This window comes from Caecibacteroides pullorum, from assembly GCF_019239235.1.
Classification (GTDB): Bacteria; Bacteroidota; Bacteroidia; order Bacteroidales; family Bacteroidaceae; genus Bacteroides; species Bacteroides pullorum.
On the sequence record NZ_JAAZTS010000021.1, the window covers coordinates 1 to 56949 of the forward strand.

Annotated in this window: 45 protein-coding genes and 2 pseudogenes; 37 read left to right on the top strand and 10 right to left on the bottom strand. The window is 49.5% G+C overall.

The annotated features are described in order from the left end of the window. The 16 genes and pseudogenes from HF894_RS11920 to HF894_RS11995 form a co-directional block, all read left to right on the top strand. A pseudogene (locus tag HF894_RS11920) lies at window positions 1–545 on the top strand (phage integrase SAM-like domain-containing protein); the annotation flags it as partial. Window positions 546–625: 80 nt separating this feature from the next. Next, the gene (locus tag HF894_RS11925) at window positions 626–1525 is read left to right on the top strand and encodes a hypothetical protein (protein ID WP_204972581.1); all 900 of its coding nucleotides are present in this window, start codon (window positions 626–628) and stop codon (window positions 1523–1525) included. A gap of 255 nt (window positions 1526–1780) precedes the next feature. Beyond that, entirely contained in the window at window positions 1781–2626 is an 846-nt protein-coding gene (locus HF894_RS11930) for a hypothetical protein (RefSeq protein WP_204972583.1), read from the top strand. A gap of 164 nt (window positions 2627–2790) precedes the next feature. Then, entirely contained in the window at window positions 2791–4401 is a 1611-nt protein-coding gene (locus HF894_RS11935; protein ID WP_204972586.1) for a DEAD/DEAH box helicase family protein, read from the top strand. A gap of 312 nt (window positions 4402–4713) precedes the next feature. Continuing rightward, on the top strand, window positions 4714–5733 hold the full coding sequence (locus tag HF894_RS11940) for a DUF3871 family protein (RefSeq protein ID WP_204972588.1): 1020 nt from the start codon (window positions 4714–4716) through the stop codon (window positions 5731–5733). 134 nt (window positions 5734–5867) lie between these two features. Next, a complete protein-coding gene (locus HF894_RS11945; RefSeq protein ID WP_204969347.1) occupies window positions 5868–6158 on the top strand; it encodes a type II toxin-antitoxin system Phd/YefM family antitoxin in 291 nt (96 codons plus the stop codon). Continuing rightward, window positions 6146–6421: a Txe/YoeB family addiction module toxin gene (locus HF894_RS11950; protein WP_204969348.1), complete on the top strand. Its 276-nt coding sequence runs from the start codon at window positions 6146–6148 to the stop codon at window positions 6419–6421. The genes HF894_RS11945 and HF894_RS11950 overlap by 13 nt, the downstream gene beginning before the upstream one ends. A gap of 700 nt (window positions 6422–7121) precedes the next feature. Beyond that, window positions 7122–7682, top strand: coding sequence for a hypothetical protein (locus HF894_RS11955; protein WP_246593234.1), 561 nt, complete (start codon window positions 7122–7124; stop codon window positions 7680–7682). A gap of 107 nt (window positions 7683–7789) precedes the next feature. Continuing rightward, window positions 7790–8041: a hypothetical protein gene (locus HF894_RS11960; RefSeq protein ID WP_246593235.1), complete on the top strand. Its 252-nt coding sequence runs from the start codon at window positions 7790–7792 to the stop codon at window positions 8039–8041. An 11-nt stretch (window positions 8042–8052) separates the two neighbouring features. After that, complete coding sequence (locus tag HF894_RS11965; protein WP_204972594.1) at window positions 8053–8781, top strand: hypothetical protein; 729 nt, start codon at window positions 8053–8055, stop codon at window positions 8779–8781. After that, the gene (locus HF894_RS11970) at window positions 8781–9662 is read left to right on the top strand and encodes a penicillin-binding transpeptidase domain-containing protein (RefSeq protein WP_394369850.1); all 882 of its coding nucleotides are present in this window, start codon (window positions 8781–8783) and stop codon (window positions 9660–9662) included. The genes HF894_RS11965 and HF894_RS11970 overlap by 1 nt, the downstream gene beginning before the upstream one ends. 103 nt (window positions 9663–9765) lie before the next feature. Then, the gene (locus HF894_RS11975; protein WP_204972597.1) at window positions 9766–10575 is read left to right on the top strand and encodes a hypothetical protein; all 810 of its coding nucleotides are present in this window, start codon (window positions 9766–9768) and stop codon (window positions 10573–10575) included. Window positions 10576–11060: 485 nt separating this feature from the next. After that, window positions 11061–11504 (top strand): hypothetical protein, encoded by a 444-nt coding sequence (locus tag HF894_RS11980; protein ID WP_204972599.1) that lies wholly within the window; start codon window positions 11061–11063, stop codon window positions 11502–11504. A gap of 1039 nt (window positions 11505–12543) precedes the next feature. Continuing rightward, window positions 12544–13743, top strand: a complete 1200-nt coding sequence (locus HF894_RS11985; protein WP_204972601.1) for a THUMP-like domain-containing protein — start codon at window positions 12544–12546, stop codon at window positions 13741–13743. 126 nt (window positions 13744–13869) lie between these two features. After that, entirely contained in the window at window positions 13870–16668 is a 2799-nt protein-coding gene (locus tag HF894_RS11990) for a TonB-dependent receptor (RefSeq protein WP_204972603.1), read from the top strand. A 42-nt stretch (window positions 16669–16710) separates the two neighbouring features. Continuing rightward, window positions 16711–17643: a metallophosphoesterase gene (locus tag HF894_RS11995; protein ID WP_204969363.1), complete on the top strand. Its 933-nt coding sequence runs from the start codon at window positions 16711–16713 to the stop codon at window positions 17641–17643. Between the two features lie 274 nt (window positions 17644–17917). On the opposite strand, the pseudogene HF894_RS12000 reads toward HF894_RS11995, so the two are convergent. Then, window positions 17918–19729 (bottom strand): annotated as a pseudogene (locus HF894_RS12000) (mechanosensitive ion channel family protein). Between the two features lie 160 nt (window positions 19730–19889). On the opposite strand from HF894_RS12000, the gene HF894_RS12005 reads away from it, so the two are divergent. The 5 genes from HF894_RS12005 to HF894_RS12025 all read left to right on the top strand — a co-directional run bounded on the left by HF894_RS12005 (window position 19890) and on the right by HF894_RS12025 (window position 26217). Continuing rightward, complete coding sequence (locus HF894_RS12005) at window positions 19890–20900, top strand: calcium/sodium antiporter (protein ID WP_204972605.1); 1011 nt, start codon at window positions 19890–19892, stop codon at window positions 20898–20900. 92 nt (window positions 20901–20992) lie between these two features. Next, window positions 20993–22129, top strand: a complete 1137-nt coding sequence (locus HF894_RS12010) for a hypothetical protein (RefSeq protein ID WP_021846979.1) — start codon at window positions 20993–20995, stop codon at window positions 22127–22129. A 94-nt stretch (window positions 22130–22223) separates the two neighbouring features. Beyond that, on the top strand, window positions 22224–24131 hold the full coding sequence (locus HF894_RS12015) for a DNA topoisomerase IV subunit B (protein ID WP_204972607.1): 1908 nt from the start codon (window positions 22224–22226) through the stop codon (window positions 24129–24131). A 22-nt stretch (window positions 24132–24153) separates the two neighbouring features. Continuing rightward, window positions 24154–24615, top strand: a complete 462-nt coding sequence (gene coaD, locus HF894_RS12020; RefSeq protein ID WP_204972609.1) for a pantetheine-phosphate adenylyltransferase — start codon at window positions 24154–24156, stop codon at window positions 24613–24615. 15 nt (window positions 24616–24630) lie between these two features. Next, window positions 24631–26217, top strand: a complete 1587-nt coding sequence (locus HF894_RS12025; RefSeq protein WP_204972611.1) for a S41 family peptidase — start codon at window positions 24631–24633, stop codon at window positions 26215–26217. Between the two features lie 14 nt (window positions 26218–26231). Here HF894_RS12025 and HF894_RS12030 read toward each other — a convergent pair whose 3' ends face one another. Further along, entirely contained in the window at window positions 26232–26834 is a 603-nt protein-coding gene (locus tag HF894_RS12030; protein WP_021846983.1) for a phosphatase PAP2 family protein, read from the bottom strand. A gap of 379 nt (window positions 26835–27213) precedes the next feature. On the opposite strand from HF894_RS12030, the gene HF894_RS12035 reads away from it, so the two are divergent. The 4 genes from HF894_RS12035 (at window position 27214) to HF894_RS12050 (ending at window position 32583) form a co-directional block, all read left to right on the top strand. Further along, window positions 27214–27903: a b558 family succinate dehydrogenase (Or fumarate reductase) cytochrome B subunit gene (locus HF894_RS12035; protein WP_021846984.1), complete on the top strand. Its 690-nt coding sequence runs from the start codon at window positions 27214–27216 to the stop codon at window positions 27901–27903. Window positions 27904–27957: 54 nt separating this feature from the next. Then, on the top strand, window positions 27958–29904 hold the full coding sequence (locus HF894_RS12040) for a fumarate reductase/succinate dehydrogenase flavoprotein subunit (protein WP_021846985.1): 1947 nt from the start codon (window positions 27958–27960) through the stop codon (window positions 29902–29904). Between the two features lie 34 nt (window positions 29905–29938). Then, complete coding sequence (locus HF894_RS12045; RefSeq protein ID WP_021846986.1) at window positions 29939–30694, top strand: succinate dehydrogenase/fumarate reductase iron-sulfur subunit; 756 nt, start codon at window positions 29939–29941, stop codon at window positions 30692–30694. 572 nt (window positions 30695–31266) lie between these two features. Further along, a complete protein-coding gene (locus HF894_RS12050; protein WP_204972620.1) occupies window positions 31267–32583 on the top strand; it encodes a PepSY-like domain-containing protein in 1317 nt (438 codons plus the stop codon). Window positions 32584–32755: 172 nt separating this feature from the next. Here HF894_RS12050 and dprA read toward each other — a convergent pair whose 3' ends face one another. Genes dprA through HF894_RS12065 form a run of 3 tightly spaced genes read right to left on the bottom strand, consistent with a single transcriptional unit; the run spans window position 32756 to window position 35620 of the window. Then, window positions 32756–33874, bottom strand: coding sequence for a DNA-processing protein DprA (gene dprA / locus HF894_RS12055; protein ID WP_204972628.1), 1119 nt, complete (start codon window positions 33872–33874; stop codon window positions 32756–32758). A 29-nt stretch (window positions 33875–33903) separates the two neighbouring features. Further along, entirely contained in the window at window positions 33904–34323 is a 420-nt protein-coding gene (locus HF894_RS12060; RefSeq protein ID WP_021846989.1) for an acyl-CoA thioesterase, read from the bottom strand. Window positions 34324–34336: 13 nt separating this feature from the next. Next, window positions 34337–35620, bottom strand: coding sequence for a peptidase U32 family protein (locus tag HF894_RS12065; protein ID WP_204972630.1), 1284 nt, complete (start codon window positions 35618–35620; stop codon window positions 34337–34339). Window positions 35621–35689: 69 nt separating this feature from the next. Between HF894_RS12065 and dusB the strand changes: the two genes are divergently transcribed. After that, on the top strand, window positions 35690–36676 hold the full coding sequence (dusB, locus tag HF894_RS12070; RefSeq protein WP_204972632.1) for a tRNA dihydrouridine synthase DusB: 987 nt from the start codon (window positions 35690–35692) through the stop codon (window positions 36674–36676). A 142-nt stretch (window positions 36677–36818) separates the two neighbouring features. Here dusB and HF894_RS12075 read toward each other — a convergent pair whose 3' ends face one another. The 3 genes from HF894_RS12075 to HF894_RS12085 are packed head-to-tail and all read right to left on the bottom strand — an operon-like array spanning window position 36819 to window position 39706. Next, window positions 36819–37784, bottom strand: a complete 966-nt coding sequence (locus HF894_RS12075; RefSeq protein ID WP_204972634.1) for a phosphatase PAP2 family protein — start codon at window positions 37782–37784, stop codon at window positions 36819–36821. Beyond that, window positions 37775–38785, bottom strand: a complete 1011-nt coding sequence (locus HF894_RS12080) for an NAD-dependent epimerase/dehydratase family protein (RefSeq protein ID WP_204972636.1) — start codon at window positions 38783–38785, stop codon at window positions 37775–37777. Before HF894_RS12080 ends, HF894_RS12075 begins: the two co-directional genes overlap by 10 nt. Window positions 38786–38791: 6 nt before the next feature. Continuing rightward, on the bottom strand, window positions 38792–39706 hold the full coding sequence (locus HF894_RS12085; RefSeq protein ID WP_204972638.1) for a cation diffusion facilitator family transporter: 915 nt from the start codon (window positions 39704–39706) through the stop codon (window positions 38792–38794). 180 nt (window positions 39707–39886) lie between these two features. On the opposite strand from HF894_RS12085, the gene rnr reads away from it, so the two are divergent. Continuing rightward, window positions 39887–42043, top strand: a complete 2157-nt coding sequence (gene rnr / locus HF894_RS12090) for a ribonuclease R (RefSeq protein WP_204972640.1) — start codon at window positions 39887–39889, stop codon at window positions 42041–42043. A gap of 221 nt (window positions 42044–42264) precedes the next feature. Here the strand turns inward: rnr and HF894_RS12095 are convergent, their stop codons facing one another. Continuing rightward, the gene (locus HF894_RS12095) at window positions 42265–43620 is read right to left on the bottom strand and encodes a zinc-dependent metalloproteinase lipoprotein (RefSeq protein ID WP_204972642.1); all 1356 of its coding nucleotides are present in this window, start codon (window positions 43618–43620) and stop codon (window positions 42265–42267) included. 28 nt (window positions 43621–43648) lie between these two features. After that, on the bottom strand, window positions 43649–45853 hold the full coding sequence (locus tag HF894_RS12100; RefSeq protein WP_204972644.1) for a hypothetical protein: 2205 nt from the start codon (window positions 45851–45853) through the stop codon (window positions 43649–43651). Between the two features lie 357 nt (window positions 45854–46210). Here HF894_RS12100 and HF894_RS12105 point away from each other — a divergent pair, with 357 nt between their 5' ends. The 10 genes from HF894_RS12105 (at window position 46211) to HF894_RS12150 (ending at window position 56819) form a co-directional block, all read left to right on the top strand. Beyond that, window positions 46211–46687, top strand: coding sequence for a pyridoxamine 5'-phosphate oxidase family protein (locus HF894_RS12105; RefSeq protein ID WP_204972646.1), 477 nt, complete (start codon window positions 46211–46213; stop codon window positions 46685–46687). A gap of 76 nt (window positions 46688–46763) precedes the next feature. Next, window positions 46764–47666, top strand: coding sequence for a serine O-acetyltransferase (locus HF894_RS12110; RefSeq protein ID WP_075318162.1), 903 nt, complete (start codon window positions 46764–46766; stop codon window positions 47664–47666). 58 nt (window positions 47667–47724) lie between these two features. Further along, window positions 47725–49164, top strand: a complete 1440-nt coding sequence (locus HF894_RS12115) for a THUMP domain-containing class I SAM-dependent RNA methyltransferase (protein WP_204972648.1) — start codon at window positions 47725–47727, stop codon at window positions 49162–49164. Next, the gene (locus HF894_RS12120; RefSeq protein WP_204972649.1) at window positions 49148–51421 is read left to right on the top strand and encodes a S9 family peptidase; all 2274 of its coding nucleotides are present in this window, start codon (window positions 49148–49150) and stop codon (window positions 51419–51421) included. Before HF894_RS12115 ends, HF894_RS12120 begins: the two co-directional genes overlap by 17 nt. 143 nt (window positions 51422–51564) lie before the next feature. Beyond that, window positions 51565–52839, top strand: a complete 1275-nt coding sequence (gene purD, locus HF894_RS12125) for a phosphoribosylamine--glycine ligase (RefSeq protein ID WP_204972651.1) — start codon at window positions 51565–51567, stop codon at window positions 52837–52839. A 14-nt stretch (window positions 52840–52853) separates the two neighbouring features. Continuing rightward, window positions 52854–53855, top strand: a complete 1002-nt coding sequence (locus HF894_RS12130; protein WP_204972653.1) for a hypothetical protein — start codon at window positions 52854–52856, stop codon at window positions 53853–53855. Continuing rightward, window positions 53840–54319 carry a YqaA family protein gene (locus tag HF894_RS12135; RefSeq protein WP_021847004.1) on the top strand — a complete coding sequence of 160 codons (480 nt, stop codon included), beginning with the start codon at window positions 53840–53842 and terminating at the stop codon, window positions 54317–54319. Before HF894_RS12130 ends, HF894_RS12135 begins: the two co-directional genes overlap by 16 nt. A gap of 24 nt (window positions 54320–54343) precedes the next feature. After that, complete coding sequence (mnmD, locus tag HF894_RS12140) at window positions 54344–55039, top strand: tRNA (5-methylaminomethyl-2-thiouridine)(34)-methyltransferase MnmD (protein WP_204972655.1); 696 nt, start codon at window positions 54344–54346, stop codon at window positions 55037–55039. A gap of 52 nt (window positions 55040–55091) precedes the next feature. Continuing rightward, a complete protein-coding gene (locus tag HF894_RS12145) occupies window positions 55092–55994 on the top strand; it encodes a metal ABC transporter solute-binding protein, Zn/Mn family (RefSeq protein WP_204972663.1) in 903 nt (300 codons plus the stop codon). Between the two features lie 57 nt (window positions 55995–56051). Beyond that, window positions 56052–56819, top strand: coding sequence for a metal ABC transporter ATP-binding protein (locus HF894_RS12150; protein WP_204972666.1), 768 nt, complete (start codon window positions 56052–56054; stop codon window positions 56817–56819). Window positions 56820–56949 lie beyond the last annotated feature (130 nt).

A 56949-nucleotide genomic window follows, 5' to 3' on the forward strand; every position in this document is an offset into this window, starting at 1 on the left:
AGGATATGAAAAAAGGCTATAAAGCCACTTGTCGCTACAATTTGGCGAAAGATTGCTTTATTCTCTCATTTTGTTTGATGGGCATCAATTCAGCAGACCTTTATAATGCAACAGAAATGAAAGGAAATACCATCATTTATTGCAGGACTAAGACAAAAGCCCGCAGACTTGATAAAGCAAAGATGATGGTGGATATTCCTAAAATAATTCAACCTATCATTGATAAGTACAGAGATAAAACAGGTAGGCGATTATTCAATTTCTATCAATATTACTGTGACGAAAAAGGTTTCAATAAGGCTATTAATTATGGATTGAAAGAGATTGGCTCTATTTTAGGAGTTGATGATTTAGAATATTATGCAGCTCGCCATAGTTGGGCTACCATTGCATTAAATAAGGTTGGCATAGACAAATATATAGTCCATGCGGCTTTGAACCATATAGACGATTCCATGAAAGTAACTGATATTTATATTGAACGTGATTTTGTGAACGAGAATAAAGCTAATGCCAAAGTAGTGAAATACGTGTTTAGTAAGTAGATTTACAATTATCCCACTTGCAATTATTGTGAGTGGGATTTTCTTTTTTACTTTTGCATATAAACCATTACACCAAGAATATGCAACCCTTAGATAAGTTTACCAATATAGATGCAGTTTATCCCACTTTAGAAGCAAAAGAGGAAGATTCTATTTTGGATTATGTTTGGCAGCTTGCCATGATAGTACACCCTGCAATGCCTAAAAAAGTACAGGGAGGGACATTGGAGGGAAGCGAAGCTATGCCCACTTTTAAAGAACGGTATAACAACAGGCTTATTGAAATGCCACTAACTTATGAAGAATATAAAAAGGACAAAGAAATTCAAACTGCCTTATCAGCTTTGCAATTAGATAAGGATAAGTTTTGGTTTGCTATTCTGTTTATAAAGGATTACGTAGACGGTCAATGCTGGCAAGCGCTTGAATATGGGGAAACACCTGCAAGCGAGATAAAGGAACTGTTCCAAGCTATATCCCAATATGAAGAACACCCCAATGCCAACCCTCTTACAGACCATATAACATTTAAGAAAGAATTGACATTATCCTTACAGGTGAACGGGAAAACCATACATACCATAGAAACAGCCAATGCAATCAAGTTCATTCTTTCATGCTGCCAAGAACATTGGGATGATTTGAATCCCAAAGACGAATTTGACACAGAGTACCTATATGACAATATAGAAATGGTAAGCACTTACCCCAAACAGCAGCAGGTCACGGCAAGCAACACCAAAAGAATCTGCTTGTTTGCCCAGACATTCAAAATGTTCTTCAATATCCTATCACCTTTTGACACAAATTATAGAAAAGGCGCAAAGAACGCATACGATATCACATTTCTAATATCACAACTTATCTGTCTTACAGGAATTTCAGATAATGAGAATTTCCTCACGGACAAGACCACTCTAAAAGGATATTTAAGCAAGAACAAGAAATTTGCTTGGAATGTACAAAACAAGAATTATTGAAAAACAAATATTTGTCTAAGGGAGAGTAACATCTCCCTTATTTTTTACCTCTCATATCCAAATGGCATCTCTCTATCTTTGTAGCGTCAAAGGAACAGGACTTGCAAGGTAAGCAAGTTAAGAGAGAACCAAAATCCTCAAAATTTTACTCTCCCTTAATCTTCTCAAAAGTTCTCACCTTTGCAGAGTAATCAGAAAGCCAAGTGCGCATAGGCTTGAAGGTTGCAACTCATTAACAATTAATAATATATGAATATGGAACAGAATGTAAACTTCAAGACTGTAAAGGCCAATATCAATGGCGGAGTAGAAAACATCATTTTGGGATATTCCATCTATAACATGGAACGACCCAAGGACAAGCTAGGTCTGATTTCCCTGCTTGACAAGGAGAAGGTGTTGGACGTAATCTTTCACTTAGCAAATGCTGACATCTTCTGGAAGGAAGGCATAGAGTTGAAGGATGCCAACGGGAACATGATTCCTGAAGGAACTCCCAATGTCTATGTCCCTTGTGACACTGCGGATACCTATTGGAGGTTTGAAGTGGACGAAATACTGGAACATGTGGAAGTCCACAAGTTTGTGTCCCTACAGGAGTACGGACAGGCTATAGGAAACACAACCCTTTATAGTCGTAAACCAAACAATGTGGAATCATTAGGTTTTGCAGCCATTGCATCCAAGAATCAAACCTACAACTCTATCTACAACTTTGCCAAGAGGCACGGTATCCCCATGAATACTGCCATGTCGTTCTTTGATATTAAGCTGAAACAGACACAAACAATGCAATTGGTTATGGGGTTGAATGTTAAGGATATTCCAGAACTGAAAAGGACGGAAGAAGAAGCGGAAGTACTGATTGAAGCCGTTGAACAGGTCTTTGGCAAGCAGGAAAAGGGTAAGAGGTATGCCGTCAACTCCATTAATACGGTCATACGCAAGTTTGATTTACAAACCGTACTGTGTGCATTGAGCAAGATTCCAGCGGCACTGGTTACAGCTTACAAAATAAGCGAATGCCATGAAAAGGAAAGCTGTCTGGTTGCAGAACTGGTTCTGTTCATAAGTGAGATGCAGGACAAGAAGGCTGCCTGACAAAATGAAGCCCATGTGACAGGTGGGCTTCTCTACTCTCGTTTTTCAGGTTGGCATTTCAGCCCTATAGAACTGCCTCAATTTATCCCTTTTATGGACTTTAGGCATATTTGAAGTTCCAAAATTGGGTTTACAGCTAACAGATTTTTTTAATCCAACAATATATGATAACCAAACTAGATATTCAAGAGAAAGATGGATTCCTTATCATGGAGGACTTTCCTGCAAACTGCATCTTTAATAAGGTCAAGACAGGTTGCGGTGCTACTACCATAGCACTTACTAATTGCGAGAATTATATTATCGCAGTTCCAACCACTGAACTTATTGAGAACAAATGCTATCCAACTAAAGATGTAGATGGTAATGTGAAGTTCTGGAAGAAACATGAACGTAAAGCAGGATTAAGCCCTGTTGTAACCAACCTATTTGGCTTATATGGAAATTTCACCTTAGAACTAAAGAAGAAACTAAAGGACTATTTGTCTTCTGCTGGAATAAAGAAGATTATCTGTACCTACGACAAGATAGACAAGCTGATGGAATTTATCAATCCTGTAGATTTCAAACTAATGGTTGACGAGTACCATAACTTTCTAAAGCAATATTCATTCAGAGATAAAGCCATCAACGGTGTGCTGGCTCATTTCAAAGAGTTTAAATCTTACTGTTTTCTATCTGCCACCCCTATTCCAAAGGATTTGAAGCCCTCCATTTTCAACGGTATTCCAGAATACATTGCCAATTGGAGTGAATCGGATGAAATTACCGTTTATCCTTACCATACGGACAAGCCTTATATGGTAGCAGCCAAGTTTATCAAAACCTATCAGACCAAAGGTTGTTTGAATGTGAATGGCATTGAGAGTAAGGAAGCATACTTCTTTATCAACAGCGTTACTGAAATCAAAGCCATATTAAAACAAACACAGCTAACAGAAGATGATTATAGAATTATCTGTGCCGACAATCTTAAAAACAGGAGCACTTTAGGGGGTTATACTATATCAGGCTCTACCGATGCTCCCAAAAGATTCAATTTCATTACTTCAAAATCATTTGAGGGAGTGGACTTCCATTCTGAAACAGGATTGTGTTTTGTTGTAAGCAATGTACAAAATAGACATACATTGGTAAGCATTGATATGGATATACCTCAAATCGTAGGGAGAATCAGAACCAAGTCCAATCCATTTAGAAATAAGGTTGTCCATATCTTTAATACTAAAGCTACTGACCATTACACGACATTTGAAGAAATGGAGCAGATAGTGGACGAGGAAGTTAAAGCAGCACAGGAAAGGGCTGATATGTTTAATAATGCCAAGCTATCAGAACCTGCAATCAAGCAACAGGTTAATGAGATTAAGAAAGTTGGGGTTGAATCTTACCTATCTTATCAAGAGAATAAATTTATCGTTAATGATATGGTGGCCAAGTTGCAGCTTTACAGTTATTATATTGCTACTGTGGTTTATCAATCCGACCAGTCATTAAGAAATACCTACATACAATCAGGAATGACCGTCACCAGAGGTAAATGGTACGTTGCACCAGAAAAGTTTGTCAAGGATTTAATTTCAGAACCTACATTCAGAGAGTTGCATAAACGGTATTGTGAAATCAAAGAAAAACCAATGACATTCAATCTTGGGATAATTGAAATAGAACACAGATACCCTATTTTAGGAAGAGCTTACCGTCAACTGGGAATAAAAGAGCTGAAACGTCTACGAACTATCAAAGCTATCAAAAATGCTTTAGGTGAAAACTAATACTTGACAAGAGGGGGCATACCCCAATTTTATACCCCCTCTCACCAAGCAAAAGAAAAATGAAAATAGGCAGACACTGCCCACCCTCAGATTCATTATAAATTTTACTATTCACCTCACATCATTGATTGACTGTCTAAGGGTGGACACAATTTAGACATAACCGTAATATAGTCTAATTGTAATAACACTCAAATGTAACTTAGTGAATTGTAGTAAAGCAGAAATCGTAATGAAGCAATACAAAACGACAAAAGCTTTCCCAATTCCAAAGTTAAAACCAATCAATAATCATTTAAACAATTAATCATTATGAAAAATTTAGTTATTATGCCAGCTATGGCACAGAATCGTGAGAGAATGAATTTGGGTGAATATGCCGAAGAAGCCACCATTATCATGGATGATCCAGTAAAGCCAGCCAATCATTTTATCGAAGCCAACACACAAGAAGTAACATTGAATCATTTGAAGAATGATTGCATCACTCCAGTGTTTTCCAAGGACAATGAGTTAACAATCAATCATGCGCAGTTTGTGGAAACCATACAGGATGCAGCACAATCTTTCTTTAGTGGTGAAAAGGTGGAACAAGCCACTATCAGAACAAGTCACATTATTAAGGGAAGAATCCCAGAAGCTATCCACAAACCTGCTAACCAACTTTTGGAGTCTGACAAGACTATCTATTATGAAAGGGCTGCTTTCAGCATTGATATTCCTACTATTTATGAAACAGTAGGTGGAAATAAGTTGAATCTTTCCATCGTAGGTGTGAGAGCTTACAACCAGATGAATCTATATTCAAAGAAAGTTCCAGAACTTTTCCGTTTGGCTATAGGTTTCAAGAATCAAGTCTGCTGTAACATGTGCATCTTTACAGATGGTTATAAGGATGATTTGAGGGTAAGCAATACTACAGAATTATATCGTGCAGCACTGGAACTTTTCAGTAACTACAATCCAGCCAAGCATCTTTATCTGATGCAACAGTTAGGTAACACTTCAATGAGTGAACACCAGTTTTGCCAGATAATAGGCAGGATGCGACTTTATCAATGCTTACCAACAGGCTACCAGAAAGCACTACCCAGAATGTTGCTTACTGATACCCAGATAAACAGTGTAGCTAAAGCATACATCAATGATGAAAATTTTGGCAGCTTTGGAAATGAGCTTAATATGTGGAAGTTCTACAACCTGTTGACTGGAGCTAATAAGTCAAGCTATATTGATTCATTCTTAGACCGTTCTCTTAATGCAACGGAAATGGCTTTGGGAATCAATTCAGCTTTACATGGTGATGAGAAATATAAATGGTTCATTGATTAAATGAGCTTTATTGATTGAGAGAGAAAAGGGCATTCTTCACGGGTGTCCTTTTCTTAAATATCCAATAATTAACCGTTTAAATTTGCAAGTACGTAAATAAGTACATATCTTTGCAATATAATAAAGGAGGATTTATGAAAACAGCCAATTACACAGATTTAAGAGCCAACTTGAAAAGCTACATTGATGCGGTCATTGACGATTATGATACTGTAGTTGTCAATCGTGGGAATGGCAAAGGAGTAGTAATGATTTCTTTGGATGAATACAACTCTCTAAAGGAAACGGAATACATCATGTCGTCACCCGATACAATGGAAGCCATACATAAAGGTGAAGAGGATATTAAGAACGGAAATTCTATATCCCAGAATGAAGGTGAAAGCATAGAGGACTTTTTAAAACGGGCAGCATGTACAGAATAACATTGTCAGAGCAGGCACGGAAAGAATATCTATACTTTGTCCAAAGCGGAAACAAGGCTATCTTAAATAAAATCCAAACCTTATTGGAAGATATATCCGAACACCCTTATACAGGGATAGGAAAACCAGAGCCGCTTAAATATGAACTGGCAGGAAAATGGTCAAGAAGAATCAACGCAGAACATAGAATTGTCTACTCCGTGCAGGATGATATAATAGAGGTTTACATATTCTCTATGAGATACCATTATTCCAAGAAATAAGAAACATATCATTAATATTGAAGAAAGGACAGCTATTCGTTTAGTTGTCCTTTTTTTATTCACTTTTACAGGTAGGACAAATCAAGGGTAAAGTTAACTCTATATACCCTAATCAAAGTTTGTCCTACCTAAATTTTAAGCTACAAATAGATCTAAAGTCCGATTAATTGTGTTTGGCATTTCAGCCTTATAGTAACAGGTCAAATCCATGAAAATCCAGACTTTAGAGCTTTCTGGATTCTTATAATTCATATTGGAGATAGCTGTTTGTAAATATCCAAAAATATGTTGGGATAAAGATAAATAATGTTTGATAGCAGAAGATTTACTATTTATCTCTACAACATATAGACTTATTTAAAACCTTTCGCTAAATTTGCAACAATTTTAGTAAGTTATAGTGTTAGCAAACTGAAAGGACATAATTAAACGAAAGGTGTTATTGAAATTATCTTCTACTAACAAATTCTCGCAAAATTTGAAAGACTGTGAAGATGATAGCAGTAGCACCACACCATTGATATATACTTACCTTATGCTTGTAAGGTTTCTATATACCCCTTGGTGTGGGTTGCTATTGTTTTATCCACAGTTAAGGCCATGCGAGAAGCCAGTTAGTAGGGTAAGACAAATATGGTTCCCACACCTTATTTTTTATCGCTTATCTACAGGGAACAGGTGGGCACAATATATGCAAAATATGATAGACGCATTATTAAGGGTCAAAGGACTTGTAGAGGTTAAAAAGAATGCCATAAATTTAGGTGTGAATTTGGGACAACTTCCCAATAACGAAGTTTTGGAAATTCCAGAGTTACTTACGAAAGAACACAATATTTCAGAACAAATAACTAAAATGATGTGGCAATATTTTGAAAATGTCCATTCTAGCTTGTCTGACGGTCAGCAAACAAGATTAATTTTCAAATCTTGTGCTTTTGCAGGAATATTAGCCACTTATGAATTTAAGAAAAGAGGTTTTATAAATGAAAGAGTCTTATTCCAAATATTTACGATAAACAATATTTCAAGATTAATAGAAAATGTTGAAGATGCAATAAATATGGATGCGAGGGAAGATTTTATTATAAATGGTTGGCTGACCCAATGTAGCGAAGATACTTTCAATGATTTATGCTATATTTATAATGCAACGGATGGGCAAACCAAATGGCAGGCATGGAAAGATACATGTACAACTATGTTTTGCATAGGAATGATATACGCTAATCATAGAATTAAAGGAAACCTTTCTTTTTAATGCAATTAAATCACCATACATATCAGCAATGCCTGTCCACATACTTTATATGGATAAAATCCAATATAGACCAAGACCAAAAAGATTATTACAAAGAATGTACAAACATGGTTATTTGGTATGGTAGAAATTGGGGAGATAGAATACAAATTATATTTTTTAAAAGTAAAGCAGATTATGAATATATCTTAGCAAACAAATCTTTTGCATGGAGAGTAGATGTACATTATTGGGATTGTAAACTTTATCATTATCCACTTAATTCAACAAGAAAATGGATGATAGACTTTATAATTCATGCAATTATGGATATTTATAAAAATGGGAATATACCACATCCTTGTAATAATAAGAAATAAATGGATAGAAAATGACTGAATTAGATAATATATGCCACAATATTAGAGGGGCTTTCAGAAAAAGAGATAAAGAAGCATTAACTATATATTCCAAAATATTATGGAATTATTTAAATATTGAGGGCTGGAAACTTGGTGATGATTATTGGTCTTATGCTGATAAACATCTACTAGATAAAGGCATTGCTTGCACAATACAAAGCTTCATACTTAATGAAAACTCAAATAATGGCTTTGCAATGAGATATGCTTTTATGATACAAGCAATCCATGATTTAGGAATTGGATTAGGGCAATCAACTAATAGTAAACATGTAAAAGCCGAATTCGCCTATTGGATGTTTTTCTGCATTTGTTCAAATATTTCCTTGCTACAAGATGTAATGAATAATACACTAAGAGAATATGGGAAAACTGTAAATGAAGAAAATTTGACTATTATACCATTCCTCATACTTAATTATCTACATCAATTTTGCATAGAAAAAGACTATGTAGAAATGACATATACACCTTTGTTTGATGGAAAGAACGGACTTAATGAGGAAAAATATTTCCAACTCCTTAATCGTTATCAAGATATGGCTATTCCATTGATTCAAATGGCAGCAAACAACGCCAATGTGGAATTTGATTTAGAATCTTTAAAACAAGAAAGTGAATTGGCTTATGAATATTTTCTTATTAATATTCGATTAGAAAAATCATCTTCTATTTACAAGTCTATAATGAAATATTAATGTTTATGAATAAATTAGATATTGGTATATTTACATTATTATTTATATCGTGTCAACAACAACAGACAAAACAAATTTATACCATAGACAACACTTTACAAGCTAAAGCTACTTCTATTGTAGAGAACAATCTATCAGTACTAAATGCCTTATCTGGACAAGCTATCATTATGGAAGTTCAGACAGGGCAAATTAAAGCTATGGTAGGGCTTGAAAGGAAGGATAGTGCAACCTACCAGACAAGTGAGAATCTACCCCAGAAACAAACAGAGGGATTGATACAACCTATATCCATATTGGCAGCACTGGAAACAGGGCAAGTCAAACTGTCAGATACGGTAAATGTTGGAAATGGTATTTATTCTGCAAATGGAATAGAGATAAAAGACCATAACTGGCATAGAGGTGGATATGGTACAATAACCATCCAACAGGGATTGGCGGTCAGTTCAAATGTTGCTACTTATAAAACGATAGAAAAAGCTTTCAGTAATGAACAGGCATATCAAGCCCAATTAAAGAAAATGGGAGTTGATTTAGATAGTTTGACTACTATTAAGATGCTTACCTTATATAACGAAATTGCCAAGAATGGAGATATAGCAAGCAAGGCAAATACAGACAGCTTGAAACAGGCGCTGAAATATGTGGTTACTGATGGACTGGGGCAATCGGCTAAATCAGACAAGGTACAAATTGCAGGAAAAACAGGAGCTATACAACTGGAAGATGGAAGTTACATAATAGAGTTCTGTGGCTATTTCCCTGCTGAAAAACCTCAATATTCTATCATTGTTTCTATCCACAAGGAAGAAGTTCCTGCAAGTGGGATGATGGCAGGTGAGGTGTTTAAACAAATAGTAGATAGCATGATTAAGTAAGGGCTATAGAATTATTATGAAAAACAGCATTTGAGGCTAAAACTCTTATGCTGTTTTTTATTTAAACCACTATCTTTGTAAAAACATTAAAGAATAGCAGACAATGAATATATACTTTTATAATCCACGTTGGTTAAACCCTGAGCGATTTCCTTTGTTTATGGAAATATTAAAGGTGGGTGAAATTGTCAATGCAATGCCTTTTAGTGAACGTCCCAGCATCTTGATTGAACAATATAAAAATTTATGCCATTTTGATTGGAAAGGAGAAAAAGATGAAAACCTTTATGTAAAAGTAACAAACCAAATATTGAAAAGAATATCTATTCCTGTTTATGAAAAGGGCAAATGGACTGGATGTTTTGAGGTTAAAGACATTTATACGGATTCAAAATATAATAATCCCATACGAAATATTATTAACTGCAATGATGAAAATATTCTTGTTTTCTGTGAGGATATTATCATTTCAAGAATACCTCAATATTGCTTCAATACCCTTAGAAAATATAGCGGAGATTCAAGATATGATGAGCGGTTGTGCTTCTACCTGATAGGAGAGTTTCTGAGGAAAGACAAAATATATTTAAGAGTGAGAAAATACCCCGAATGGGTGGATGCTACATTCACTGACAAAAAGGGAAATAACTACTATCCTATCATTGCTTACCTTAATAAAAAAAGCAAAGAACTGAAACCTGCGGAAAGAGGTAACCTTACTCCCATACAGTTCTTTCTAAGCGAAGAGGGGCATTGTGTCTATTTAAAGAAAAAGGAAGAGGAAATAAAGCGAAGGGAAGAAGATAGGAAGAGAAGGGAAGAAGAAGCGAAAATGCGTGAATATGAATCGTACAATGAAATAGGACAAGAAGAAGTGAATTATATGTTAGAAAATGGCTGGGATAATGATTAATATTCTGAAATAAACAAGAATATAGAATCTGTTACTATATTAATTGCGTCAAAATATATCATATTCTTTTATACTTAGATTAATTATTAATTGCCCATAATATTAGCGGTAAACCCTATGCCAGTCCATATAAAAACTATATCTTTGTAATGATAAGAATATGTTTAATCCAAACGGTGGAAAGCACCTGTGTAAACTAAGGTGTAAACCAAAGAAAAAGGATTATAAAGATAAGTTTTGATTATCAACTCCGTAATATATGATTTGGAGTACGCGTCTTAGGGTAGAGTGTGGAACTGTTTCTGTGCTAATGGGTGAAATTACCGATATACTACAAAGCTCTGGAAGAAGTGTTTTTCTTGCACCTTATTATTTCAAAGATAAAAAAATGACTATCATGGATTTAAATGAGATAGCCATGTCTTTAATTCAACGAGCAGAACAACTATTGTAAAGAAATAAATTACTCACTAAATTAATAATGAATGAAAACATTAAGATTTTTTGGAATGGCCTTATTAATGGTCTTGTGTGCAGTGAATTTTGCAGCTTGTAGTGATGATGATGAACCAATTGTTGGAACTTCACAGGATTTAATTGGAAGATGGACTTTAACTTGGATTAAAGGATGGGAGTTCGATAGTGATGGTTTTAAAGACACATGGGATGAAGCGGATGATGGAGAAGATTTAATTTTCAAAGCAGACGGAACAGGACGAATGGAATCTCAGTACGGCAGTGAATATCCATTTAATTGGTCTTTTGAGAACAACGTTTTCAAGTGGGATTATAGTCTTTATAATGGTTGTACCACTAAAATTATTCAATTAGATGCAGAAAAATTGGTGTTTGAAATAACTGAATATTATGATGGTGAAATTGATTCACAAGAAATAAATACTTATAAAAGAGTTTCATCAGTAAACTAAATTTTAATAAAACAGCATTTGAGGCAAAAAGCCCTTATGCTGTTTTTCTTTTATAAAGCTACTACATTTTAAGAGAATATCCAGATTATGAATCCCAAGGAATATAATGTTGTACCATATCTAAAACAGGGAAATATGGAGTGTTTAGAAGAATACCAGAGAAAGCGATATCATATACCTCTAAATACTTAAATAACTTTATAGCAGTTATCAGATTACAATGCAATAAGTTTGCTCTTCATTCAAGGAATACCTATCTTTGTACAAGTTTAAGTGTTTCACTATTGTTTCACTTAAAACTATAAAGAGATTATTAATTTAGTGATTCAAAAGCTTTTAACTAAGAAAGGCATAGAGCCTCATAATCTGGAGGTCCCTGGTTCAAGCCCAGGCTGGTCCACAAAAGAAGAAGCGTTAATTGCACAAAATCAGCAGTTAACGTTTTTCCTTTTTGTCCTTTTTCGTGAGTCATGATATAATCAATAGAATCACATCCCTCTTCAAGGCGATATAGATGTATGCAGTAGACATCAAGCATTCTCCCAACTTACCTGTTTCAACAAACTCAAAGCAACTTAACGATGAATTCCCCAGGAGGCGTAATACAATAGAGCAAACTGACATCAAAGTTTCATTGTTTACACATACCAAAATCTGAGATTTCCTGATGTAAATTCACAACAAACCGCTGATAACAAGCAAATTGCATTGAAACATCCGAATAAGACCGAATAAAATATTGCCGTAGACCACGAAAACAGCGAGCACCCACCGTGAAACTTCATCTTTCAACCTACTTCCTTTTCTTCCAACGGATTACGCTACAGATGAAGGGTTGAAAGCAGATTGAGACAATCAATCACTCATCAGCCACACGCCATTCCTAAAGACCTACTTTAACCCGCTAAACACCAACTTGGCAGACGTAACTACGGACTTGATGAATGGAAAGAAGTACTTTATATCTGACTCATTTCCTCATGTGACGAATTAATTGTACATTTGTACGAAGCATTGAAGGAACACTTTAAGATAACTTATGACACTGACCGAAGCCACCCTCCGATTTATAGCCGAACACCGCCGCGACGATGTGCGTGTGTTAGCCCTGCAAGCAGGCAAGTATCCCGACGTGGATATGCCGACTGCTCTGATACAGATAGCGGGCAGGAAGACGGCCGAGACAAAAATACCGACGTGGGCCGCTACAGAAGGCATACTCTATCCACCCCACCTATCCATGGAACAATGCTCGTCGGAGGTGACGGCTCGCTATAAGGCTTCTGTTGTAAGTGGATATGATGGCCCATGTCACTCACTGGCCGACCTGACGGGCGGTTTCGGTATCGACTTCTCTTTCCTGGCCCCGCATTTCAGACAAGCTATCTACGTGGAGCGACAGGAAGTGCTGTGTCAGACAGCCCGCCATAACTTTCCGCTGCTGGGACTGAGCACGACCCGCGTGATCCATGCCGACGGAGTGGATTATCTGCAGCAGATGCCCGACTTAGACTGGCTCTACCTCGACCCCGCCCGACGGGACGGACACGGAGGCAAGACGGTAGCTATTGCCGACTGCGAACCTGATGTAGCTGCTCTCGAAAGCCTGTTACTGGAGAAGGCAGCCCATGTACTAGTGAAGTTGTCACCTATGCTCGACCTGACACAGGCCTTGCACACGTTGAAACATGTAGTAGCGGCGCACGTGGTTTCCGTGGCAGGCGAATGCAAAGAGCTGTTGCTGGTATTGGCACGTGGCGAAGTCCCGCAGGCGGACGACGTACCCATCCGTTGCGTCAACCTCTCAACTACCGACGATGCCTTCACCTTCACCCGCCATGAAGAACAGGAGGCCTCCTGCCGCTATGCCGACGCTCCCCGCTCCTACCTCTACGAGCCCAATGCCTCGCTGCTGAAGGCGGGTGCCTTCCGAAGTCTTTCCTATATATATAATATAGAGAAACTACATACCAATAGTCACCTTTATACCTCCGATGAAGCGTTGCCATGTTTTCCCGGCCGTATGTTCCGCATCGACGGCTGGTGCGGATTCGGCAAGCACGAAGTGAAGGAACTGCTGGACGGCATACGAAAGGCCAATCTAACAATACGCAATTTCCCCGCCACCGTAGCCGAAGTGCGCAAACGGCTCAAGTTAGGCGAAGGAGGAGAAACTTATCTCTTTGCTACAACCTTGAATGACGGTCGGAAAATACTCCTGAGATGTAGCAAAACCTAACAAACTGCCCACTTTGTTTGTAACCGCTTTGCAACATCTTTGTTACGTCTTCTTCAAAAACCTGTAAAGATTGCGTAACGCCATGCCTGTACTTTTGCGGCAAAATAATCACAGAAAAAAACAGGTATGAAACAGATTGTAAAAGTATTGATTTATTCTTTTCTATTTTTAACCGCTACCGCTACTCCCGCAGTGGCTGACGAAACTGCAAATGAGGCCAAAGGAGCTATCCGAGGCCGCATCATTGACAACACCAAGCAAACTCTCCCGGGTGCTTCTATCTACATTGAAAAACTACACACAGGCGTCACAAGTGACGTCAACGGCTTTTACACTTTCCCCAATCTTGACCCGGGAACCTATACAGTTAAGGTGACCTACGTAGGCTATTCGCCTGTAGAGCTGAAAATCACCATTCCCGAAGGCAAAACGCTGGACAAGGACGTTGTCCTGAATGAAGGCCTCGAATTACAGGAAGTTGTTGTGGGCGGTGCCTTCCAAGGACAACGCCGTGCCATCAACTCACAACGCAGTAATTTAGGAATCACCAACGTCGTATCCGCCGACCAAGTGGGCAAGTTCCCCGACTCGAACATCGGTGACGCCCTGAAGCGCATCAGTGGTATCAACGTACAGTATGACCAGGGTGAAGCGCGTTTCGGACAGGTGCGCGGAACGAGTGCCGACCTCAGCTCCGTGACCATCAACGGAAACCGCGTCCCCTCGGCCGAGGGAGAGACACGCAGCGTGCAGCTCGACCTTATCCCCGCCGACATGATCCAGACCATCGAGGTAAACAAGGTTGTAACTCCTGATATGGATGCCGATGCCATCGGAGGCAGCATCAACCTCGTCACCAAGAACTCGCCCTACAAGCGCACCATCGCCGCTACGGCCGGTACGGGATACAACTGGGTGAGCGGCAAGGCGGCCCTAAACCTGGGCTTCACCTACGGCGACCGCTTCTTCAACGACAAGCTGGGCCTGATGGTATCAGCCTCTTATCAGAACAATCCCGCAGGAAGCGACGACGTGGAGATGGCCTACGAACGGAACGAAGACGGTGAGGTTGTGCTCGACGAATACGAAGTACGCCAATACTACGTCACCCGCGAACGCCAAAGCTATTCGCTGGCCCTGGACTGGGAAATCAACGCCAATCACAAGATTGACTTCAAGGGTATCTTCAACAACCGCAACGACTGGGAAAACCGCTACCGCCACACCTACAAATGGGACGACGAAACACCCAATGAATACGAAGTGATCTACGAAACCAAGTCGGGCGGCCCCGACCAGCGCTATGCCCGCCTGGAACGCCAGCGCACAATGGACTTCACCCTGGGCGGCGAGCACCTTTTCGGGAAGCTGAAGTTCGACTGGAAAGCATCCTACGCACAGGCCGGTGAAGAACGCCCGCACGAACGCTACCTGGCCTTCAAGAAGGAAGGCGTGGCCATGAACACCGACTGGAGCGACATTCGCCGCCCGTACATGTCGCCCGTAGACGGACAGAACATCTTGCTGGACAAGAACAACGACAACGGCTTCGAGCTGGACGAACTGACCGAGCAGTTTGAGGACATCAACGAGAAAGACCTCAAGTTCAGCGCCAACTTCGAATTGCCGCTCGCCAAGGGAAAATACAGCAACAAGCTGAAATTCGGCGCCAAAGTGGTGGACAAGAACAAAGACATGTGGATCGATTTCTATGAATACAGCCCGACTGACGAAGATGCCTTCATCGCCGACGCCTTCGGACACCTGAAAAACGAAAACCGCGACGGATACATGGGCGGCGACCGCTATCAGGTAGGAAACTTCGTGGAGAAGGAATATGTTGGCGGCCTCAACCTGACCGACGCCAACAAGTTCGAACAGGAAATCAAGTACGACGAGATGTGCGAGAACTACGAGGCACACGAAACAGTCAGCGCCGGTTACATCCGCTTCGACCAGCAGTTGGGCAAGAAATGGAACCTGATGGCTGGTCTGCGTCTGGAGAATACCCACGTCACTTACAGCGGCTATGTCTACGACGACGGCAAGGAGAGCGGCAAGGACGAGAGCTACACCAAGACGCCCGAAGAGTCGCAGAGCTACATCAACGTGCTGCCGTCGGTGCTCGTCAAGTATGATGTGAACAACGACCTGAAACTCCGCGCTTCGTTCACCAACACGCTGGCACGACCCAAGTATGCCAACCTCGTGCCCAACGTCATCATCGACAAGGAAGACATCGCCTTCGGTAACCCCGACCTGGACCCGACTCTCAGCTACAACCTCGACCTCAGCGCCGAATACTACTTCAAGAGCATCGGTCTGGTGAGCGCCGGCCTGTTCTACAAGAAAATCAATGATTTCATCGTGGACTACCGCCAGAACAACTATGAATACAAAGGCGTCACTTACGAAGAGATGAAGCAGCCCCGCAACGCCGGCGACGCCGACCTGCTGGGTGTCGAACTGGCCTATCAGCGCGACTTCGGCTTCATCGCCCCGGCCCTGAAGTGCATCGGCTTCTACGGCAACTACACCTACACGTACAGCAAGGTGAAGAACTTCAACTTCGAAGGCCGCGAACACGAAGACCTCCGCATGCCCGGCTCGCCCGAGCACACAGCCAACGCCTCGCTCTACTTCGACAAGGCGGGCTTCAACCTCCGCCTCAGCTACAACTTCGCCAGCGACTTCATCGACGAAGTGGGCGAGGAAGCCTTCTACGACCGCTACTACGACAAGGTGAACTACCTCGACCTGAACGCCAGCTACACGTTCGGCCGCAAGTTCAAGACCACCTTCTATGCCGAGGCCAACAACCTGCTGAACCAGCCCCTGCGCTACTATCAGGGTACGCCGGAGCGCAGCATGCAGGCCGAATACTACGGAGTGCGCGTCAATGCCGGCTTTAAAATCAACTTTTGACGCCAGAAAAACGTTTAAACATTAAAGAAGAGATCTATGAAGATGAAAAAACTGTTTCTACTGCTGACCGTGGCCCTGCTGGGCCAGTGGGCCATCGCCCAAAACAAGATAGACTACTCTGTCTACGAAGACAAGCTGAACCTCTACGTGGCCAACGACTTGGGCCGCAACGGATACTACGACCAGAAGCCCATCGCCGAGCTGATGGGCGAGATGGCCGAGGAAGTGGGCCCCGAATGTGTCATCGCCGCCGGCGACGTGCACCACTTCGAAGGCGTCCGCTCCGTGGACGACCCCCTGTGGATGACCAACTACGAGCTGATCTACAGCCATCCCGAACTGATGATCGACTGGTACCCCATCTGCGGCAACCACGAGTACCGCGGCTCCACGCAGGCCGTGCTCGACTATGCCCGCGTCAGCCGTCGCTGGGAGATGCCCGCCCGCTATTACACCAAGACCTTCAATGAAGAGGGCACTACCGTGCGCGTCGTCTGGCTGGACACCACCCCGCTCATCGACAAATACCGCCAGGAGAGCGACAAGTATCCCGACGCCTGCCTGCAGGACATCGACGCCCAGCTGCAATGGCTGGACGGCGTGCTGGCGGCCGCCAAGGAAGACTGGATCATCGTCGTAGGCCACCATCCCATCTACGCCGAGACGCCGAAGGACGACATCGAGCGCCTGAACATGCAGCAGCGCGTGGACCCCATCCTGCGCCGCCACAAGGTGGACATGTACGTCTGCGGACACATCCACAACTTCCAGCACGTCCGCGTCAAGGGCAGCGACATCGACTATGTGACCAACTCCAGTGGCTCGCTCAGCCGTAAGGTCAACGCCATCGACGGAACGGTGTATTGCAGTCCCGAACCGGGCTTCTCCATCATCTCCGCCACGCCCCGCACGCTGGAGCTACGCATGATCGACAAGACGGGACGGGTGTTGCACACGGTGAAGCGCAGCAAGTAACCCTTTCCCGACAGGGCAAAACTCCCGAGTTTCGGGCCTTCCGAGATGTCGGACAGGGCAAAACTCCCGAGTTTCGGGCCTTCCGAGACGTCGGACGGGGTAAAACTCCCGAGTTTCGGCCTTCCGAGACGTCGGACGGGGCAAAACTCCCGAGTTTCAGGCCTTCCGAGACGTCGGACGGGGCAAAACTCCCGAGTTTCAGGCTGTCCGAGACGTCGGACGGGCAGAAAATCCCGATAGCCGGGGCGTCCGAGGTCTCTCAGGACGTCCCGGTTTACTTTTCCTTCGGCCTTCCGCTCAAGTCGTCCTTCGGCATGGCAGGGTCGTTGCCGTCGCACATGGCCATATAGTGGGGCGACATGATTTCCACGCCCTCGGCGTTGAAGCGGTCCTGAATGTTCTGGTGCAGGTCGGAATAAATCTGCGCCAGACGGTCGGCCTCCTTAATGTAGGCGTTCACCTGGTAGACAGGATACCAGTCGCTCAGCGAGGTGGAGAGGACGAAGGGCCGCGGGTCGTCCACCACGCCCGGCGTGTTCAGTGCCGCCTCGATCAGCAGCTTGTTCACCAGGCGCCAGGGCACGTCGTAGCCGATGGTCACCTCGGAGTGGATGATGAGCCCGTATTCGCGCGCCGACTGGCTGAAGTTCACCGTATGCGACGACATGATGAACGAGTTGGGGATGGTCACCACCTCGTTCTTCGGCGTACGGATGCGGGTCACCAGCGGCGTCTTCTCCACCACGTTGCCCGTCGTTTCGTTCAGCTGGATGCGGTCGCCCAGTTTGAAGGGGCGCATGTAGGTGATGACCAGCCCCGCGATGATGTTGCCGATAACCGTACTCGACCCGAGCGAGACAATCAGACCCACGAACACCGAAATGCCCTGGAACACACCCGAATCGGCACCCGGCAGGTAAGGATAAATCATCGCCACCATGAAGGCGTAGAGCAGGAAGCGGATGATGTGGTAAGTGGGCATCGCCCAGTCGGGGTAGAAGCCGTTCAGCTTGAGTCGTTCGGACTGTACCTCGCCCGCCAGATAGCGGAACAGGCGTACCAGGTACTTGATGGCAAGGCAGATGACAAAGATGGTGAAAAGATTGGGGATGTAGGCCAGAATACCGTAGAGGATGCTCTTCACGGGATCCCAGATGTAGAAGAAGAGTTGGTAGGCCAGATTCTTGGTCTGCGGGAAGATGGCAAACAGCATGGGCACCGTCAGCAGCAGCTGCAGCAGCATGAAGGCGTAGCGGAACAGGTTGGCGACGAACACCAGCAGCCGGACCTGCTTCTGCGTGTCCAGTAACTCAAAGTCCTGGATGGAGAAGGCCTTCAGGCGCGTGTTCCTCAGCCGCAGGATGCGCACCTTCAGCTTACGGAAAAGCCAGTTGGTAAGCTTGAACAGCAGGAACTGGCCCACAAGCACCAGCACAAAATAGGCAATGCGCTTGAACAGCTGTAACAGGCCGTGTTCCTCCTTCATCACCTTCAACTTCTCCACGATGACCGTGCGCTTGGCGGCAGCCAGCTGGTCGCGCGTGCAACTCTCCCACAGGCCGTCCTGGTCGGTAAAGGAGACAATGACCTTGTCCCCGTACATCACGTCAGTCACGATGTCCGTGCTTTCGATATAGACTGAGTCGGGATGCAGGTTGAAGCGCTTGCCCAGGGTCGTAATCTCGTGCGACACGTTTTCGGCCCGCTGCTAGGGCGTGAGTCCCCCGCGCTTGGCGTAGAAATAAAACAGAGTGTCCTCCTCTACCACGACGGGCATCCCCTTGGTCTGGTGCCGCAGGGAGTCGATGCGCTGTTTCTGCCGGGCCAGCTTCACCGAGTCGGCAGCATACGTCACCAGCCTCATCTGCTCAATCTCCATGCGCAGGTTGGCCTCGTTCAGACGAGCGGCGGCCAGCTCCTCGCGGACTTTGTCCAAGGTTACCGAATCCGTATCGGTTTTCACTCCGGCAACGGCGGACTGGCTGTCCGTACCCAAAATATCAAGCACTTTGTCCATGACCTGGGCCGACACGCCGACCGCAGGCAAGCAGAGCAGACAAAGGCAGAAAAGACGGAATTTCTTCATGTTTCTATCTGTTTACGTTTGAGGGGGTCAAACTTACGGAAAGTTTCTGACATAGCCATGCAAATACCCGCCGTTAACCATTCACCAATTATCATTTACCGTTTATCATTCACCATTAATTCCTATCTTTGCACCGTAAAACTTAAATTATAGACTCGTCATGGATATACTCTTCCTCATCGGAGGTCTCCTCCTCATCCTGCTGGGCGCCAACGGCCTGACCGACGGCGCTTCGGCGGTAGCCAAACGATTCCACATCCCCAACATCGTCATCGGACTGACTATCGTAGCTTTCGGCACATCGGCCCCCGAACTGGCCGTCAGCGTATCTTCAGCCCTGAAAGGCAGTGCCGACATCGCCGTGGGAAATGTCGTGGGCAGCAACATCTTCAACGCCCTGATGATTGTAGGCTGCACAGCCATGTTCGTCCCCATCGTAGTACAACGCAACACGTTGCTGAAAGAAATTCCACTCTGCATCCTGGCCTCACTGGCCCTGCTGGTGATGGGCAACGACATGCTGCTGGACCATGCGGCGGAGAACGTGGTCAGCATCACGGACGGTCTCATCCTGCTCTGCTTCATGGCCATCTTCCTGAGCTATACGTTTGCCATCGCCAAAACGAACCAGGCTCCCGCCCCCTCTCCAACAGCGGAAGTAGAAAACGACAGTCCGACCGTTACCGCAGAAGACGGAACGGAAATCAAGGATATGCCCCTGTGGCGGTCGACGCTTTATATCATAGGCGGACTGGCAGGCCTCATCTGGGGTGGACAGCTCTTCGTGGATGGAGCCAGCGGAATAGCCCGTTCGCTGGGCGTCAGCGAGTCGGTCATAGGTCTGACACTCGTAGCCGGCGGCACCTCATTGCCCGAACTGGCCACCAGCATCGTAGCGGCGCTGAAAAAGAACCCCGAAATAGCCATCGGCAACGTGGTAGGCAGCAACCTGTTCAACATCTTCTTCGTATTGGGCTGCTCAGCCTCCATCACGCCTCTGCACCTAACGGGCATCAACAATTTGGACCTGCTGGTACTTGTAGCCTCCAGCATTCTGTTGTGGATTTTCGGCGTGTTCTTCGGCAAGCGCACCATTACACGTATTGAAGGCAGCCTGCTTATTGCCTGCTATGTGGGATACACTGCCTGGCTTATCTGCCACGCCGGCTAAGGCGGCTTCCGCTGTGCATTCTTCATCCCCATTCTTCATTCTTCATTAAAAAAACATTATCTTTGCCCCCAAAAGAAAAAGGACTTGACAACATGGCTGTTACAATTAAAAAAGTTACCACAAAACGGGAATTGAAACGCTTCATCCGCTTCAACTATGAACTATACAAAGGAAATCCCTACTCCGTGCCCGACCTCTACGACGACATGCTGAACACGTTCAACCGCCGGAAGAACGCTGCCTTTGAGTTCTGCGAGGCTGAATACTTCCTGGCATACAAAGACGGACAACTCGTGGGCCGAGTAGCCGCCATCATCAACAATCGGGCCAACCAGACATGGGGCAAGAAGGAGGTCCGCTTCGGCTGGATAGACTTCACTGACGACGCCGAAGTGTCCGAAGCCCTGATACGCACCGTGGAGCAATGGGGCAAAGAACGCGGCATGACGCATATCGTAGGACCGCTGGGCTTTACCGACATGGATGCTGAAGGTATGCTGGTCGAAGGTTTCGACCAACTGGGTACGATGGCCACCATCTACAACTATCCCTACTACCCGCAGCACATCGAGCGACTGGGTTTCACGAAGGACGCCGACTGGGTGGAATATAAGATCTATATCCCTGACGCCATCCCTGACAAGCACAAACGCATTTCCGACCTCATCCAGCGCAAGTACAACCTGAAAATCAAGAAATATACCTCGAGCCGGAAAATAGCCCGCGACTACGGCCAAGCCATTTTCGAACTTATCAACGAAGCCTATACGCCCCTCTATGGATACTCCGCCCTGACGCAGCGACAGATAGACCAGTACGTCAAGATGTATCTTCCTATTCTCGACCTACGCATGGTGACACTCATTACCGACCAGGATGACCAGCTTGTAGCTGTGGGCATTTCCATGCCTTCACTCTCCGAAGCCCTGCAGAAATCGCACGGACGTCTGCTTCCTTTCGGCTGGTACTACCTGCTCAAGGCTCTGTTTTTCAAACGCCGTGCCAAGATGCTCGATCTGCTGCTCGTAGCCGTGAAACCCGAATATCAGAACAAAGGAGTCAACGCACTGTTATTCTCTGACCTCATCCCCGTCTACCAACAACTGGGCTTCGAATATGCTGAAAGTAACCCCGAGCTGGAACTGAACGGAAAGGTACAGGCGCAATGGGAATACTTCCGCACTGAGCAACACAAGCGGCGACGGGCGTTTATCAAGGAAATAGGATAAGACGGATTCCCCCAATAAAAGAGACGAAAATTTGTTCATGCCCTGCAAAACCGCTATTTTTGCAAGATAACAATAGAAAGGGAGTAGTCAAACCATGGAAGAAGAAGAAAAATACGACAACTTGCAATTTGCGGAACAGCCGGTAGAATATACTGACGACAACATACGCCATCTGGACGACATGGAGCATATCCGTGTCCGTTCAGGTATGTACATTGGCCGTCTGGGCGATGGTTCGCAAAGTGACGACGGTATCTATGTGCTGCTGAAAGAAGTGATGGATAACTCTATCGATGAGTTCAAGATGGGCGCCGGCAAGAAAATCGAAGTAACGATCGAAGACAACCTTCGTGTCAGTATACGCGATTACGGTCGCGGTATTCCACAAGGTAAACTCATCGAAGCTGTCAGCAAATTGAACACAGGTGGTAAATACGACTCCAAAGCTTTCAAGAAGAGTGTCGGCCTGAACGGTGTGGGCATCAAGGCGGTAAATGCTCTGAGCAGCCGCTTCGAAGTATGCAGCTATCGCGAAGGCAAAGTACGCAAGGCTGTATTTGAGCGAGGCGTTCTCCTGAGCGACACGACCGAAGAATCGCAAGAAGAAACAGGCACTTACATCTTCTTTGAACCGGATAACACATTGTTCGTAAATTACAGTTTCCAGAACCAATTTGTGGAAACGTTATTGCGTAACTATACTTACCTGAACACAGGTCTGACCTTTATTTACAACGGCCAGCGCATTGTTTCACGCCATGGACTGGAAGATCTGCTAAAAGACAATATGACCAGTGAAGGTCTTTACGACATCGTCCACCTAAAAGGTGAAGACATTGAGATAGCCTTCACACACACCAACCAGTACGGCGAAGAATACTACTCTTTCGTTAACGGACAACACACCACACAAGGCGGTACACACCAAAGTGCCTTGAAGGAACACATTGCTCGTACTATCAAAGAATTCTATAACAAGAATCAGGATTATGCCGACATACGAAATGGACTCGTAGCTGCCATTGCAATCGACGTAGAAGAGCCCATGTTCGAAAGCCAGACCAAGACTAAGCTTGGCTCCAATAACATGTGGCCTGCCAACCCACAGGAAGGCATTCCCGCAGGTCCTACGGTAAACAAGTATGTAGGGGACTTCATCAAAACCGAGGTAGACAATTTCCTGCATAAAAATCCCTTGGTAGCCGATGTCATGCTCCAAAAGATACAAGACTCAGAAAAGGAGCGTAAAGCTATTGCCGGTGTCACCAAACTGGCTCGCGAACGTGCCAAAAAGGCCAATCTGCACAATCGCAAACTACGCGACTGTCGCTACCACCTGAACGACGGGAAAGGGAAAGAACAGGAAGCCGATTCGTGCATCTTCATCACCGAAGGCGACTCTGCCAGCGGTTCCATTACGAAAAGTCGCGATGTGAACACACAAGCCGTCTTTTCCCTCCGTGGAAAACCGCTCAATTCTTACGGTCTGACTAAGAAAGTCGTCTATGAAAACGAGGAATTCAACCTTCTACAAGCTGCCCTCAATATTGAAGACGGCCTTGACGGGTTACGCTACAATAAAGTCATCGTAGCTACCGATGCCGATGTGGACGGCATGCATATCCGACTGCTCATTATAACCTTCTTTTTGCAATTCTTCCCTGATCTCATCAAAAAGGGACACGTTTATATCCTGCAAACGCCTCTTTTCCGTGTACGCAACAAGAAGAAGACCAACTATTGTTATACAGAGGATGAACGCCTGAAATCCATTGAGGAATTAGGTCCTAACCCTGAAATCACCCGCTTTAAAGGACTGGGAGAAATCTCGCCCGACGAGTTCCGCCATTTCATCGGCAAAGACATGCGTCTGGAGCAAGTAAGCCTCCGCAAGACCGATCTTGTCAAAGAATTACTTGAGTTCTATATGGGCAAGAACACTATGGAAAGGCAAAGTTTCATCATAGACAATCTGGTAATCGAAGAAGACAGAGTAAACTAAGTTTTAGGTATTCGACACATTTATGACCAAAGCAATCTTTCCAGGGACATTCGACCCCTTTACTGTCGGGCACTATTCTGTAGTAAGACGTGCGTTGACATTCATCGATGAAATAGTTATCGGTATCGGTATTAATGATAACAAAAATACCCATTTCCCCATTGCCGAGCGCGAAGCCATGATCCGCGACTTGTATAAAGACGAACCCTGCGTCAGCGTACAAGCATACGACAGCCTGACCATCGACTTTGCCCGCCAAGTGGGGGCAAACCTTATCATTCGCGGCATTCGAACGGTCAAGGACTTCGAATACGAAGAAACCATTGCCGACATCAACCGCAAACTGACTGGCATCGAGACCATCCTTCTCTTCACCGAGCCAGAACTTTCCTGCGTCAGCTCCACGATAGTTCGCGAGCTAATGGGCTACGGAAAGGATGTCAGCATGTTCCTGCCCGAAGGTATGAATACATCTCACGAGTAAGCAACCATTAACAATATGAAAAAGATACAACTACTCTTTTTGTTCACCATCTTGTATGCGGCCCAAGCCGTAGGTCAGAAACTGAACGAAAGCCCCCTGCGTAAGCTGCAGATGGCAGAATTTGCCATCAGCCGCCTTTACGTTGATTCTGTAAACGAAACTAAGCTGGTAGAGGATGCCATTGTCGGTATGCTCGAACACCTCGACCCGCATTCCACCTATAGCAATCCCGAAGAAGTGAAGAAGATGAACGAACCTCTGCAAGGCAATTTCGAAGGTATTGGCGTCCAATTCCAAATGATTGAAGACACGCTCCTCGTCATCCAGCCCGTCAGTGGTGGCCCTTCAGAGAAAGTCGGTATCTTGGCAGGTGACCGTATTACTGCTGTTGACGACACCGTTATTGCAGGTGTCAAAATGAGTACTGAAGACATCATGAAACGTCTGCGAGGCCCCAAAGACACACGAGTAAAACTTACTGTAGTACGCCGTGGCGTAACCGATCCGCTCCAATTCGACGTCATCCGCGACAAAATTCCACTCTTTAGCCTCGATGCCTCTTATATGATAGATGACCGCATAGGCTACATCCGCGTCAACCGCTTCGCCGCCACTACAGCAGAAGAATTCTCCAAGGCACTGAAAGAACTCCAGCAACAGGGAATGAAAGACCTCATCCTTGACCTCCAAGGCAACGGCGGGGGTTACCTAAACGCCGCCATCGACTTAGCTAACGAGTTCTTGGGACAAAAGGAGTTGATAGTCTACACCGAAGGGCGTGCTTCACGTCGGGCTGAGTTTGCCGCCAAGGGGAACGGTAGTTTCCGCGAAGGACGGCTGGTGGTATTGGTAGACGAATATTCGGCTTCGGCCAGTGAAATCGTGACTGGTGCCGTACAAGACTGGGACCGAGGTGTCGTCGTAGGCCGCCGCACTTTTGGCAAGGGCCTCGTACAGCGTCCTATCGACCTACCCGACGGCTCCATGATACGTCTTACCATCGCTCGTTATTACACTCCTTCGGGCCGTTGTATCCAGAAGCCTTATAATGGCAAGGGGGACGACATGCAGGAAGCCTATGCCAAGGACCTGCTCAACCGCTTTGACCACGGCGAACTGATGCACGCCGATAGTATCCACTTCCCCGATTCGCTGAAGTACCGCACGCTGCGCTTGGGCCGCACCGTTTATGGTGGTGGTGGTATCATGCCAGATTTCTTCGTACCCATAGACACCACGCTCTACACCGACTGGCATCGCCAGCTCGTAGCCAAGGGCATCATCATCAAAGCCACCACGGGCTACATCGAGCAACATCGTGAAGAACTGAAAAAGAAATATAAGACCTTCCACGTCTTCAACGACAAATTCGAGATAGACGATGCCTTCATGGCCGATATCCGTTTGGCAGCAGACAAGGAGAAAATCAAGTTCGATGAAGAGCAGTACAATCGCGCCCTGCCCCTTGTCCGTACACAGCTCAAGGCCCTCATAGCCCGCGACCTGTGGGACATGAGCGAATACTATCAGGTGATGAATGCCACAAACGAGAGCGTTCAGCAGGCACTCAAGGTACTACGAGAAGGGAAGTACCTATTTTAATGGTGGGCGGTAGACTACCGCTCACCGAACAACCATTTGTTCAGCCAACGGTTTACGTAAACATTGACTACGGCACAACCTGCGCCAATGGCAGCTCCCGCCAACACATCTGACGGGTAATGAACGCCTTCGTTCATACGTGACACACCCACCGAACAGGCCCATAAGGCCGAAGGAGCGATGACATACCACTTGGGATAAGTGATACTCAAGGAAGTGGCTAAGGCAAAAGCTGTCGCCGTATGCCCAGACGGAAAAGAAGGACTGCTTTCGCGACTATAAGCGTGCACACGATCAGGCCAACGGTCATAGGGGCGCTCGCGGTCTACCAGATACTTCATTCCATAGGTCACCACAAAGGCTCCCGCTACGCTGGTACCCACGTAGAGAGCATCCTTCAACAGATCCTTATCGTGCCTGATCCAACCGGCAACGGCCATGGCTACGGGTACCCCGATAGCCACATAGGGTTCCGACTTTGATATTACTTTATTATAATTACGAACAAACTTGTTGTCCCAGCCGTTCACTTTATGTAAAACATTGATATCCCAATTCTGCGCTCCCAAAGCTGAAGCAAACAAAATTACTACCATTCCTAAAAGCAGTCTTTTCATACCACATCCAGTTTAGATTCCGTGCCAAAGATAAGGCAAATCCGTCAGGTACACAAAAATTCTTATAAAACTGCCCGCCCAGCAAAATTTGTATGGTTAGAAAAGCATAAGGAGATGACTCCAGCAAAGCAATGCTTTCTTTAGCGGAAAACAATGCTTTCTTCTCCAAAAAGCATTGCCTTTTCTGAGAGAGAACATAGCCTCTCATTCTATAGTTGCAAGCCACCCTTCCTGCCACAAACATCCGCGTAGATTACGGAAATATTTCTTTAATCCCTTGCTAAATCAATGTATTTCCTTTATTTTTGCAAGGAAATATCGTCCACAGACAATCAAAGGATATATTTACAACTATTAAATAACTTAAATTCAATCATTTATGTGGTTAAGTAATTCATCTGTAGGAAGGAAAGTGGTGATGAGCGTTACCGGCATCGCCCTTGTCCTGTTTCTGACGTTTCACATGGCGATGAACCTTGTTGCGCTTGTCTCAGCCGAGGGCTACAACATGGTTTGTGAGTTCCTGGGAGCAAACTGGTACGCACTGGTGGCAACAGTCGGTCTGGCCGCCTTGTTTGTCATCCACATCATCTACGCTTTCTGGCTGACGATGCAGAACCGCAAGGCACGCGGTACGGAACGTTACGCCGTAACGGAGCGACGCAAGGAAGTGGAATGGGCATCACAGAACATGCTCGTTCTGGGTATCATCGTTATCGTAGGTCTGGGTCTGCACCTAGTGAACTTCTGGTCAAAGATGCAGCTGCCCGAACTGATGCACAACATGGGCATGCACGCTGACACGCTGACGCTGGCTTATGCCGCCAACGGCGTTTATCACATCGAGAACACGTTCGCCAACCCTGTATTCGTCGTTCTGTACCTCATCTGGCTGGGTGCCCTGTGGTTCCACCTGACCCACGGTTTCTGGAGCTCCATGCAGACACTGGGCTGGAACAACAAGACTTGGATCAGCCGCTGGCAGTGCATCTCCAACATCTACTCTACCATCGTAGTGCTCTGCTTCGCCCTGGTAGTGGTTGTGTTCTTCATCAAATCTTTGATGTAAAAACGCGAAGCTTGCAAATTTGTAGATTGTAAATGACTAAATTGTAAATTCATTATGACCAAGATAGATTCAAGAATACCGGAAGGACCGGTAGCTGAGAAATGGACGAACTATAAAGCCCATCAGAAATTAGTAAACCCCGCCAACAAGCGTCGTCTGGACATCATCGTGGTTGGTACAGGTCTGGCTGGTGCCAGTGCTGCTGCCTCGCTGGGCGAAATGGGTTTCAAGGTATTCAACTTCTGCATTCAGGACTCTCCGCGCCGCGCACACTCCATCGCCGCTCAGGGTGGTATCAATGCAGCCAAGAACTATCAGAACGACGGCGACTCTGTATACCGTCTGTTCTACGATACTGTAAAGGGCGGTGACTACCGTGCCCGCGAAGCCAACGTTTACCGTCTGGCCGAGGTATCGAACAACATCATCGACCAATGTGTGGCACAGGGCGTTCCCTTCGCCCGCGAATACGGAGGTACGCTGGCCAACCGTTCATTCGGTGGTGCACAGGTATCACGTACATTCTACGCCAAAGGTCAAACAGGACAGCAGCTGCTGCTGGGTGCCTACTCTGCACTGAGCCGTCAGGTAAATGCCGGTACTGTAAAACTCTATACCCGCTACGAAATGGAAGACGTCGTTATCATCGACGGTCGTGCTCGTGGTATCATCGCCAAGAACCTGGTAACAGGTAAGCTGGAGCGTTTTGCCGCTCACGCTGTAGTTATCGCAACCGGCGGTTACGGAAACACTTATTTCCTCTCGACCAACGCTATGGCATGTAACTGTTCAGCTGCTATGGCTTGCTACCGCAAAGGTGCTTGGTTTGCCAACCCGGCTTACGTACAGATCCACCCGACCTGTATCCCTGTTCACGGCGACAAGCAGTCCAAGCTGACACTGATGTCCGAGTCTCTGCGTAACGACGGTCGTATTTGGGTTCCGAAGAAACTGGAAGATGCCAAGAAATTGCAGGAAGGTACACTGCAAGGCAAAGATATCCCCGAAGAAGATCGCGACTACTACTTGGAGCGCCGCTATCCGGCCTTTGGTAACCTCGTTCCGCGTGACGTTGCCAGCCGTGCTGCCAAGGAGCGTTGCGACAAGGGCTACGGCGTAAACAACACTGGTTTGGCTGTGTTCCTCGACTTCTCCGAAGCCATCAACCGTCTGGGTAAGGACGTTGTAGCACAGCGCTATGGTAACCTGTTCGACATGTACGAAGAAATCACCGACGTATCGCCGTACGAAAACCCAATGATGATCTATCCGGCTATCCACTACACCATGGGTGGTATCTGGGTTGACTACGAACTGATGACCTCTATCAAGGGTCTGTTCGCCATCGGCGAATGTAACTTCTCTGACCACGGCGCCAACCGTCTGGGTGCTTCGGCTCTGATGCAGGGTCTGGCCGACGGTTACTTCGTATTGCCTTACACTATCCAGAACTATCTGGCCGACCAAATCACCGTTCCTCGCTTCTCTACCGACCTGCCCGAATTTGCAGCTGCTGAAAAAGCTGTTCAGGACAAGATTGACCACCTGATGAACATCAAGGGTAAGAAGTCTGTAGACTCCATCCACAAGGAACTGGGCCACATCATGTGGGAATACGTTGGTATGGGTCGTACAGCCGAAGGCTTGAAGACAGGTCTGGCCAAACTGAAAGAAATCCGCAAGGAATTCGAAACCAACCTCTTCATCCCGGGCAGCAAGGAAGGCATGAACGTAGAGCTCGATAAGGCCATCCGTCTGAACGACTTCATCACCATGGGTGAGCTGATTGCCTACGACGCACTGAACCGCAACGAATCGTGTGGTGGCCACTTCCGTGAAGAATACCAGACAGAAGAAGGCGAAGCTAAGCGCGACGACGAAAACTTCTTCTACGTAGCTTGCTGGGAATACCAGGGTAGCGACGACAAAGCTCCAGTATTGCTGAAAGAGCCGCTGGTTTACGAAGCCATCAAGGTACAGACTCGTAACTACAAGAGCTAATCGGGAATGTTGAACAATTAAAGAACTAACAAAAATGGATAAAAATATATCATTTACACTGAAAGTATGGCGTCAGGCAGGTCCTAAAGCCAAAGGCGCTTTCGAAACCTATCAGATGAAAGACATTCCCGGCGATACTTCTTTCCTGGAAATGCTGGACATTCTGAACGAGCAGCTGATTTCTGAAGGTAAGGAACCGGTTGTATTCGACCACGACTGCCGCGAAGGTATCTGCGGTATGTGCTCACTCTACATCAACGGACATCCGCACGGACCTGCACAGGGTGCAACAACCTGCCAGATTTACATGCGCCGCTTCAACGATGGCGACACCATCACTGTAGAACCTTGGCGTTCTGCTGGTTTCCCCGTTATCAAGGACTTGATGGTAGACCGTACGGCTTATGACAAGATTATGCAGGCCGGTGGCTATGTAAGCGTAAATACAGGTGCTCCTCAGGACGCTAATGCTATCCTTATTCCGAAAACCATTGCAGATGAGGCTATGGACGCTGCCAGCTGTATTGGTTGTGGTGCCTGTGTAGCCGCTTGTAAGAATGGTTCGGCAATGTTGTTCGTATCAGCCAAGGTAAGCCAGCTCAATCTGCTTCCTCAAGGCAAGCCAGAAGCTCTGCGCCGTGCCAAGGCCATGTTGGCTAAGATGGACGAACTGGGCTTCGGTAACTGTACCAATACTCGTGCCTGCGAGGCTGAATGTCCGAAGAACGTCTCCATCAGCAACATCGCCCGCCTGAACCGCGACTTCATCCGTGCCAAGTTGAAAGACTAATCAGACTCCTTTCTACATTTGATTAATATCAACACGAACTCCCCTACTGGAAACATCTAGTGGGGGAGTTTTTTATATAATGAGCAATTTTATCCAATATTTCCAGTAAAACAACCTGGCTTTACACTTAACCATATACTTAAACCGTCTATTTACAACTTGACATATATCAAGCCAAAGATTCTTTGATTATTTATTTTGTGTGCGCAAACAGCAAACAATAGGATTGTTGTGTGCGCAAACAATAAATAATAGTGAAAGTAGTTTAAAATAGCAGTCTAAAAGGGAAATAGGTTTGGAGGATACAAAAAGAAGCTATACATTTGTGCAGTGATTTTTTTCATAGTATTAGATTTAAGGTTAACAAAGGTTGGGCTCGGCGGAGCCCATTTTTTATATCCATATGTTCCAAATGCACTCTCTTCAAGATATAAATCTCTGAAAAATCATTCAACTTGAAGAAAATTCCAGTTTCTTTCCCAATTTGCCCTATTTCTTTGTAGCGAGAAAAGATAGGCTCAACAGTCTTATTTTTTAAAGCAAACCGATTATCAACCCAAAAACAATTAATTATGAAAAGAATCTTATCATTATGCCACATTTTACTTACAGGTAGCTTCGTCCTGATGACATCCTGCAATGACAACGACGACTTACACTCCAATCCTGTCCCCGAAAATATTCCTGAAAAGGTTATTCTAGAATTCAATGCCAAATATCCCAATGCCACCAACGTAACCTGGAGTACCAAAGATACATACGCCGTTGCCAATTTCTACTTGGCCAGTACTCGTACTGGAGGCCATGAGCCCAATAATACAGCCTGGTTCAATATGGCAGGGCACTGGAATATGACAGAAACGGAGATTAGTTACCAGCAATTACCCGAAGCCGTAAAAACAGCCTTTGAGGCAAGCCCGTATGCAAGTTGGCGAATGGATAACGAAATAGACAAGTTACAACGTAGTGACAACAACGAAACGCTGTACATCATTGAAGTAAGCCAAAAAGAAGGAAATGTGGAAACAGAAGTCGACCTGTATTATACAGAGGAAGGTATTCTCGTGAAAGAAATCATAAATGCGGAAGCTGACAACGACTACCACGAATACCTGCCGCAACAACCGGAAGGAAACATACAGACCTGGCTCGACCAGAACTTTCCCAACGCGCGCATCGTGGATTACGACTGTGAGCAAAACGGCACGGAAGTGGAAATCATTGCCAATGGACTGAAACACGAGATCCTGTTCGACAACCAGCAGCAGTGGGTTTACACCAAAACCGAATATGAGCGCAGAGACTGGACACAAATTCCGACCAGCATCCTGAACCATCTGCGCACCTCGCCCTACTACACCAGCGATAATGCTATCGACGACGTGGAAAAATACACCACACGTGACAACGGAACCTACTACTGCTTCGAACTCAAAACTGCATACGACGATGATGTAAAAGTATATGTGAACGAGACCGGCATCATCAGTCGTCCACAGAATGGAAATGATGGAGGGAACAGCAACGTACCCGTAGAGGACGAACTTCAAAACTTCATCGACCAAAAGTACCCCGGCGCAATCATCTTGGAAAAGGATTACGACCATGGCTATCTGGAGATAGATATCCTACACGATGGTATAGAAAAGGAGATTAAGTTCAACGGGCAGAATCAGTGGGTACGCACAGAATGGGAAGTGCGACAATTGCCTGATGCTGTCAAGAACACAATCACCGCCCAAGGATATACGCTGGACGACAATGAATTCGGTTACGTAGAAACGGCTGACAGTATCTGGTACGAAGTGGAAGTGCGCAAAGGACGTGACGAACTGAAGCTGTACATCAGCCCCACAGGCGAAATCCTACGCACGGAATATGACGACTAAATGATCCGTTTCGTCGGTCTCTCACGAAGTGCTTCGTGAGGGGCTGACGAAGCACTGCATGAGGGTGTCAGGAAGTGCTTCATGAGCCCCTGACGAAGCACTGTGTCAGAAGGCCAGGAAGCACTGTGTCAGACCACCATTTACCAGAATTGTCTGACACCCATGCAGGGGTTTATGCCAACAGATGATACACTCCACCCACCAGCGCCTTCACTACTCCTTTCATTTCCAACTCAAAAAGAATGGCACTCATACGGTTTACAGGGATATTAGCCTCAACAACCAGCGTATTAATGTGCAAATCATCACGACTCAAAATCTTGACCACACGCATCTCCTCCTCCGTCAGTTCAGGAAAAAGACTACGTTGGACAGCGGCTGTCTTGCGACTTTCCTCACCATGTCCCCAATTCATAGCCTTCACGAAATCTGACGCATCGTTTATCAGAGCTGCTTTGTTGTCACGTATCAATTGATTGCAACCCATCGAATATTCGTCTGTTGCCCGACCAGGCACAGCAAAGCAATCACGATGGTAACCCTCGGCCAACTCCGCCGTAATGAGCGAGCCTCCTTTAGCCGCTGACTCCACGACAATAACAGCATCACTCATGCCGGCCACGATACGATTGCGACTGACAAAATTGTGACGATCGGGATTAGTATTTGTAAGAAACTCAGTCAACAAACCGCCCTCAGCCAACATATCCACGGCTGTTTTCCGATGAACAGCAGGATAGATGCGATCCAGACCATGGGCCAATACTCCTACAGTAGAAAGCCCGTTGGACAGAGCTGCACGATGGGCATGCACGTCAATGCCGTAAGCCAGACCACTGACCACCAGCACATCGGAACACAGCTCGGAAAGGTCTCGGAGGAAATCGGTACAGAAGCGTTTACCGTAATCTGTCGCCCGACGCGTACCTACCATGCTGACCACCCTCAGGCGGTTCAAGTCAGCATTTCCCTTAAAAAACAAGACGATGGGGGCGTCTTCACAATCGCGCAAACGTGAGGGATAGCGTTCATCAGACAGCGTCAGGCAGTCCACTCGGTTCTTCTCGGCCCACTCCAGTTCCTTCTCGGCCTGAAGAAAAGCAGCAGGATTGTCGAGCGCAGCCACAACAGATGTATGAAGGATGCCCGGATAACGCTCAGGCAACTCCGTACGAAGACGGAACACATCGGCTGCACTACCTACGGTATCCACCAACCGTTTGGCACCGATGTGCCCAATGCCCGGACAAAGGGTCAGGGCAATACTACAAAGTCGTTCATCAGTATTCATGGTATTCAGATTTAAGTATAAGAAGCTTCTTAGTCTGCCGTAGATGCCAGATAAGGAGCAAAGACACGATCAAACAACTCGCTCTCGCTCAACCGTCCGTTCACCACACAGACGGCCTCGACCACACCCTTCAATGACACCTTGCCGTCGCTCTTGCGGAAGATATCCTGATAAAAGACGTATTTGATACCTTCTTTCTTCATGTAGAGCTTCGAGACAAACTCGTCGCCACTCTTCAACGGCGTCTTGAAGGCCATGCTGATGCGTGCCACTACGGGGTCAACACCCTGCTCATGGAGGGCGGCGAAGCTAATGCCCACGGAGGTGAGAAACTCGTGACGCGTATGTTCCAAATAGTGCTGGTAGTTGGCATTGTTCACAATGCCCTGCAGGTCGCACTCGTAGTCGCGCACCTTCATTTCCAGCTCGTAGATATATTTTTCTGCCATGATATTGAATTTATTATCCTCGCTGATGCTCCACGTCCAGTCCTTTGAAACGCTTCAGTTCCTCGAGGCTGACCAGCTTGTAGAGCTTGTCACTGGGGCGTATCTTAACAGATTTCATAGAGAAATGCTCGCCTTTGTGGACGGTCTGAACAGATTTCAGATCAACGCGCGCTTCCTCCAGCGTAACGTACTCGGCACCGGTTGTAGGGCCGGTGATGAGCAGCTTGTCGCCCACATTGACTTCGGCCGCCTCCACGAGGAACTCTGCCACGCCGATGTTGGAGAAGTAACGGATGCCCTTGCCCACGTATATTTTGCGCTCCGTGGCCGCCGAACCGTAGTTCTTCGTCCATTCGCCCAAACGCTGCCCCAGGTAGTAGCCGTCCCAGAAGCCGCGATTGAAGACCGTAGCCAGGCGGCGGTTCCACTCTTCTATCTTCTCGTCCGTGAACGTATTGTCCAGATAGGCACGGATGGCTTCCTTGTAGCACTCCACCACGGTACGCACATACTCGGGGCCGCGCGCACGGCCTTCTATCTTGAACACACGCACGCCCGCATCCATCATCTTGTTCATGAAGTGGATGGTCTTCAGGTCCTTGGGCGACATGATATACTGGTTGTCAATCTCCAGCTCGGCGTCGGTCTCCTTGTCGCGCACAATGTAGGAGCGGCGGCACACCTGCATGCAGGCACCGCGGTTGGCCGAGTTGTTCATCTGGTGGAGCGACAGGTAGCACTTGCCGCTGACGGCCATGCACAGGGCGCCGTGGCAGAACATCTCGATGCGGATGCGTTGACCCGACGGGCCGCAAATGTTCTCCTCGCAGATGTGGCGGTAGATTTCAGATACCTGCTCCAGATTCAGTTCACGCGCCAGCACAACCACATCGGCAAACTGGGCATAGAAGCGCAGGGCCTCGACATTACTGATGTTGAGTTGGGTGCTGAGGTGTACTTCCTGCCCTATCTCGCGGGCGTAGGTCATCACGGCCACGTCGGCAGCGATGATGGCCGAGATGCCGGCCTCCTTGGCGGCACGCACAATGGTGCGCATCAGGGGAATGTCCTGGTCGTAGATGATGGTGTTCACGGTGAGGTAGCTCTTCATGCCGTGCTCGTCGCACGTACGGGCTATCTCGCGCAGGTCGTCGATGGTGAACGTATTGGCCGAGCGGGCACGCATGTTCAGGTTCTCGATGCCGAAGTAGATGGAGTCTGCTCCGGCCTGTATGGCGGCGGCCAGCGACTCGCGCGAACCGACGGGGGCCATTATCTCAAAGTCTTTCAGTTCCATGTCTTTTTATCAGTTATGTGGCAAAGGTAGATATTTTTCCGTACTTTTGCAGCCTAAATGCAACAGAATATGAAAATAGCCAACATAGACCTGGGTCCGCGCCCCGTGCTCCTCGCCCCGATGGAGGACGTCACCGACCCCGCCTTCCGCCTGATGTGCAAGCGCTTCGGCGCCGACATGGTATATACCGAGTTCGTTTCGGCCGACGCCCTGATACGTTCCGTCAGCAAAACGGAACAGAAGCTCAACATCAGCAACGAGGAACGTCCCGTAGCCATCCAGATATACGGACGAGACACGGCTACGATGGTCGAAGCCGCCAAAATTGTGGAACAGGCACGACCTGACATTCTCGACCTGAACTTCGGCTGCCCCGTGAAGCGCGTAGCGGGCAAAGGAGCCGGAGCAGGCATGCTCCAGAACATCCCGCTAATGCTCGAAATCACCCGCGCCGTGGTCGATGCGGTGAAGATACCCGTCACCGTGAAAACCCGCCTCGGCTGGGATGCCGAACACAAAATTATCGTCACCCTGGCCGAGCAGTTGCAGGATTGCGGCATCAGCGCCCTGACCATCCACGGTCGTACCCGCGCGCAAATGTACACAGGTGAGGCTGACTGGACCCTCATCGGCGAGGTGAAGCGGAATCCGCGCATGCACATCCCCATCATCGGTAACGGCGACGTCACCACCCCACAACGCGCCCTCGAGTGCTTCGAACGCTACGGCGTAGACGCCATCATGATAGGCCGCGCCAGCTTCGGACGGCCGTGGATATTCAAAGAAGTGAAACATTATCTGAAAACGGGCGAGGAGCTTCCTCCCCTCACCCCCGAATGGTGCATGAACGTGCTCCGCCAGGAGGTGGAAGACAGCGTCAACCTACTGGACGAACGCCGCGGTATCCTCCACGTACGCCGCCATCTGGCCGCCAGCCCTCTGTTCAAAGGCCTGCCCAACTTCCGCGACACACGTATCGCCATGCTCCGCGCCGAGACGAAGGAAGAGCTCTATGCCATCTTCGACGAGATAGGACGGAAATTCTTCGGCCTCTAAGCCGAACTACCCACTGAAAAGGTTGTATCTTTTGCTCCGAAAGAAACAATGTTTTCCTGCAAAGAAAGCAATGTTTTAAGGCAAAAGATACGGCCTTTTTTTATGAACGCCCGAAACGAACAAATTCATAGGAAGCATGCAATCAACGGAACATGGGTTGTGCAAACCAGCGCTTGAACATCCACGTGGTGAGCACATACAGTCCAAAAGCCGTGATGAAGCCTGCTATAGCATCGATGAGGTAGTGCGCCTGAATATAGACCGTGGCACAGCAGAGCAACACGTAGAAAGGCAGGAGGCAAGCAAAAAGCCAGCGGCTGCCACGCCAGGCCATAATCATCAGGATAGTCGACACACCGACATGCGACGAAGGGAAGGCAGCCGTAGGACGCTCACCCACCTGCTGCGAACCCTCCACCAGATTATAGAAGAAACCATGCTCATAACCCGGCCCCGGCAGCAGTTCCTGATTGTGATTGAAGTAGTCGCCGATGGAAGGGAACACACCGTTCAGAACATTCTCCATACCAATGGCTGGAAAGTAGAACTGGGGCCCTGCCACGGGTACGAAGATGTAGATGAAATAGTAAAGGAAGAAGGAGGAGATAATAACAAAAGATACCTTCTCCAGCAAGTCGAAACGGCGGATGAAGTACCACAGTACGATGACCAGCATCATAGGATAATAGAAGAAGTAACCCATGTTGAGCGGTTCGCTCACCCAGATATAGGGCAGGCGTTCGGCAAACCAGATGGCGGGCTGCCCGCCAAAGAGCCACTGCTCGGCCGAAGCGAACACATGGTCCAGATTGAGAAAGAGGCGGTTGAACTCATACGTGTCGGGATACCAGTAGGACAGGAGCGACATCTGTATCGTGACACGCACAAAGGCAGAAAACTTGCAGGGTGCCAAGCGGTAGAGATACATCAGCAGAAAGGTCACGGCAGCTATCAGCGCACGATCGCCCAGCATCCGCAGGGGATGGTCCATCCGCTGATACAGGAACAGTATCAGTATCGACGTGAGCAGGTTGTAGATGAGCGACACCTTCTCTATTGCAAACAGCCCCTTGCGGGTATCCACCATCTTGAATATATCTAAAGCCATCCTTCTTTCTTGTACCAGGCAATGGTTTCCTTCACGCCGCGCTCCAGGTCGTATTCAGGCCGGTACCCCAGCTCACGGACGGCGGGCGTGATGTCACACTGCCAGTTGCGTTGTTTCATTATATTATACTTGTCGCGGTTGAGCGTACTCGTCGTCTTCCGCAGGGCAGCCCACCGTTCGGCCAGCAAAGATACAACTTTTAATAGAAACAGCGGGCATTTAATGCGAATAATCAGCGGATTGCCCAATTCGCGGCGTATCAGGTCGGAGAACGTGCGGCTGGCATATACCTGCCCGTCGGACAGGAAGTAAGCACGTCCCTTGATACTCCGCTCGATGCCGAGGAACACGGCCTGCACCACATCCTTCACATAGACAAACGTCAGGTCCTGGCGCCGGTAGCCCACCGACATATCCACGTGCCGCTTGATAGATTCGGCCATCAGGAAATAGTCGCGTTCGCGGGGGCCGTAGACGCCCGTTGGGCGGTAAATGACGCAGGGGAAGCCGTCCATGGCCAGCAAGGCCTGCTCCGCCTTCAGCTTGCTCCGACCGTAAGCCGTGTTGGGCTGGGGCGTGTCGGTTTCGCGGATGGGCTTGTAAGTATCCTCGTGAACAGGGCCGAAGACGCTCAGCGTGCTGATGAAGGCAAACTGGCGGGGCGTCATGTCGAGGCTCCGGAGGGCATTGGCCAGGGCGCAGGTCTGCCCACAGTTCACGCGGTCGAAGTCGGCAGGGTCGATGCACTTCGTCACGCCCGCGCAGTGCACCACGTAGTCGAAGGCCCCATGCGCTTCGCGATGGGCCTTGAGCTGTTCGTACAGGCGGTCGGTGTGGGCAAAGTCCAGCTCCAGAAAGTGCAGGCCGGGCTCTTGCAGGTACTTGCGACTGCTCGACGCGCGGACACCTGCCCACGTCTCGAAGCCGCGGCGCAGGGCCTCTTCTACCAGAAAACTGCCGATGAAGCCGCTGGCGCCCGTTATCAGGATACTCTGTTTCATGCTCTGTTATTTTACAGGTTCTACATGTATATTAATGTAAGTCCGGTTGCCGAACTCGCTCTTCAGGCGGTTCTCGATAGCCGTGGCGGTATGATGGGCCTCCTCCAGCGTTATCTGCCCGTCCATGCGGATGTGCACCTCGATGGCGTAACTGCTGCCTATCCGCCGCGTGCGCAGGTGGTGAGGCGAGGTTACGCCAGGGAAAGAAAGGATTTCCTGCTTGATTTTCTCCTCGACTTCGGCGGGGAGCGACTTCTCCAGCAGCTCTTCGACACAGGGCACCAGCAGCTGGATGGCCACCTTCATGATGAACAGACTCACCACCACGGCCGCCAGCGGGTCCAGTACGAGCCACTGCTCGCCCAGCAAGATGGCACCGCCGATGCCGACAGCCGTACCGATGGACGAGAGCGCGTCGCTCCGATGATGCCAAGCATTGGCCACCACGGCCTGCGAATTCAGCCGGCGGCCTTTCAGCACGGTATATTGGTAGAGCAGCTCCTTGAAGAGGATGGATGCCAGTGCCGCCCACAAGGCCAGCATGCCCGGTTCTTTCAGTTCGCCTCCCTGCCAGAAGTCCCAGATGGACGTGGCTCCGTTCCACAGGATGCCGAAGCCCACGAACAGCAGTATCAGGCCGATGATGGCCGTAGCCAGTGTTTCATACTTGCCGTGGCCGTAGTCATGCCCCTCATCCTCGGGCTTCGACGAAATGCGCACAAAGACAATGACGATGATGTCCGTCACGAAGTCGGACAACGAATGGACGGCATCGGCCAACATAGCGGCACTATGCCCAAGGATGCCTGCCACAAACTTGAATACGAGCAGCAACAGATTGACCACGCTGCCCACAAGGGTTACTCGATAGATACCGGCCTCACGAACCGCCTCTTCAGACTTTTCTTTTTTTTCTTTCATTTTACAAATCTATTTCTGAAAGGAGAAGCAAAGATACGACAAATCTGTTATCACTCTCCTTTTGACCTGCAATTTCTGCACAAAGACAAGAATTTAGAGACTGTCTGAACTACCGAATACAAAAGTTTGTTACCTTTGCAAGGGTTCATCCCACCAAACCTGATAAAACAACCTACCATTATGGGAAAGAAAAAAGAAAAGAAAGAGAAAAAGGCCGGCAAACGCATGACCAAGAAGGAGCTCGTAAAAGCTCTACTCGACTTCTTCCACCAAAAACAGGGCGAAGTGCTGCCCCTGAAATACATCTTCGACCAGCTTCACCTGACTACCCATCCGCTGAAAATGCTCTGCATGGACGTGCTCCACGAACTGCAGGACGACGACTACATCAACGAAACGGAAAAGAACAAATACAAACTCAACCTCCACGGTGTGGAGATGACGGGTATCTTCCAGCGCAAGAGCAACGGCAAGAACTCCTTCATCCCCGACGGCGGAGGCGACCCCATCTTCATTGCCGAACGCAACTCGGCCCACGCCATGGCCGGCGACCGCGTGAAGATAGCCTTCTATGCCAAACGCCGCGGACGCAGCGCCGAGGGTGAGGTCATCGAGATATTGGAGCGGGCCAACGACACCTTTGTGGGCACGCTCGAAGTGACCAAGTCGTATGCCTTCCTCGTCACCGAAAACCGCACGCTGGCCAACGACATCTTCATCCCCAAAGACAAACTGAAAGGCGGCAAAAGCGGCGACAAGGCCGTGGTGAAGGTCGTCGAATGGCCGGACAAGGCCAAGAACCCCATCGGGCAGGTTATCGACATCCTGGGCCGTGCGGGCGACAACACTACCGAAATGCACGCCATCCTGGCCGAATACGGCCTACCCTACAGCTATCCGACAGCCGTAGAGAAGGCAGCCGAACGCATCCCCGACGAGATTCCCGCCGAAGAGATAGCCCGCCGCGAGGACTTCCGCTCCGTCACGACCTTCACCATCGACCCCAAGGACGCCAAAGACTTCGACGACGCCCTCTCCATCCGCCGCCTGAAGGACGGCTTGTGGGAAGTGGGTGTACACATTGCCGACGTGACCCACTACGTCAAGGAAGGCGGCCTCATCGACAAGGAGGCCGAGAAGCGCGCCACGTCGGTCTATCTCGTGGACCGCACCATCCCGATGCTGCCCGAACGCCTCTGCAACTACATCTGCTCCCTCCGCCCCGATGAGGAGAAACTGGCCTACTCCGTCGTCTTCCAGATGAACGACAAGGCTGAGGTGAAGGATGCCCACGTGGTACACACCGTCATCAAGAGCGACCGCCGCTTCACCTACGAAGAGGCCCAGCAGATTATCGAGACGGGTGAAGGCGACTACAAGGAAGAAGTGCTCCAGCTGGACCGCCTGGCCAAGCAGCTGCGCGAACGCCGCTTCGCCGCCGGAGCCATCAACTTCGACCGCTACGAGGTGAAGTTCGAGATAGACGAGAAGGGCAAACCCATCAGTGTCTACTTCAAGGTGTCGAAGGACGCCAACAAGCTGGTCGAGGAGTTCATGCTGCTGGCTAACCGTACCGTGGCCGAGAAGATAGGCCGCGTGCCCAAGGGCAAGAAGGCCAAAGTATTCCCCTACCGCATCCACGACCTGCCCGACCCCGAGAAGCTCGACACGCTGGCCCAGTTCATCGCCCGCTTCGGCTACAAGCTGCGCACAACGGGCACGAAGACCGACGTATCCAAATCCATCAACCACCTGCTGGACGACATACAGGGCAAGAAGGAGGAGAACCTCATCGAGACCGTCTCCATCCGCGCCATGCAGAAGGCACGCTACTCCGTGCACAACATCGGCCACTACGGCCTGGCCTTCGACTACTACACGCACTTCACTTCGCCCATCCGCCGCTACCCCGACATGATGGTACACCGCCTCCTCACGAAGTACCTCGACGAGCACGGCCGCACGGTCAGCGAGAAGAAGTACGAAGCCCTGTGCGAACACTCCAGCGCCATGGAGCAGCTGGCCGCCAGCGCCGAACGCTCCAGCGTGAAGTACAAGCAGGTAGAGTTCATGACCGAACGCCTCGGCCAGGTGTACGACGGTGTCATCTCAGGCGTCACCGAATGGGGCCTCTACGTGGAGCTGAACGAGAACAAGTGCGAGGGCATGATACCCATCCGCGACCTCGATGACGATTACTACGAGTTCGACGAGAAGAACTACTGCCTGCGCGGCCGTCGCAAGAACCGCACCTACAGCCTAGGCGACCCCATCACCATCCGCGTGGCCCGCGCCAATCTGGAGAAGAAACAGCTGGACTTTGCCCTCGAAGAATAAGGAGATACCGCCGGCCCAAGGCAGGCGGAGCTGTATCCCCTATAAGGTAACGGTCGTTACCATTGAAGGGAACGACCGTTACCATTTAAAGGGAACGCCTGTTTCCTTTAAGGGGAACGGGCGTTTCCTAGTATAAGAAACAGGCGTTTCCTGCGCAGGGAACTGAAGTTCCGCCGTAGGAAGCGCCTGCTTTGTCTGTATTCCTCAAATCAGCTGACCGATTAGTGTTTCAGCATCAGGCCGCGCGGACCGCAGTCGGATACGGAGAACGGCAGGTCCATCGGACCATCGGACACGGCTTTTGTGTTCAGGTAGGCGCGTGTCTGCTTCGGACCCGGAATCATGGGGCTGTAGTCCAGCACGTGGCGAACGCGCAGACGTTGGTCGGCCGTAAACTCATCCAGGTAGCTGTAGGCATAGTCCATGATGTTGTGTGAAGTGAACTCTTCGCCGGTACGGCAGTTCGTACGCTTGAAGAGGCTATCCCAGTCGAAGCTGGCGGCATAGCCTTCCTCGCCCATCTGCTGGTAGATGCCTTGTACAAACATGGTGTAGTCCTGATAGTTGTAGCTCGGCGTGTCTCCGCAGAAGTCTGTATCCAGGCATCCAACGTTTGCCTCGGAGAAGGCGTGACGCAGGCCGAAGTAGTGTCCCAGCTCGTGAGCCAGCGTGATACCGTCGTCTACCTGCTTCGTGATGATTTCCTTATAGCTTTCAGGAGCATAGGGAGTCAGAGCATCGTCCACATTGCCTACGAAAGAGCTGTTGATGGACACGCCGCGCACGTAGGTAAGGTTGGCCAGCGAGATGTTCATGTCGGGAAGCACATCGGTTCCGTCCATCGGATGCGAAGCCGTCGTATAAGGGAAAGTAGAGATACCCAAGATGTTGTTGGCCGTAAAGCGGTATATCAGCACGTTGACGTAGTCGTTGGGCTCCCACAGGAAGTGCACATACTTGCGTGTATTGTCTTCCATCACGTCAGCCGGATCGAGTTCGGCAGTCAGCCACTTCACACGGTCGATTCCCGGCTCCTTCAGCAGGTTGCCCTGAGGGTCGGTTTCAGCCAGAACGAATTCCATGTTCAGGTCTACCGTATTGGTACCGCCTGCATTGAGGTACATCTGGTTCACATCGTCGAGCATTGCGTAAATGGTCGATGCCGGAATGTTCTGAGTTGAATCTTTCTCATCGGCATAGATAACGTGGAAGACGATGGGAATGCGGTATTTCAGTTCCTTTCCTTCTTCCAGTCCCTGCTGGCTGATGGTGATGACATAGTCAACACCCAGCGAACTGACGGTCACCTGGCCCGTACGAGCCTCTCCCAGGTTGCCTTCAACGTCCACGACCAGCGTGTGGCTCAACACGCCCTCTTCCTTCGACACTTTGCACCAGTCGTTGTCGCTGGTGGCAGTCCATTCGTCAGCGGTCGAAATCTCTATCTTGCAAACACCTCCTTCACTGGCGATTTCCTTGAATTCGGTCTGCGAAAGTACCAATGCGGGATCGTCATCGCTACACCCGGCCATGAGCAGGCAGAAGAATGACAACAGATATATCAGTTTAAGTTTCATTTTTTCTTGTTTAAATGGTTGTACACGTTTATTTCTTCACAGAGTTGACTACCGGCAGATAGAATTCGCGACCGAAAGTCATCGGCTGGCCAGCAACGGCCTGCTGCTTCATTTCAGCTGGACGGTAAGGTATCTGCACCTGGTTCTTGTTTCCTTTTTCCGTCTGTGCGGCAATCTTCTGGTTGGGCAGATTCAATGCCTTAGTACCGGCGTTGGCATCATTGATGATTTTCTTCAGATCTTCAATGTTGCCCGCATTGGCCTGAATAAGCTGGCCGATAGACAGACGCTCTACCTTGCTGTCAACACCCTCTTCATTTTTTACAGACATGAAGCAGGAGTAGTTCGTATTCCAGTCGCTCAGGACATAGGCATAATAATTCCGTTCGGCAGAGATGCTGGTCCAGTTGAAAGATGTATACAGTTCCACGTCACTCATCTGTTCGTACACCTTGTCTACTAAGATGTATCGGGGATCTTTCGTACCTTCCGAAGGAGTGAAACGCATCACGACAATAGCACGACCTGCGGTAGCAGCCGAATCACCGAATATTTTGCCGGCCTCTTCGTTACCGTCAAAGTAACCCAAGCATTCTCCCTTGATCTCTGCATCCGAGAATTGCGGAGCCGTAATAAACGACTTGTCAGCCTGTACACGGGCTACCTTTCCTTCGTTGTTCAAAGCAAAGTAACTCAGCGTATATGACTTGCCCGGAGTAAGGTTCTTATAAACATTGCTATAACGTGAACCCGGACGGTAATAGCTTTCATACAGGAAGGTGCTCATAGGCTTCTCGGGGTCGAAACGCAGACTTTCCTGATAGGCCAGTTTTACTTCTTCCTCGATGGCAGCCTTTGCCTCGGCTTCGTTATAGTCCTCGTCGGGCATCAGCAGACTTGTATAAGGCAATGTCTCGTCAGAAGGAATGATATTGAAATCAACCTGATAGGGAACAAGAGAATTAATGCTGTATGAGAATGTCATCTTCGAGGGATCACCCTCAGAAGGATTGGCATTGAACTCATAACATTGCGGCTCGCTAACGATACCTGTACCTATATTGTAGGCAAAAGCCAATACATAGTGTTTCACGCCAGGAGTCAATGTAGCAGCAGGGGCTTCCTGTATACCGCTCTTTACCACAAAACCAACGAACGGGCCTTGTGATCTTACGAACTGTTCGGCAATCTGCATAGGAGTCATATCCTTGGTCGACTCATCGTAAGGGTCATAACACCAGATGTAGGTCTGCTCCAGATCTTCAGGCACTACTTTGATTTTGGCTGATGTAGCCGTTACATCTGTCACCTGTATATCGAATTTCATATCGATCATGCTGCTGTCTCCCTTATCTGTTGTGTAAGAACCGGTTGCAGGTTCGGAAACAATAACGAAAGTCAAAGCTCCATCTACTTCTACTGTCTTGAAGGCAGCCGTCATCCATATGTATTCGGTATTGTTCTGCAAACCCGATGCATTCAATGTCAAGTCACCTTGATGGAAAAGTTGCTTCAGGAGTTGGTCTATTACTTCAGGAGTAATATTACCGTCAGGGGCCAGTTCGGATACCCGATGGTTCATCTCCTCACCGAAATAGGTATTGAGAATCTGCAGATTGTCCCATCCCATATCTACTGCCTGTTGGTAAGTAGCTTTCGGGAAGGTGCAGAAATAATAATCCACTTCCTTATTGGAAGGTTTCACGGCAAACTGTGCCGTTTTATCTGTAATGTCAGATACCTGTACATCGAACGAACAGTCAACCGGTTCTGCAATTTCCGTCTGGAAGAACAGATATTCGGCCTGCTCAGCAGCACGCGTACCGTCGACGGCAAACACAACCAGTTCATAAATACGACCAGGAAGCAGATTTTCTATCTTCAAATCTGTCTGATCGCCCTTCAAACTAATGGAAGAAACATATTGCTCGAATGGAGTGTCTTTAGCTTCAGCTTGTTTCTTAAGGTTATCCATCAAGAAAGCTGTCAGTTCACCTTTCGATACTTGATCAATAGTTTGCTTGTCTACATAAAGACATAGGTAAGGAATATTGGCATCAGATGCCTTCACACTGAAGGAAAAGGTAGAAGTCGTAGCTTCGCCTTCGGTCAGCGTCAATACTTGCTTGCTAAGGTCCAGGTATGCACTGTTGACTTCTTCATCATCATTACAAGAAGTAAAGACAAACAGCATCAGCAAGCTGATTAGCGGTAAAAAGGGTTTTAATTTCATGTAACTTTAATTTAATAATTTTTTATCAGAAAAGAAGCGAATCTGCGCGCAATGACCCATCTTCCTCTCGTGCAGCGTGCAAACCTATAGACAAATCATATACAAGCAAAGCAAACAAGCAAAAAAATGCAATCTGCTCTTAAAAAAAGAATTTCCCAAACCCATGTATTTAATTAAGGTATAAAAGCGACAAAAGAAAGAAATAAGAAGCCACATCTGCTCCACAATACTGAAAAGCCCCGAAACAGCAAACCGAAAGGCGTAGAAAAGCAATGTTTACTATTTTCCCCATGATTGCACGACAATCTTCTTGTTTTTTCCCCGCAAACCTGTAACTTTGCCACAAAAAACAAATACATGAAAACTATCAGTATCACCGATTCAAAAGAAATAGAAAACATCATCCGTCAATGTCCTTATTGCATGGTAGGCATCACCGATGCGGACGGCCATCCTTACGTCATCCCCATGAACTTTGCTTACGAAAAAGGCATCATCTACCTACACTCCGGCCCCGACGGCGGCAAACTAGAAATGACCCGCCAACATCCTGACGTGTGCATCACCTTCTGCGACGGACACGAACTGGTGTGGATGCACCAGCAGGTGGCCTGCTCGTACAGCATGAAGAGCCGTAGCGTCATCTGCCGCGGACGTGTCGAATTTGTAGACGACATGGACGTGAAGCGACGCATCCTCACCCTCCTGATGAAGCACTACACCGACTATCCCTGCACGATGGGCGACCCGGCCGTGCGCAACGTGGTCGTATGGCGTGTCCGTGTGAAGCAGATGACCGGCAAGTCGTTCGGTTTGCGCCCGAGCGAGCTATAAATGAAGAGGATGTAGGATATTTGGCAAGTTTTTGCTACCTTTGTTGCCACTTTACGAACCATATAAGGATATTCGGATGAGTCCACTCAACTTTACCCACATTTTGGCACAGACGGTAGACGAGCTTTCGGAAAGCGAGTCCTACAAAGGCCTTTTCCACCAGCATACGGACGGCAATCCGCTCCCGTCGGGCAAGGCATTGCAGCAAATCGTCGAACTGACGCGCGCTATCGTCTTCCCCGGCTACTTCGGCATCTCGAACGTGAACAGCCGTACACTGAAATACCACATCGGTGTCTACGTCGAACAACTCTTCGACCAGCTGACCGAACAGATATTGGCCGGCCTCTGTTTTGCAGGCGACGGGCAGGAGGACGGCTGCTGCACCGAGCAGCTCCGCCAGCAGGCAGCCGAGAAGGCGGCAGGCTTCATCGCCACCCTGCCCGAAATGCGCCGCATCCTGGCCACCGACGTCGAAGCCGCCTACAACGGTGACCCCGCCGCCCACTCTTTCGGCGAAGTCATCAGCTGCTATCCGGCCATCCGCGCCATCAGCAACTATCGCATGGCCCACCAGTTGCTGTGCCTCGGCGTACCCCTCATCCCCCGCATCATCACCGAAATGGCACATAGCGAGACGGGTATCGACATCCATCCGGGCGCACAGATAGGCCACCACTTTACCATCGACCACGGCACGGGTGTGGTTATCGGCGAGACCTGTATCATCGGCAACAACGTCAAGCTTTACCAGGGCGTCACGCTGGGTGCCAAGAGCTTCCCCCTCGATGCCGACGGCAAGCCCATCAAGGGTATCCCCCGCCATCCCATTCTGGAAGACGACGTCATCGTCTACTCCAACGCCACCATTCTGGGACGCATCACCGTGGGACGTGGAGCGACCGTGGGCGGCAATATCTGGGTGACCGAAGACGTACCCGCCGGCGCACGTATCGTGCAGACCAAAGCCAAGAAATAAAGGCGCACGAGGGAAAGAAACATTAAAATCTGAATTCTGAAATCTGAAATAAATAGAAATGAGCGAACAATCTTCTTTTGAGATGATAGCCAAGACCTTCCAAGGTCTGGAAGAAATACTGGCACAGGAACTGACGGAACTAGGTGCCGATAACATAGAGATAGGCCGAAGAATGGTATCTTTTACGGGTGACAAAACCATGCTTTACAAAGCCAACTTCTGCCTGCGTACCGCCATCCGCATCCTGAAGCCGCTGAAGCACTTCACCGCTCACGATGCCGACGAGGTGTACAACGAGGTGAAGGCCATCCGCTGGGAAGACTATCTGACGACGGACAAGTCGTTTGCCGTAGATGCCGTCGTGTTTAGCGAAGAGTTCCGCCATAGCAAGTTCGTATCCTATCGCGTGAAGGACGCCATCGTCGACTACTTCCGCGAGAAGACGGGCAAACGACCCAACGTGCGCATCAACAAGCCCGACGTGTTACTGAACATCCACATTGCCGAAAATACCTGTACTCTGTCGCTCGATTCGAGTGGCGAGTCACTCCACCGCCGCGGCTATCGCCAGGAGGCCGTCGAGGCTCCGCTGAACGAAGTGCTGGCCGCTGGCATGATTCTGATGACAGGATGGAGGGGAGAATGCGACCTCATTGACCCCATGTGCGGTTCGGGTACCATCCCCATCGAAGCAGCCCTCATCGCCCGCAACATCGCACCCGGCGTCTTCCGTCAGGAATTTGCCTTCGAGAAGTGGCCCGACTTCGACCGCGACCTCTTCGATGCCATCTACAACGATGACAGCCAGGAACGTGAGTTCGCTCACAAGATATACGGATACGACAACAATCCGAAAGCCAACGAAATAGCCACCCACAACGTCAAGGCGGCGGGTGTCACGAAAGACATCGTCCTGAAGCTGCAACCCTTCCAGCAATTCGAGCAGCCGCAGGAGAAATCCATCATCATCACCAACCCGCCCTACGGCGAACGCATCTCGACGGACGACCTGCTGGGCCTCTACGAGATGATAGGTGAACGCCTGAAACACGCCTTTACGGGCAACACTGCCTGGATACTCTCCTACCGCGACGAATGCTTCGACCAGATAGGCCTGAAGGCTAGCGCACGCATTCCGCTCTTCAATGGTGCCCTGGAATGCCAGTTCCGCAAGTACGAAATCTTCGACGGCAAGTACAAGGACTTCCGCGCCGAGGGTGAGGAGCTGGACAAGGAACAGCGCGAACGCCGCCCTGCCGCCCCCCACAAGGACTTCAAGCCCCGCGAACGGCGCAGCTTTGGCGACGGCGAAAAGAAAGAGTTCAGACCCCGTGGCGAACGGAAAGACTTCGCTCCGCGTGAAAAGAAGGAGTTCAAGAAAGACTTCAAGAGCGAACGCAAACCGCGTTCGGGCGAGTCGTACCCTGAAAGGAAAAGAAGAGAACTACGCAACAACCCTAAAGACAATCTCAGTAAAAAAGATGAAAAGAATCAGTAAGAACGTGGTGGCCCTGCTGATGGCAGCAACCACCCTGACCGGTACTCACCTTATGGCACAAGAAACTGCAACAAACGAACTGAAATACCCCACGCTGGAAGACCTCATCCCCGGCGGAGCGACCTACCGCTATGCCGAGAGCCTCTACGGCCTGCAATGGTGGGGCGACCAGTGCATCAAGCCGGGCATCGACTCCCTCGTGGCCGTCAACCCCAAGAACGGTAAGGAGACATTGCTTACGACCCGCGAAAGCATCAACCAGGCACTCGAAGCTGAAAAGCTGGGCAAGCTGTCGCACCTCTACAACGTACAGCTACCGTGGGAAGACCAGACGAAACTTCTCATCACCCTGCCCGGCCGATACATCACTTATGACTGGAAGGCCGGAAAAACGACCGACATCCTGACCTTCGACAAGCAAGCCGCCAACACGGACTATACTGTGGCAGGCGGACACGTGGCCTACACCCTGAAGAACAACCTCTACGTGGACAACAAGCAGGTGACCGACGAGCCCGAAGGCATCGTCTGCGGACAGAGCGTTCACCGCAACGAGTTCGGCATCTCGAAAGGTACCTTCTGGAGCCCGAAAGGCACGCTGCTGGCCTTCTACCGCATGGACGAGTCGATGGTAACCCAATATCCGCTGGTAGACATCACCGCACGCGTGGGTGAGGTGAACAACATCCGCTACCCCATGGCCGGCATGACGAGCCACAAGGTGCAGGTGGGCATCTACAACCCTGCCAACGGCAATACCGTCTACCTGAACACGGGAGACCCCACCGACCGCTACTTCACCAACATCGCATGGGCACCCGACGAGAAGACCCTCTTCCTCATCGAGCTGAACCGCGACCAGAACCACAGCAAGCTCTGCCAGTACGACGTCGCGACGGGCAAGCTGATGCAGGTGCTCATCGAGGAAAGACACCCCAAGTACGTGGAGCCGCAGCAACCCATCGTCTTCCTGCCCTGGGATAGCAACAAGTTCATCTACCAGAGCCAGCGTGACGGCTATAACCACCTCTACCTGTACGACCTGGAACGGCTCCACGCCATCCAACCCCAGGAACTCACGAAGGAAGAGGCAGAGAAATTGTGGAACACTATCAAGAAGGCTGGAAAGGGAAAGACTCCCACGAGAGTCGCAGGTGTACAACTCACCTCCGGACCCTGGCTCGTGCAGAGCATCCTCGGCTTCAACGCCAAGAAGAAGGAAGTCATCATCGCCGCCACCAAGGAGTCGCCCCTGCAGAGCAATCTGTATAAGGTAAGCATCGCCAACGGCAAGCTGACTCCGATAGACAACGGACTGGGCGTACACAACGCGCAACTCTCCGCCTCGGGCACGTACCTGCTGGACAACTGGTCGGCTCCCGACGTGCCACGCGCCATCAACATCGCCTCCACCGCCAACGGCAAGGAGACCGTACGCCTGCTCACCGCCGCCAATCCTTTCGAGGGTTTCAAGATGCCCAGCGTGGAAGTAGGTACCCTCAAGGCGGCCGACGGCAAGACCGATCTCTACTACCGCCTCATCAAGCCGGCCGACTTCGACCCGACCAAGAAATATCCCGCCATCGTCTATGTCTACGGCGGCCCGCACGCCCAGATGATTGTCAACAACTGGAACTACGCCGCCCGCGGCTGGAACCTCTACATGGCCAACAAGGGCTACATCCTCTTCACCGTGGACAACCGCGGCAGTTCGAACCGCGGCCTGGAGTTTGAGAACTGCACCTTCCGCCACCTCGGCATCGAGGAGGGCAAGGACCAGGTGAAAGGCGTCGAGTTCCTCCAGTCGCTGCCCTACGTGGACGGCAACCGCATCGGCGTACACGGATGGAGCTTCGGCGGCCACATGACCACGGCCCTGATGTTGCGTTACCCTGACCTCTTCAAGGTGGGCGTGGCAGGCGGACCCGTCATCGACTGGGGCTACTATGAGGTGATGTACGGCGAGCGCTACATGGATACACCGCAGACCAACCCCGAAGGCTACAAGCAGTGCAACCTGAAGAATCTGGCTCCCAACCTCAAAGGCCACCTGATGATTATCCACGACGACCACGACGACACTTGCGTGCCCCAGCACACCCTGTCGTTCATGAAAGCCTGTGTGGACGCACGTACGTATCCCGACCTCTTCATCTACCCCGGCCACAAGCACAACGTGCTGGGCCGCGACCGCGTGCATCTGCACGAGAAGATAACAAGATACTTCGAAGACTATCTGAAATACCCAGGCAGATAAACACCTTATCCGGAAGCAGATAAACATTTTATCTAGGAACAGATAAGCATCTTATCCGGAAACAGATAAGCACTTTATCCAGGAACAGATAAGCACTTTATCCAGCAGTAGATAAAACAACAATAATATAACTAACATCCATCATGAAAATATTACTCTTAGGCTCGGGCGGCCGCGAACATGCCCTGGCATGGAAAATAGCCCAAAGCCCCAAAGTGGAGAAGCTCTACATCGCCCCGGGCAACGCAGGCACACACGCCGCCGGCGAGAACGTGGACATCAAAGCCACGGACTTCCCCGCCATCAAGGACTTCGTCCTGAAGAACGGAGTGGAAATGATTGTAGTAGGTCCCGAAGACCCGCTGGTGAAAGGCATCTACGACTACTTTGCCGCAGACGAAGCTACACGCCACATCGCCGTAATAGGCCCTACGAAAGCCGGAGCCACGCTCGAAGGCAGCAAGGAGTTTGCCAAAGGCTTCATGCAGCGCCACGGCATCCCCACCGCCCGCTACAAGAGCATCACCGCCGCCAATCTGGAAGAAGGCCTCGCCTTCCTCGAAACTCTCGAAGCCCCCTACGTACTGAAGGCCGACGGCCTCTGCGCCGGCAAGGGCGTGCTCATCTTGCCCACACTGAACGAAGCCAAGCGCGAACTGCGCGAGATGCTGGGCGGCATGTTCGGCGATGCCAGCGCAACGGTAGTCATCGAGGAGTTCCTCAGCGGCATCGAGTGTTCCGTCTTCGTGCTGACCGACGGCAAGAACTACAAGGTGTTGCCCGTAGCCAAGGACTACAAACGCATCGGTGAGGGTGACAAGGGCCTGAACACCGGCGGCATGGGCAGCGTAACGCCCGTTCCCTTTGCCGACGACGTCTTCATGGAGAAAGTACGCACCCGCATCATCGAGCCCACCGTGAACGGCCTCATCGAGGAAGGCATCCTCTACAAAGGCTTCATCTTCCTGGGCCTCATCAACGTGAAGGGCGAGCCGATGGTCATCGAATACAACGTCCGCATGGGCGACCCCGAGACGGAAAGCGTGATGCTGCGCATCCAGAGCGACCTGGTAGACCTGCTCGAAGGTGTGCGCGACGGCAACCTCGACACCAAGGAACTGGTTCTCGACCCACGTACGGCCGCCTGCGTGATGCTCGTCAGCGGCGGATACCCCGAAGCCTACGAGAAGGGCAAGGTGATGACCGGTCTGGAGCAGGCAGCTGCCACGGACAGTATCCTCTTCCACGCCGGTACGGCGCTGAAGGACGGACAGGTGGTAACCAACGGCGGACGCGTTATTGCCGTCTGCTCGTACGGCAACACCAAGGAAGAAGCCCTGCAGAAGAGCTACCACGTAGCCGACCTGATCAGCTTTGAGAAGAAGTACTTCCGCCGCGACATCGGCTTCGACCTGTAACCCCTCGTTAAAGCATGAGGCGTCAACGTTTTCAGAATAAAGTGGCCACAGGCAGGTTCATCCTGCCTGCCGCTTTGTTGATTTCCGCAATCTGCTGGACGGTAATTGTTACGCTGGTGCCCGGCACAGGTACGGAAGGCCCCAACTGGCCGCTTTGGCTCAAGGAAGCAAGCAACTGGCTTCCCCAAGGCATCTTCCCGTCGTTGCTCGGCTTTGTTCTGTACGTCCTGACAACGTTCTTCCTGATCAACCTGAACAACATTTTCGCCATCATCCGTATCCGAACTTCCATTCAGAGTTTTCTTTTCCTACTTTTGGCCACCGCAGTCCCGCAACTCTACGACGAATTGCCCGGATTACTGGTCGCCCTCAGTTTTCTCACGGCCTTCTACCAGCTGTTTGGCAGTTACCGCCAGGAAAGGTCTTCGGGGGCCCTATTCAATACCTTTGCATTTGCGGGCATCGCCAGTCTGTTCGTTCCCCAGAGCCTGCTGCTTGTCCCTCTGCTCTGGATCGGTGCAGCCAGTTTCCAGTCGCTCAATCTGAAAAGCCTGCTTGCCTCGATCATCGGCTTCATCCTGCCGTGGTGGATACTGTTGAGCTGTACCGTGCTGACAGGCAGCACCCACACATTCTTCCACCAACTGCTCGATGAAACACATCTGTTCCGTCCCGTCGGTTACGGTTTCGAATCCTGGATGGTGTTTCCATTCGGGTTTCTCTTCCTACTCTTCACCGCCAGTGCCTTCCACTACTTCTTCAACGGATACGAAGACAAAATCCGCACACGGGCCTATCTATATTTTCTGATTCTCTTCGGTGCCTGCCTCTTTGTCGGCATCGGACTGCAGCCCTATCTGCTGACAGCGTTCTGCCCCTTGTTGCTGATTATCGTCAGTATGCTGGCAGGCCATCTGTTTGCACTCACTAGCAATAAACTTTCCAACGCATTTTTTGTTATTTCCCTGATTGGAATTTCAGTTATGTTTGTTTATCACGTATGGATGCTTTTATAGACTCGCTCGTACAGCTCCTCATCGACTGGGGATACGCAGGCCTTTTCCTGTCGGCACTGCTGGCAGGCAGTATCCTGCCCTTCAGTTCCGAACTGGTGCTCGTCGCCCTGGTCAAGCTGGGCCTGAGCCCGACGCTCTGCGTGCTCTCAGCCGCCGTGGGCAATACGGTAGGCGGGCTGACGTGCTACTACATGGGCCGGTTGGGCAAGACGGAATGGATTGAGAAGTATTTCAAGGTGAAGCAGGAAAAAGTGGAGCGCATGATGCGCTTCCTCCAGGGAAAAGGCGCACTGATGGCCTTCTTCGCTTTCCTTCCGTTCGTGGGCGAGGCCATTGCCATCGCCTTGGGATTCATGCGCAGCAACTTCGTGCTGACCACCCTCTCCATGTTTGCCGGAAAGCTGCTCCGCTACATTGCCATGCTGTGGGCACTCCAAGGGGCCATTTCGGCAGTAGGCATCTGACTATTCATATAGGGAAAAAGAACTATGCAAAGAATCATTGAACAGACCGAAGACGGCAGCGCCACGCTCTACGTGCCCGAACTGAACGAGCATTACCACTCCGTGAAAGGCGCCCGCACCGAGTCGCAGCACATCTTCATCGACATGGGGCTGAAGGCCTCCGCCGCACCCTGCCCGCACATCCTCGAAGCAGGCTTCGGCACCGGCCTGAACGCCCTGCTCACCCTGCAGGAGGCCGAACGCACCGGACGGCCCGTCCGCTACACGGGCATCGAGCTCTATCCGCTGGCCTGGACTGAAGTGGAAGCCCTGCACTACAGCGACGACCCGCGCCTGCGCCTCCTGCACGAAGCGCCGTGGGAAGAGGAAGTCTGCCTGACACCCACCTTCCGCCTGCTGAAACTGCGCCGCGACCTGACCTCATGGCAGGCCGACGACGAACGCCCGCCCCTGCGCTGCGACGTGGTCTACTTCGACGCCTTCGCACCCGAAAAACAGCCCGCCCTCTGGACACCCGCCGTCTTCCGCAACCTCTACCGCTGCCTCACGCCCGGCGGCATCCTGACCACCTATTGCGCCAAGGGCGCCGTGCGCCGCCTGATGCAGGACATCGGCTTCCGCATGGAGCGCCTCCCCGGACCTCCGGGAGGAAAGCGGGAGATACTGCGCGCCACGAAGCCGAACGATGTTCCAGAAAATATGCCTGAACTTTACCGTTAATTAACACATTCTTCGTATCTTTGTGCGTTTTCCAAAAGATTTTAACAGAAAAATGAAGAGAATACATACGATATGGATGCTCGTCCTCCTGCTCGCCGCCTGCAAACCGGGAGGAGAAAAGAAGGCGGACACCCCGGACGACAAGCCGGTCATCACCGTCACCATCGAACCCTTGCGCTACTTCACCGAAGCCATCGCCGGCGACCGCTTCGACGTGGTCAGCATGGTACCCAAAGGGAGCAGCCCCGAGACTTACGACCCCACGCCCGCCCAGCTGATGTCGCTCTCGCAGAGTACGGCCTACCTGCGCATCGGCTTCATCGGCTTCGAACAGACGTGGATGGACCGTCTGACGGACAACGCCCCGCACCTGCAAATCTTCGACACCTCGCACGGCATCGACCTCATCTTCCCCGACGGACTGCCCGAAGAGGAACCGCACGCCGCCGAAGACGGCCATGCCCACCACGGCCCTGAGCCACACATCTGGAACTCGCCCGCCAATGCCCGCATCATCGCGACCAACGTGTTCAAGGCCCTCTGCACCCTCGACACCAAGCACCGCGACGACTACCTGGCACGCTACGACAGTCTCTGCACCGTCATCGACCGCACCGACAGCCTCTGCCGCCAGATGCTCGCCCAGCCCGGAGCCGACCATGCCTTCATGATCTACCATCCCACCCTCAGCTACCTGGCCCGCGACTACGGCCTGCTGCAGCTCTCCATCGAGGACGGAGGCAAGGAACCCTCGCCCGCCCACCTGAAGGAGCTCATCAATGCCTGCCGCGAAGAGAATATCCACGTCATCTTCGTGCAACCCGAGTTCGACCGCCGCAACGCCGAGCTCATCGCCCGGCAGACAGGCACCCGCGTGGTGGACATCAACCCCCTGGCCTACGACTGGGAAGCAGAGATACTGAAAACGGTTCGTGAATTGATAATGGATAATTGATAATGGATAATTATCCTCAATCACCAACTATCCATTCTCCATTATCAATTATCCATTATGCAAACTCTCATCGAAATACAACACCTCAACGCCGGATACGACGGACGCACCGTCTTGCGCGACGTCGACCTCACCGTCTACGACCGTGACTTCCTGGGCATCATCGGTCCCAACGGAGGCGGAAAGACGACGCTCATCCGTTGTATCCTCGGCCTGCTGAAACCCCAAAGCGGCACTATTGCCTTCCATCCGCAACGCCCTGCGGACAGCCACGCGTCGCTCACCATCGGTTACCTGCCCCAGTATGTCAGCATCGACCGCAAGTTCCCCATCACCGTCCAAGAGGTAATCCTCTCCGGCCTGAGCAGCCGCAAGGGCCTCAGCGCACGCTATACCGCCGAGGAACGCCAGCGAGCCGCCCGCGTCATCGCCCGCATGGGACTGGAAGGCATGGAGCAGAAGGCCATCGGCGCCCTGAGCGGCGGACAGCTGCAACGCGCCCTGCTGGGACGCGCCATCGTCTCCGACCCCGAAGTGGTCATCCTCGACGAGCCCGCCACCTATCTGGACCGCCGCTTCGAAGCCCGCCTCTACGAACTGCTGGCCGAAATCAACCGCGACTGCGCCATCATCCTCGTCAGCCACGACATCGGCACCGTGCTCCAGCAGGTGAAGTCCATCGCCTGCGTCAACGAGACGCTCCACTACCACCCCGACACGGGCATCACGGGCGAGTGGCTGGAACAGAACTTCAACTGTCCCATCGAGCTGCTGGGCCACGGCAATCTGCCCCATCGCATCCTGAAGGAGCACCGCCACGAATGAGATTTCAGATTTTAGGAATGTAGGAAGGTGTGTCAAAAAGCACACCTTCTTTGTTTAGCACAAAGCCCCGACTTTCACAAGCTGGGGCTTTGTTATTACCTAAAGATTTTGTATCTTTAAGCCTAAAGAT

What these genes read in the sequence shown, in the direction of transcription:
- HF894_RS11925 (WP_204972581.1), top strand. Translation starts at nt 626, where the DNA reads ATGCAACCCTTAGATAAGTTTACCAATATAGATGCAGTTTATCCCACT.
- HF894_RS11930 (WP_204972583.1), top strand. Translation starts at nt 1,781, where the DNA reads ATGGAACAGAATGTAAACTTCAAGACTGTAAAGGCCAATATCAATGGC.
- HF894_RS11935 (WP_204972586.1), top strand. Translation starts at nt 2,791, where the DNA reads ATGATAACCAAACTAGATATTCAAGAGAAAGATGGATTCCTTATCATG.
- HF894_RS11940 (WP_204972588.1), top strand. Translation starts at nt 4,714, where the DNA reads ATGAAAAATTTAGTTATTATGCCAGCTATGGCACAGAATCGTGAGAGA.
- HF894_RS11945 (WP_204969347.1), top strand. Translation starts at nt 5,868, where the DNA reads ATGAAAACAGCCAATTACACAGATTTAAGAGCCAACTTGAAAAGCTAC.
- HF894_RS11950 (WP_204969348.1), top strand. Translation starts at nt 6,146, where the DNA reads ATGTACAGAATAACATTGTCAGAGCAGGCACGGAAAGAATATCTATAC.
- HF894_RS11955 (WP_246593234.1), top strand. Translation starts at nt 7,122, where the DNA reads ATGATAGACGCATTATTAAGGGTCAAAGGACTTGTAGAGGTTAAAAAG.
- HF894_RS11960 (WP_246593235.1), top strand. Translation starts at nt 7,790, where the DNA reads ATGGTTATTTGGTATGGTAGAAATTGGGGAGATAGAATACAAATTATA.
- HF894_RS11965 (WP_204972594.1), top strand. Translation starts at nt 8,053, where the DNA reads ATGACTGAATTAGATAATATATGCCACAATATTAGAGGGGCTTTCAGA.
- HF894_RS11970 (WP_394369850.1), top strand. Translation starts at nt 8,781, where the DNA reads ATGTTTATGAATAAATTAGATATTGGTATATTTACATTATTATTTATA.
- HF894_RS11975 (WP_204972597.1), top strand. Translation starts at nt 9,766, where the DNA reads ATGAATATATACTTTTATAATCCACGTTGGTTAAACCCTGAGCGATTT.
- HF894_RS11980 (WP_204972599.1), top strand. Translation starts at nt 11,061, where the DNA reads ATGAAAACATTAAGATTTTTTGGAATGGCCTTATTAATGGTCTTGTGT.
- HF894_RS11985 (WP_204972601.1), top strand. Translation starts at nt 12,544, where the DNA reads ATGACACTGACCGAAGCCACCCTCCGATTTATAGCCGAACACCGCCGC.
- HF894_RS11990 (WP_204972603.1), top strand. Translation starts at nt 13,870, where the DNA reads ATGAAACAGATTGTAAAAGTATTGATTTATTCTTTTCTATTTTTAACC.
- HF894_RS11995 (WP_204969363.1), top strand. Translation starts at nt 16,711, where the DNA reads ATGAAAAAACTGTTTCTACTGCTGACCGTGGCCCTGCTGGGCCAGTGG.
- HF894_RS12005 (WP_204972605.1), top strand. Translation starts at nt 19,890, where the DNA reads ATGGATATACTCTTCCTCATCGGAGGTCTCCTCCTCATCCTGCTGGGC.
- HF894_RS12010 (WP_021846979.1), top strand. Translation starts at nt 20,993, where the DNA reads ATGGCTGTTACAATTAAAAAAGTTACCACAAAACGGGAATTGAAACGC.
- HF894_RS12015 (WP_204972607.1), top strand. Translation starts at nt 22,224, where the DNA reads ATGGAAGAAGAAGAAAAATACGACAACTTGCAATTTGCGGAACAGCCG.
- coaD (WP_204972609.1), top strand. Translation starts at nt 24,154, where the DNA reads ATGACCAAAGCAATCTTTCCAGGGACATTCGACCCCTTTACTGTCGGG.
- HF894_RS12025 (WP_204972611.1), top strand. Translation starts at nt 24,631, where the DNA reads ATGAAAAAGATACAACTACTCTTTTTGTTCACCATCTTGTATGCGGCC.
- HF894_RS12030 (WP_021846983.1), bottom strand. Translation starts at nt 26,834, where the DNA reads ATGAAAAGACTGCTTTTAGGAATGGTAGTAATTTTGTTTGCTTCAGCT.
- HF894_RS12035 (WP_021846984.1), top strand. Translation starts at nt 27,214, where the DNA reads ATGTGGTTAAGTAATTCATCTGTAGGAAGGAAAGTGGTGATGAGCGTT.
- HF894_RS12040 (WP_021846985.1), top strand. Translation starts at nt 27,958, where the DNA reads ATGACCAAGATAGATTCAAGAATACCGGAAGGACCGGTAGCTGAGAAA.
- HF894_RS12045 (WP_021846986.1), top strand. Translation starts at nt 29,939, where the DNA reads ATGGATAAAAATATATCATTTACACTGAAAGTATGGCGTCAGGCAGGT.
- HF894_RS12050 (WP_204972620.1), top strand. Translation starts at nt 31,267, where the DNA reads ATGAAAAGAATCTTATCATTATGCCACATTTTACTTACAGGTAGCTTC.
- dprA (WP_204972628.1), bottom strand. Translation starts at nt 33,874, where the DNA reads ATGAATACTGATGAACGACTTTGTAGTATTGCCCTGACCCTTTGTCCG.
- HF894_RS12060 (WP_021846989.1), bottom strand. Translation starts at nt 34,323, where the DNA reads ATGGCAGAAAAATATATCTACGAGCTGGAAATGAAGGTGCGCGACTAC.
- HF894_RS12065 (WP_204972630.1), bottom strand. Translation starts at nt 35,620, where the DNA reads ATGGAACTGAAAGACTTTGAGATAATGGCCCCCGTCGGTTCGCGCGAG.
- dusB (WP_204972632.1), top strand. Translation starts at nt 35,690, where the DNA reads ATGAAAATAGCCAACATAGACCTGGGTCCGCGCCCCGTGCTCCTCGCC.
- HF894_RS12075 (WP_204972634.1), bottom strand. Translation starts at nt 37,784, where the DNA reads ATGGCTTTAGATATATTCAAGATGGTGGATACCCGCAAGGGGCTGTTT.
- HF894_RS12080 (WP_204972636.1), bottom strand. Translation starts at nt 38,785, where the DNA reads ATGAAACAGAGTATCCTGATAACGGGCGCCAGCGGCTTCATCGGCAGT.
- HF894_RS12085 (WP_204972638.1), bottom strand. Translation starts at nt 39,706, where the DNA reads ATGAAAGAAAAAAAAGAAAAGTCTGAAGAGGCGGTTCGTGAGGCCGGT.
- rnr (WP_204972640.1), top strand. Translation starts at nt 39,887, where the DNA reads ATGGGAAAGAAAAAAGAAAAGAAAGAGAAAAAGGCCGGCAAACGCATG.
- HF894_RS12095 (WP_204972642.1), bottom strand. Translation starts at nt 43,620, where the DNA reads ATGAAACTTAAACTGATATATCTGTTGTCATTCTTCTGCCTGCTCATG.
- HF894_RS12100 (WP_204972644.1), bottom strand. Translation starts at nt 45,853, where the DNA reads ATGAAATTAAAACCCTTTTTACCGCTAATCAGCTTGCTGATGCTGTTT.
- HF894_RS12105 (WP_204972646.1), top strand. Translation starts at nt 46,211, where the DNA reads ATGAAAACTATCAGTATCACCGATTCAAAAGAAATAGAAAACATCATC.
- HF894_RS12110 (WP_075318162.1), top strand. Translation starts at nt 46,764, where the DNA reads ATGAGTCCACTCAACTTTACCCACATTTTGGCACAGACGGTAGACGAG.
- HF894_RS12115 (WP_204972648.1), top strand. Translation starts at nt 47,725, where the DNA reads ATGAGCGAACAATCTTCTTTTGAGATGATAGCCAAGACCTTCCAAGGT.
- HF894_RS12120 (WP_204972649.1), top strand. Translation starts at nt 49,148, where the DNA reads ATGAAAAGAATCAGTAAGAACGTGGTGGCCCTGCTGATGGCAGCAACC.
- purD (WP_204972651.1), top strand. Translation starts at nt 51,565, where the DNA reads ATGAAAATATTACTCTTAGGCTCGGGCGGCCGCGAACATGCCCTGGCA.
- HF894_RS12130 (WP_204972653.1), top strand. Translation starts at nt 52,854, where the DNA reads ATGAGGCGTCAACGTTTTCAGAATAAAGTGGCCACAGGCAGGTTCATC.
- HF894_RS12135 (WP_021847004.1), top strand. Translation starts at nt 53,840, where the DNA reads ATGGATGCTTTTATAGACTCGCTCGTACAGCTCCTCATCGACTGGGGA.
- mnmD (WP_204972655.1), top strand. Translation starts at nt 54,344, where the DNA reads ATGCAAAGAATCATTGAACAGACCGAAGACGGCAGCGCCACGCTCTAC.
- HF894_RS12145 (WP_204972663.1), top strand. Translation starts at nt 55,092, where the DNA reads ATGAAGAGAATACATACGATATGGATGCTCGTCCTCCTGCTCGCCGCC.
- HF894_RS12150 (WP_204972666.1), top strand. Translation starts at nt 56,052, where the DNA reads ATGCAAACTCTCATCGAAATACAACACCTCAACGCCGGATACGACGGA.